Below are 57,671 nucleotides of genomic sequence, written 5' to 3'. Positions count from 1 at the left end.
AAACTTGGCATTATCAAAGCAGATATCGGTATTCGTGACGGACGTATTGTGGGGATTGGTCAGGCAGGTAACCCTGATACAATGGATGGCGTTACCCCAAATATGATTATCGGTGTCAGCACCGAAGTACATAACGGTGCTAATTTAATCGCTACCGCAGGCGGAATTGATACACATATCCATTTTATCTGCCCACAGCAAGCCCAACACGCTCTTGAAAATGGCACAACCACTCTGATTGGCGGCGGAACAGGCCCGGCAGATGGTACGCACGCTACCACCTGTACACCGGGTGCCTGGAATTTACAACGAATGTTCCAAGCCGCAGAGGCATTACCGGTCAATGTGGGCTTTTTTGGTAAAGGTAACTGTTCTACCCTTGAACCGTTAAGAGAACAAATTCGTGCCGGTGCATTAGGTTTAAAAATTCATGAAGACTGGGGAGCCACACCGGCGGTGATCGATGCGGCATTAAAAGTAGCAGACGAAATGGATGTGCAAGTAGCAATCCATACAGACACTCTCAACGAAAGTGGCTTCTTAGAAGATACCATGAACGCCATTAACGGACGTGTTATCCATACCTTCCATACAGAAGGGGCTGGCGGTGGACACGCCCCTGATATTATTAAAGCCGCCATGTATCCCAATGTTCTTCCGGCTTCGACCAATCCAACCCGTCCGTTTACCGTCAACACCATTGACGAACATTTGGATATGTTGATGGTTTGTCACCATTTAGATAAACGTGTACCGGAAGATGTTGCCTTTGCCGACAGCCGTATCCGCCCTGAAACCATTGCAGCAGAGGATATTTTGCACGATATCGGGGTGTTTTCCATTATGAGTTCCGACTCGCAAGCCATGGGGCGTATCGGTGAAGTGGTGACCCGTACTTGGCAAACGGCAGACAAAATGAAAGTACAACGTGGTGAATTAGGCAATGAGGGCAACGATAACTTCCGCATTAAACGCTATATTGCGAAATACACTATCAACCCGGCTATTGCTCATGGTATCGCAGATCATATAGGCTCATTAGAAGTGGGTAAAATTGCCGATATCGTGTTATGGAAACCTATGTTCTTCGGTGTAAAACCTGAAACCGTCATCAAAAAAGGCGTGATCAGTTATGCCAAAATGGGCGACCCAAATGCCTCGATCCCAACACCACAACCGGTATTCTATCGCCCAATGTTTGGCAACCAAGGCAAAGCCACCACTAAAACCGCTGTTGTCTTTATCTCTGAGGCTGCTAAACAAGCAGATATTCAAAGGCAATATGGCTTAGAAAAAGAGCTAATTGCGGTGAAAGGTTGCCGTCATATTGGCAAAAAAGATTTGGTTCATAATGATGCCACACCTGAAATCACCGTCGATCCCGAACGTTACGAAGTACGGGTAAATGGTGAACTTATCACCTGTGAACCGGCGGAAAAAGTGCCATTAGCACAACGGTATTTTATGTTCTAACCCCCCCAGCCTCCAAAGGAGAGAAACGGTCGGTAACCAAGGGTAACTTGTTACCCTTGGTAGAAAGTTTGTGATCTCACTCGAGAAAATAAAAGTTTTTTCTGATTTTGAATAGCACTTTTTATTACGATGTTGCATTGTTTTACATTTAAAGAGGAATAAATATGGATCCGCAATTACAGTTATTACAATCAACATTAGAAAATCTTGTACAACGGTTAGATCAACATATCGAATTTTGGTATGCCCGAGATTTACAAACCCACCTCGGATACACTCGTTGGGAAAATTTTAAAGTGGCAATTCACCGAGCTATTGATTCTTGCGAAGCCAGTGGTTATAAGGCTTCAGACCATTTTCGTGGCGTCACGAAAATGGTCCAGTTAGGTAGCAGTAGCAAACGTAAAATTGATGATTTTATGCTCACACGTTATGCCTGCTATTTAATTGCTCAGAATGGTGATCCAAGAAAACCTGAAATTGCTTTTGCACAAAGCTATTTTGCGGTGCAAACCAGAAAACAGGAATTGATTGAAGAGAGAATGCAACTGTATGCTCGTTTAGAAGCCCGTGACCGCTTAAGAGAATCCAAAAAAATCCTTTCACAAATTCTTTATGAACGAGGTGTTGATGATGCTGGATTTGGTCGTATTCGTTCAAAAGGCGATTATGCCCTTTTTGGCGGATTTTCTACTCAAGCAATGAAAGAAAAATATGAAATGCCGAAAGGCAGGGCGTTAGCCGATTTCTTACCAACACTTACCATTGCCGCCAAGCAACTTGCGACAGAGATGACAAATCACAATACGCAACAAGCTAATTTACAGGGTGAAAATGAAATTACGATTGAACATGTACAAAACAATAAAACCATTCGGGAAATGCTCGGACAACGAGGCATAAAACCTGAAACGTTACCTGCTGAGCCTGATTTACAAAAACTAGAGCGAAAAGTAAAACGAACAGAAAAACAACTAGCCGAAAAAGTTAAAACATTACCTAAAATAGAAGACAAAAATGAAAATTCTTAACCCAATCCTCCCTATTATGGAAAATATTTTGGGAAATTTAACCGCACTTCGTGAAGCGGGTAAAATAGCCCATCAAAAAATAGATTATGTTTCGCTGCAATGGTATGAAAGCGAACGCAATATTCTACGAAAAACCACCCACAGTGGGCGTGAGGTGGCATTTCGTTTGCTCAAAGAGGGGCAACGCTTGAAACATGACGATGTGGTGTTTATTAGCGATGAACTGGTGATCGCCATTGAAATTTTGCCAAGCGAAGTGATTGTGCTTTCACCGAAAACCTTACCGGAAATGGCTCGAGCCTGTTATGAAATCGGTAACAAACATTCACCGCTTTTTTTAGATGGCGATGAGGTGACATTGCCTTATGACAAACCAATGTTTGAATGGTTACAAGCCGCCGGTTTTCATCCGCAAAAAGCTGAGCGCCGTTTAAGCCAAGCGTTGCGAGCCAATTCCGCACAAGGACATTCACACAGCCATTCACATAGTCATGATCATCACGGCTATCATCACCATGGAGATGGAAATTGGCACCAACATTAAACCGCTCTTTAGCTGATTTAGGCGCGCTGCTCCACTTGGTCGATCCCACTTTGCCCATTGGCGGATTTAATCATTCCAACGGTTTGGAAACCTTCGTCCAACAAGGCATTGTAGAAAGTAAAACAACCCTTGAAGACTATGTGCAAACCCAGCTATTACAAAACTGGATCTACAATGATGGAGCCTATCTTTCCCTTGCTTTTGATGCGATGGAAAATCACGATTTTGATCGTTTATGCGAATTGGATTGGACGCTTTCCGCCACCAAAATAGCACGTGAAAGTCGTGAAGGGAGCTTTAAACTGGGCGTGCGGTTGCTGAAAATTTTCATTCGCTATGAAAATCACCCGCTGCTCACCGCTTATCAGCAAGCCATTACTGAAAAACGGGTGCAGGGCTACTTCCCCATCGTATTTGCCATGGTCGCTCAAGCTATGGGACTGACTAAAGGCGATACACTCTATGCTTTTTATTACAATGCGGCAGTGGGGGCGATCACCAATGGCGTAAAACTCATTCCATTAAGCCAAATGGATGGACAGGATATTTTATTTAGCCTACGTCAGCCATTACAAAAAGCAGTAGAATTAAGCCTATCGCCCGATCCCGATTGGCTGGGGGCAGCAACACTTGCCAATGATATTCGGGCAATGCAACACGAACAGCTTTATACAAGGCTTTATATGTCCTAAAACTATCTTCTCGGGAGGAGATAAACGCAAATTGCATTAGGCAATTTTCGCCAAAGAGAGGGAAAGTGCGGTCAGTTTTCAAAAAGATTTTGTTATCCCCTCTTCCTGTCAATGGGAGAGGGAAACGATGAGAAAAAGGAAAAAACAATGCGTAACTACATTAAAATCGGTGTGGCCGGCCCTGTGGGGGCGGGTAAAACAGCGTTAATTGAAAAACTCACTCGTGAAATCGCCAGCAAATACAGTGTGGCGGTAATCACCAATGATATCTACACGCAAGAAGATGCGGAATTTTTAACAAAAAATAGCCTGCTTCCTCCAGAGCGGATTATGGGGGTGGAAACCGGTGGTTGCCCTCATACCGCTATTCGTGAAGATGCCTCAATGAACTTGGAGGCAGTCGATGAAATGGTCGCGCGTTTTCCTGATGTAGAAATCGTCTTTATCGAATCGGGCGGGGATAATCTCTCCGCCACCTTCAGTCCGGATTTAGCAGATGTCACCATTTTCGTGATTGATGTGGCGCAAGGCGAAAAAATTCCACGCAAAGGTGGCCCGGGTATTACTCGTTCGGATTTATTGGTAATTAATAAAACCGACCTCGCCCCATTTGTGGGGGCCGATTTAAGCATTATGGAACGCGATGCCCGCCGTATGCGCAATGGGCAGCCTTTCGTTTTTACTAACCTTATGAAAAAAGAAAATTTAGAAGGCGTGATCGGTTGGATTGAAAAATATGCGCTGTTGAAAAATGTTGAAGAACCAAAAGCATTAGTGAGATAAAAACAAATCCCCTCTTTGGCAAAGAGGGGCAAGGGGAGATTTAGCAGAAGAAAATCTACCTCATAAGTGATTTAATATTGAAATTAAATTGCCGACTCTCCCTTTTGAAAAAAGATCCTAAGACCTAAACAATGAACAGTAAACTCAGACTTTCCACCAAACTTTCCCCAACAGGCAAAACCCAACTTGCCGACTATTTTGCTACCCCGCCTTTTAAAGTGATGGTGTTGCCTCATTATTTGGGTATTTGGCAGCAGGGATTGAATGCCATGCAAATGTCCTCCTCGCCCGGTGTGCTAGCCGGTGATCTGTTGGATATCCAAATTTCACTGGCAAAATCCACCGCACTTTCACTTCATACTCAGGCTTTCACCCGTGTGCAAGCCATGAATGAAAACGAAAGTGCCGAACAGATCACACAAATTCATTTGGCAGAAGGAAGCCGTTTATTCTATTTACCCCATCCCTTAGTGCTACATAAAGACGCCCTATTCAAACAGAAAACCCTCATTGAAATGCAACCGAACACTGAGCTGATTTACGGTGAGATTGTTGCCATTGGGCGAGTCTTAAACGATGAACGTTTTGCTTTCCGCCAATTTTCATCTCATTTGAATATTTATGGCTTGCAACATGACGGCAAAAAATATCCCCTTGTGTCAGATTGTATTCAATGGCACCCCACAACAATGAACCTTACCGCATTGAGCCAAATGGAAAACTATTCCCATCAGGGATCATTAATCTATCTAAATCGAGGGAAAAGTGCGGTCGAATTAAAAGGGATTTTACAACGCATTCACACCCATATTGCGGAGGAAAAAACTATGCTGGTTGGGGCTTCTCTTTTAAATGGCGATGGGATTATCGTACGGGTTTTGGGACACCGTGCTGAACCTATTCAAAATCTGTTTCATCAGCTTGCCAACTATTTCCAAGAAGAAATCAAATAAAAGGGCAGATTGCACTGCCCTACTTTTATCGCACTATATATTCTAAAACAGGTAAATTTAGCTCTCGTAACAGTTGCTCTGTCATGGATTTATGGCTTAATTTTGTCGGTTTTTCCACCATCACAATCCGCTCAATATCCGTTAATTTTTTGTTATTTAAATAGGCAAAATTTAACGCCGTTTGTAATGCCGGTAAACTAGGATTAAAGGCGGCATTTTCCGCATATCGTCCGGTAATGATTTCGCCATTTTTGAACAACATTGCGATGCCGTGTGGGCTTTCAGAATAAGGGCAATGAGATTGATTCGCCGCTAAAATCCCTTGATTAATCAATTCATCAGCATGATTGGCAATCAAATGATGATCTTCTTTTGCCAATAAATGTGCAGTAATATCAAGGTCTTTTGGTCCAAAAGAATTGGGTAAATAATGATGTAGAGATTGATTTAAAGCCTGAGGCAAATGAATTTTTAACTTATCTGCCCCTTGCAATTCATTCATAAATTGGCGGCAATGCCCACAAGGTGTGTAATTTACCACCATATGCGCAATGCAGCGTTCCCCCCGCAACCAAGCATGGCTAATCGCACTTTGTTCGGCATGAATCGTTTGCTGAATTTCGACCTTAGCAAATTCTTGATTAGCGCCGAAATAAAAATCCCCTTTTTGCCCAATGGCGATAGCGCCAACGTTAAAATGGGAAATATCCGTATGGCTATAACAGGCAGCAACAGGAAGGAGATACAAAGCCAATTGTAAGGGTTCGAATGTAAAATCTGCACAAAGCTGTTCGACTTGCTGAGCACTCAAAAAGCCAGCCCAATTCCCCGCTTCTAATGTTTTGAGAATTGCCCGGTTCAAAGGATCATTTTGTGGTAATGCCTGTTTGATTAATGCTTGCATTGCTTCTCCTTTAAAAATATTTAAAAATTTAACCGCACTTATTGTAGCTCAAAATATTTATGAAATTTGTGAAAAAGATCACGATTTAAACGATGTAGGTAGATTGTTTAATCAATCGTTAAATATTTATAAAAATAACATTTCAATACAAATAACCTATCAATTCTATCTAATAAAGTGGCTTTATTCCCTACTTTTATTATGTATAATAGCCACACTTGAAGCGAAATAGCTTCTGTATCCCAAAAAACGCATCAACAATTTAGAGGAAAAAATTATGTCAAAAACATCTATCGGTTTAGATAAAGAGCAATCTGCACAATTAGCAAACAAATTAAATGATTTACTCGCCAGTTACCAAATTTTCTATACGAATGTACGTGGTTATCACTGGAATATTAAAGGGGTAAACTTCTTTGAATTACATGCAAAATTTGAGGAAATTTACACCGATTTAATCACTAAAATCGATGAACTTGCAGAACGTATCCTCACCTTAGGTCATACGCCTAACAATGCTTACAGCCAATATTTAAAAGTTTCTCGTATTCAAGAAGATATCGCGGTAAGCGGTGCGCAAGAATGTTTATCCGGCACCTTATCCGGTTTAAAAGTGTTACTTGAACAACAACGTGAAATCCTTGCCCTTGCAGGGGATGCCGATGATGAAGGTACAGCTTCACAAATGAGCGACTACATCAAAGAGCAAGAAAAATTAGTATGGATGTTCCAAGCTGCTTGCCAAACTTGCCATGCATAATTAAAAACAATAAAAAAACAAAACCTGCCGATTGGCAGGTTTTTTGTTAATTAAATCGCCTTATCAAAATACAAATCCACACCACTTTGTTTAGACATTGTCTTTAAATAGGCCGCCACTTCCGGTGGGAATTGAATATCTCGTACACAGGTTAAATTACGCAGCATAGGGAAAACCATAATATCCTCCAAAGAAAGCTTGCCGTTTAATGCTGAGGCGGATTTTATTAATGGCACAAGGTTTTCAAGATCTTGATGTAAGCGAACAAGATAATTGGCTGTTTCATCTAAATTTTGTTGAAAATCTCCGATGGCTTCCGTTTTCTTTTTAATGAAATAATCCACCGCACTTTGGGTGTTAAATTCCGCTAGATCCATTTTTACAAAACGTGGAATGAGCAAATGATTATAGTAACGCCCCACTGTTTTTACCCATTCCTCCACTTCAGAGCGAAGTTGCTCAGAAAGGATTTTTTCACCGAAATGTTCATCCACATAGTGGACAATATCTAAACTTTCCGGCATTGCCGTGCCGTCTTCTTTGATTAAAATCGGGACGACCTTTTTCCCCACCAAACCGATTGGGGTGGCTTCATCATCATTGGCAAGCATAACGAGTTCAAAGGGCAGATTTTTTAACCCGAAGATCATTCTTGCACGCACACAAAACGGACAATGATCATAAGCATATAATTTCATATTAATCTCCTATTTGAGTGAAATTCTCTAATAATTTACCTAATCCACTTTGCCGTTTTACCGTTTGACGCACCGCCATTTTCCAGATTTTTTCATCGGCAAAAATATGAAGTGATTTTTTCGCCCGGGTCACCCCGGTAAAGACCAATTCTCGGGAAAGCACCGGGTTCGGCTCTGTGGGTAATACCATAAATGTGTGATCAAATTCCGAACCTTGCGATTTATGAATCGTCATCATAAAGGCGGGTTCGTGGGCAGGAATACGGCTACTTAGCACCTCACGATTGCCAAACCACACTTTGCCCTTTGCCAAACACAAGCCGATATCCCCATTGTATAAACGCACATTGTGATCGTTTTCAGTGATCATAATTGGCTTACCAAGATACCAATCTTGCTCATTTCTAAACCAAAGTAAATGCTCCCGCCGCAATGCTAAAGCGATTTCTTTATTCAGATTTTCCACACCCAGTGGACTGTTGCGAAGTGCGGTCAAAAATCGAATTGAATTAAAACGGGCTTGGATGACCTCCGCATAGGTTTTCCCTTCTTCATTCAATTGATGAAGCTCCACGCCCTGCTGTTGTAACGCCCGGAATTCCATTAAATAAAGGCGATAATTTTCAACCGCACTTTTCACCACTTGTTGCACCCAATCCGTTTCATTTTGTTCGCTCTCAAAGCGATTAAAATACAATTCTTGAGGAAAGGTGGAAAATAATCTAAGGCTTTCTTCCCCATGCCCACGTTGAATTTGTTCAGCCAATTTACCAATGCCCGAATCTTTATCAAACCGCCGGCTGAAAGTGAGATGACATAAACTATCACGCATTGGATTAGCAACAGCGGTACTTGGCACAAAATAACCGGTGGTTTGGCGTAAATAATCTGCTTGTTCCTCACTATAAGGGGCTTCCACCCATTGCGCCAATTCGCCTAGCACCGCCCCCGCTTCCACCGAAGCAAGCTGAGCTTGATCGCCTAATAAAATCAAACGGCTTTCCGGTTTTAGGGCATTAATCAATTTTGCCATTAAGGGAAGATCAATCATCGAGGTTTCATCCACCACGAGAACATCAAGTTGTAATGGATTTCTACTATTATAATGCGTGTGATCGTTGAAAGCATTCACCCCAAGCAAACGATGTAATGTTTCCGCTTTTTGCGGAATAGATTGCACTAATGCTTCGGATAATCCCATAGATTGTTGTAAAAAAAACAAAGCATTTTGAATGGATTCTTCCAATCGTGATGCGGCTTTACCTGTTGGAGCGACTAATTTAATGTGTAATCTATGCTGATAAAGTTCTTGTAACACGAGCAACAGCCTTGTTACCGTGGTGGTTTTTCCCGTGCCGGGGCCCCCTGTAATCACCGTGAATGGGCTTTTAATCGCGGTTGCCACCGCCACTTTTTGCCAATCAATTTCTGCCGATTTTTGAGGAAAATACAAGGCTAATTTTTCTTGAATTTCATCGGGAGAAAACGTCAAAGTGCGGTGATTTTTTAAGCTGTTTTTAATATATTGTGCAACACGGTATTCATCTTGCCAGATACGATAAAAATATAAGGCATTAAACTGGAATGCCATGGGGGCGATATGTGAAATCGGTTCTTGTGTAAAAGCAGGATGGCCTCGTAGGTGAGTTTGCCACTGTGCCACCGGTAAAAAGTCGATTTTTTGGTAAATGTCCCTCAAATAATCCACGTCTGTAGCACGATAGCCCAAACCGAATAAATTTCGCTCCAATGGGGTATCCAATGCCACACAGGTGTTTCCCTGTGCATAATGCCAACTACAAACTGCCGCCAGCAAAATGGCTAAATTTTTCGTGGCTTCAGGAAGCGTATCTGGCTGTTTATCTGCAATTAGTTTGGCAAAATAATAGTCGCCTAAACTGATGAGGTTATGCTTATTCAATGCGTGTAAAATCCCCAACATTAAAACACCTCCTCTAATTCATTGATAAGCTGCACACTTGGGCGATCAAAAAACACGCCGGATTGCCCTTCACCGTTCATCCCTCTTAAGAAAAGATAAAAGACACCGCCGAAATCACGCTCGTACTCATAATGGCTATCCACGTTTTTTAAATAGCGGTGTAACGCCAAAGTATAGAGTAAATATTGCCAATCATAGTGATGATGTAACATGGCTTTTTCTAACTGATGAGGCGCATAATCCGCCCAGCTTTCCCCCAGAAAATTCGATTTATAATCCAACAAATAATACTTACCCTGATGACGAAAAACCAAATCGATAGTGCCACGAATCATCCCTTGAATATCTTCAAATTGCAGCATTTCACTTGGCAAATGATGATGGGTGTTCAAGGCTTGATTAAAACCTGCCACATCAAAATTTTCCCGAATGGATAAATAAAAAGCCATTTCTTTTATGCAATCGGATTTTGCCAACGCAATGAGTTTGATCCCCGAAGAGGTTGACAAAGGCGTTTGCACGATTTGCTCAAACCATTGCTGTAATGGTGCGATAAACGCCACATCCATCTGTAATTCTTGACAAAGCTTTTCAAGGGCAGCCTCATTCGTCAACCCGCTAAACTCATTTTTTTCAAAATAACGATGGAGCACGGTGCCCACTTGCGTCCCCTGTGGAAGATCAGTAATAAAGGGGATGCTATCATCAGAAAGTGCGGTCAGTATTTCTGAAGTATTTTGTGATGTCGCTTGACTATCGTAATCTTTTGCCTCATCAAAAACTGCGGATTTTTTTACCGCACTTTCATTGAGGTAGTGCATCCAACGGTGTTTTTGTTCAATGCCGGTAAAACTAGTGATATGCCAATTTTGTTCAATATCCCCTTGAAATTTTGCCGCAGAAAACCCCTCTTGTGACGAAGAAAAAGCCAGCGGAGGCAATTCAATGAATGGTGTCGCCGGTTCAATGGTAACGCTGGTTATATCCGGTATGTTAGCTTTAAATTCATTAAGCAGCGAGTGGGCTGAATAGATTTGTGACAGGGTTGAATTTTTGCCAATTTCGCCACGACTAAGCACATAAAGCAACGGGTTCCATTTTTTATCAAATTGTGCCGGCAAAGCAAACGCCATTTGATATTTCGCCCTAGTTAACGCCACATAAAGCAAACGTAATTCTTCGGCAAAGGTTTCCTCTGTCAATTTATCCAAATGGCGATTTTCCATATCCCATAACACCGCCTCTTTATCCTCTGAGTAATAGAGGTTAATTTGAGCGGATTGGTTGGGATCACGGCTTGGTAGCGCTAAAAACGGTAGCCAAACTAAATCATATTCCAACCCTTTGGATTTATGAATGGTGACAATTTTGACTAACTGACGCTCGCTTTCCAAACGAATTTGTGCCTCTTGTCGTCCCTCCCCTTGAATTTGTTTTTCAAACCAACTCAGTAACGCCGTCTCACTATTATTTAATGCGGAGGCTTGCTGTAAAATTTCCGCAAGGTGTAAAAAATCCGTTAAATCACGTTCACCGGTCGATAAACTTAACAAACGCTCAGCGATACCTTGTTCAAGCAAAAGTTGATGCAACATAGGCAAGATGCCTTGTCGTTGCCAAGTTTGTTGATAGCTAGCAAAGCTATCCGCCCAGCGTTGCCAATCTTGTTCATTATGATGAATTTGGTGAATTTCAGCTGCCGTCAAACCGAAAAGTGCGGTAGCAATGGCATTTAAAATAGGGCGTTCTGCCACACTCAAACAGGCTTTTAGCACCAACACTAATTCTTTCGCAACACGACTATCAAACACGCTACTTTGATCGGAAAGAAACACTGAAGCAATGCCCCGTTGTTGTAATGCATTTTTCACTAGGGCTGCTTCATTTTTATCTCGCACCAATACGGCAATATTGGCTGCCTGTAAGGGTTGGCAGTCCTTCTCTCCCTCGCCCTGAAAAACCGCCTGATTTTCAGCCGCACTTTTTAACCAATGTTGAATGGAAAGGGCACAAGTTTGGGCAAGAGCGGTTTTATCTATTTTTCCCTCTTTTTCTTCCGTCAAATAAAAACGATAGGCAGGTTCCAATTCCCCTTTCAAATAAAACTGGCGATGATCCGCTCGGGCAGCAACCGGTGTAAATTCAATATTGTCATAAATAAAAGGCGATTGTGGAAAATGGAATAATTGGTTTACTCCCTGTACAAGCCGTTGTTCGGAACGGTAATTTTTCATTAAATTAAAACGCTCATCGGCCTGCTCTGCTGCTTTCAGATAAGTAAAAATATCTGCGCCACGGAAACGATAAATCGCCTGTTTAGGATCACCAATCATAATAAAACCGGTGTTGTTCCCTTGATTTTCTCGGTAAATTTTGGAAAAAATGCCATATTGTTGGGCATCGGTATCCTGAAATTCATCGATCATCGCAAAAGGATATTGAAAGCGGATCATTTCAGCGAGTTGCTCGCCTTGTTCGCTCTGCAAGGCTTCATAAAGTAATCGCAATAAATCATCAAAGGATTTTTCTGGGTGATTATGTTTATATTCGAGCAGTTTTTGTTGGATACCTTGGCGGTAATAATAGAGAATAAGTTTGCTAAGTAATTCGGGTTTAATTAATTCATTCACCCGTTTTTCTAATTCAACAAAAATAGGCGCATAAAAAGGTTTAGCGGCTTTTTTCTCATTTTTACTGTTTGACCTCGGTTTTTCGTATTTTTGAGCGATAGAAGATTGAAGAAAAAAATCTTTTAATATTGAATTAATTTCATAATCTTTTAGATTATTTGCCCATTGATTAACCTGTTTTATCCGAGCGGCAAGTAGTTTTTCAGTATAGCTATTACGACTTAAAGAGCGATATATATCATCCGGGTACTCTCTTGTAATTTCTTCAGTAATGATTGCCGAAATTTCATCTACATTTTGCAACCAAAATATTTTCAATTCCTGCACATTCTGAAAATATCCGTTAAGATTTTTCTCTAAAAATTTATCAATACTTGGAGGCAAAATTTGTTGATTATTGAGCTCAGGCTCCACATTTTTAGATAAACTATCCTTTAAAATTGATAAAACTTCATCCGGCGATTTCAATTCTTGAGCAATAAAATTCGCCATTTCAAAAGGTAAAGGATAAAAATTCTCCCGCCAAAATTCATTGGCAAATTGTTTGAGTAAATCCGACTGGTCTTTCATTAATTCCAAATTAAAATGAACCCCGGAATGAAAGGCATATTGCATCAACATTCGGCGGCAAAAACCATGAATGGTAAAAATTGCGGCGAGATCCATGTTCTGCTCGGCTAATTTTAACCGCTGAATAGCAAGCGGAATATCATCAATATAATGGGCAAGCTCACTGAGAAATTCATCATTTTTAAAGGCACTGTCCGATTGTGTTTCCGCATAAGCCGATAATTTTTGAATGGCATCGGTGATACGTTCACGGATTTTTTGCTTTAACTCTTCTGTCGCCATTTCTGTGAACGTCACAACTAAAACTTCTTCCACATTTAACGGGCGTGAAAAGTGCTTTTCTCCAGCTTGTAGCAAGAGGCGAAGATAAAGCGAACCAATGGTATAGGTTTTTCCTGTTCCGGCGGAGGCTTCGATCAAACTCACTTGATTTAAAGGCAATGAAACAGGATTAAGCGGTGTTGATGTTGTCATAAGTTTCGCAAATGAGGGATTCAATAGACGCTATTTTAGGGGGGAATTGTTGCTTTGGCTATGCACTAAAGTGATTTTTTAATCATGATGATTTCGGTTACAATAAGCTGTCGTAAAAACAGGATAATTGGGGAAATATGCGAAAGGGTCGCTGTTGTGCCTTGTTGGCGTTGATACTTTTAGTCGGAACAATTTCTTTACCGTGGTGGATCACACCAAAACAAATTGAACAGACAGTAAATTATTTCCTTGCGCCTGATTATTCCGTACAACTTGCCGATAATGGGAGGATCAATACCCAAGGTTTCAGCCTCTCTCGGTTACAAGTCAATTCAGAAAAATGTACGTTGGCTGATCTCCATAATATTCAGCTTGAGGGTTGGCTTTCTCCCCATTTAGTGGTGGAAAAAGCGGTGGTTGATTATGCCTGTATTCAGGCAATGCCCTCAACTTATGATAAAACACCGATAAAATTGACCGCACTTTTTGCCACAATCCCCACCTTTGAAATGCAGATTAAGCAATTTCAACTCTCAAAAGCAAGCGATCTTGTTCCGCCTCTCTTTCAAGATATTCTCAATGCCGATATTTCCGCCACGGCAAATCGCCATGGGGATCAATTTCAGCTCAATTTATCCGCCCAAAATGACAAAGGATTCACATTACAACATCAATCTACCCTTTTCCCTCAGGATAATCAGTTTATTTGGCAGGGGACACTCCATTACCAAGCAGAAGAAAACCAAGCTTATCAGTCCCATTTTACTGTTCAATTAAATGATGAAATCCAACAATTACAGCCTAAAGGCGAGATAGCCCTTAGCTGGCAAAATCCTCATTTTTCCGTCAATCACGGCGAGGCTAGCTTATCTTGGGAAGGGGAAAATGGCGTGATTAAAGCACAAGATCTCACAAGAAATTCGCCATTATTAGACGTCCCCTTTATTTTTACTCAAAACGGACTGGACATTTCATGGGGAACGTTCTATTGGATCTTTGATGGTTATCAACCCATTAAAGGCTTTTTCGGCTTGTCATTACACACGCCACAAAAAGGCTGGCTTCCCTTAGGAATTGACACCAATATCATCGTACAAACCTTTGGTGAATATGGTAAAGGTGAGATCGTCATATCCGGTGAAAATGGCGAAATTGGCGGGGGAGAAAAGCAAGATCAGATCCGTTTTAATTTAAAAACCCGTGGTGATTTACGCTATAACAATACGGTAGCACACACCAATTTAACCTATCATCTCGGTGGCACCTTCGATGCCCCTTTACTTCGCTTCAATAGCGGATCTATTTTTAAAATGGATAATCAACATCAGGGCTCAAACATTCACCTACGGCTGCCTTTAGATAATGTACAAATCACCCAATATGGGCTGGACGGTCGATTGTTGGCGACATTACAAGGCAACACCGCACAATTTTCCAATATTGATCTTACGCTTGATGGACAAGCGGATGAATTTATTGCCGGGATTAAAACCGTATTTGAATTACAAGATCCTCAACAAAAATTACAAAATAAAGAAAAAAAGGTCAATAACCGATGGGATTGGACAATTAAGGGCAAGGCTTATTGGCATACCCTAAAAACCCCAATCAACCTGCAAGGGGTGGGGTTTTGGCAAGGTCATTATATTGAACTAAATCAACTCACCGCCTCTTCAAATAAAGTGAATACCAACGGCGTGAGTATGGCGCCCCTTTCTTTGCAACTGAAAGACCGCCTACGCTGGGATTATGAAAAATCCCATATTCGTGGTTTATTACAAGCCAAAACCGATTGGATTGCCTTTGATTATGGCGGACGTTTTAACAAACCTGTTTTTGGCGTTGGTATTGATGGCGAAGGTATTGGGCGTTTTAACGTAGCAGGCGATTTAAAGGCAGGCCCCCTTGGTCCGATTGATTTACTCGCCCGCTATGAAAATCAAACCCTGACAGGAGAAATCAGCTGGAAAAAACAATCCGCTAAGGTTTTCCAATCCCTTTTTCCACAGCAATGGGGCTGGTTAATTCATAATGGGTACATTAAAGGGACAAGCAATTTTAATATTGATCATAAAGGGATTACTATGAACGGGAATGTTCAACTTTATAGTGCCGGACTTTCCTTTCCCAATGGTGAAATTGAAGATTTAGACATTCGTTTCCCAGTTAATTATCAGAATAATGTTTTACAAAATTCAGCTAAAAATCCAATTAAGGTTTCTGTTCGTAATATGCGTAAAGGCGCATTATTCCTGAATAATGCAGCCTTTAGTTTATCCGGTACTTATCCAAATTTTCAGGCAAAACCACTTACCCTGAGTAATGTGAGAATCGGTTTATTTGGTGGCGAATTAACCCTTGATAAACTCAATTTTCCACAAGATGAAATCGCCACTGTTAAATTACATCACATTGATCTAAGCCAAGTGATGGCAATGGCACAATATCAGCAAGTCCATTTAACCGGGCGAATGAATGCCACACTTCCCTTTTGGCTAAATCATCCCGCTTGCCTGATTTGCAATGGCAGGTTACAGCAAAGTGATAAAATGCGGATAAAATTGGACGATGAGGTGGTAAACGGATTAAAAAAAGGGGGTTGGACTGAAAGTGTTATGGTGGATTTATTAAAAGAAATGGAACTTGAAGAGGCTTATGCCGGTCTGAACCTCGCCGCTAACGGGCAAATGAATTTACACGCCACAATCAAAGGATTTAATGTGAATACCCCTACGCACCACCCCATCACATTAAATTATCATCACCAAGAAAATATGTTTGAACTGTGGAATATGATTGACTACGGTGCACAATTTGAACAAAATTTACAGTATCGACTTTATCAACGCTTAGAACATGAAAAAACACCTTAAAAATCGACCGCACTTCTTTACGGTTTTATTTTCCCTTAACTTATTAGTAGGCTGTACACCAACCATTCAACTGGATACCCCCAAAGAAGGGATCACCATCAATATGAATGTGGTGGTCGATCACAATATTAATGTGACAATGGACGAAAAAGCCAAAGCCACTATAGAAAGTAAAAAATAGAGAGAAAAAATAATGGCTTGATTTCACAAGCCATTAAAATCCCAAACCAGCCCAACTTAAAGTGCGGTTGGTTTTTTTCTTATTTTTCGTTTTGCACTTTCATTGGCAACGGTGCAAAATAGCCGACAGCCAACAATAGCAACCCAACTACAATAAAGGAAACGATGCGTGCAATGCCACCACTGTTACTGAGTTCTACAATAAAGAGTTTTATGACGACAAGGGAAATTACCCCGGCACCCATAAACCACAATGTACGATGCATGAGTCGATTGCCTTTGTACATAAGCGTAATCGCACATAATGTCCATAAAATAGAAAGCGAAGCCTGCAAACTAAACGAGCGCAACATCGTCTCCAAAGACCACGGAATATCCCCATAAAAATGCCATAAACGCATAAGCATCACGTTTAATGACAACCAACCGGCTACGCCGATAATAAAGAGAAATTCCAATTTTATTTTCTCCTGATTGACACATTTATACCAATGCCATAGTAGCACTAAAATCCCAATCGAACAGAACTCCAAAGGGTTGAATAAAGGAATATACCACCAAGGGGAAGGGGCGCCACTGTGAGCTAACCCCAAAATAAAGGCAACAAATAAGAAAACAATTGATGGAATAAATCCTTGGTTTAAGTAAATTGTTTCTATTCCCCATTTTTGCAGTTTTTGGCGTAATTTTAGTAAGGCAAATCCGACTATTAACGGCACTACCACTTTTGCTGATTCAAGCCAAGTTTTGGATAGCCGATAATCCATTGAATCAAGCCATTCTACAAAATAGATTGCCCACGCCAAAATGAAGAAATTTAACCCGCCAATATGCCAAATTTTCTGTAATTTTCCCTTAAATATTGTTTTCCAATTTGGCATAGTGGCAATGTGTAAGATTGTTGCGGTAAGCAATATGAAGAAATTTTCCAATAAATGCCGGTTTATTTCATCTAAAAACAACAATAATGAACAACAAACAAAAATCGGTAAAAATGCCACTTGGGTTTGCGCAAGCTGTTTCCAGCGAAGCCAAGGATTAAGCAACACCCCCGTGCCAAAAATGATGAGAATCTTCACGGCAACGCTCACTCCACCATACACGCCCAAATAATCATCGCTTAACCCATCAAGCACCAGCCATAGCATTATGCCGCTATAAATAAGATTTGCCCAACTGCCTAATTCGTGGATTCGAAGAGATGAATTTTTCGGATTTGAAACAAGCCACCCCACGATAAAGGCAGAAATTCCCAAAGCCCCATCTAACCACAGCGACATTGTGTCCAGCCATCTCACAAATTCATTGATAGAAATATTAAAAATCCAATGAATATGAAGGGCTAACAAAGCCGGTGAGTAGGAAAATTTCCTCTCTAAAAGGAGAGAGGTATTTTCAACTTGAAAAGCGATAAGATGAATAAAAAATGGGAAAAGGAAACTCATAGACACCCAAAACGTGACCAAAAGATTGGCTTTCCGCCATTGCCAAAATGCGCCGAGTAAGCTAAAAATCACGACAAAAATGACCGCACTTTGATAACTCAACGTGCCGTAAGCATAAAGTTGGGCAAAATACCAAACCACGCCATATAACAGTAACGCAGTGATACCCATCACACCACGGGTTTCCCACAATGCCGATTGAGGTTTACGATGATGAGCCCACATAATGGGGATAACAAGGCTTTGCAATAATAATGCGATACTGATCACAGGATCAAAAGGGGCGTAAATTAACTGACAAAGCAGGGCAATTAGACTCAATACCACACCGTTTAAGCGGACTAAAGGCATTTTTTGTTTCACACCAAAAACATAAAGCAAGCTCCCTTCAATACCTAATAAGAAAAATCTATTCAATGTTTCGTTGAAAATGTTGCCGATACCCAAAGTGAAAAAAACCAAGCCCAGTAGAGACATTCCCTGCGAAACCACCCCAAGTGCAGTTCGTTTTGCCACTAAAAATCCACAGAATGTGTAAAACAACGCAAAGGCAAAAGCGGAATACATTAAACCTTGGGGAAAATGTTCCACCAATGAATATTGCATACCAAAAGCCGTCAATGAACTTCCGAATAGCAAGCTGCCATCTAATGAACCTACCCGTTTTATACCGCTAAGCCAAGTTAACCAGAGTTGTTTCAATGTCGCATTATTATCCGATTGCGCTGAAAAATCCTTTTGTGATTGTGTTTGTAGTATGGCAAAACGGCATACGATAAAAGTGTAAAGTGCAATATAGTAAACAAGGAAAAGCTGGCAAATCAGGTATAATTCCGGCGTGTAAGATTTCCATCCCCAAGCTAGAATAAGAGCGGTTGAACCCACAAAACTGATTAAATTCAGTGATCGCCAAGTCTTAAACCAAGCCACAAAGGCAACGCCGGTATTCAGTAAGGCTAAATAGCTGAATAAAACCAAATAATTACCGCTGCCGTCAGAAACCAACACCGGTGAGGCTAATCCGCCCAATAATGCCACTTGCGCCAATAAACGGGAATTTTGCCGTAACGCTAAACCAACCATGGTGATGACTAATAAAACCTGAATGGAAAACACCACGGAGGCTGGCAAAAGTTGATGTAATTTGAACGCCGAAAGTGAGGTGAGGTATAAAATACCGATGCCCAATCCTTGCAATATCAAGGCGTAATCATAACGGCGATGGCGTAATCGCCAACCTAAAACGGTGGAAATGACACCGATAACTGCCACACTTGCATAGCGGGTTTCGATGGAAAATGAAATATATTCACTGGCAAGGCGGAGTAAAAAACTTAATCCTAAAAATAAAATCACCGCCCCCACTTTCACAATCGGGTTGCCTTTGAGCAACCAAGCAAAAAACCGGTTGGATGTTTCCAATTTTGGTGAAATGTCTTCCGTTTTTTCCTCGTGGATTTCTTGTCTTTCAGCGTGATTCAAAGTCGGTTTAGAAACTTCCGAAATTTTGACCGCACCTTGTGATGGCAGTGGTGTTTCATTTTGATTTTTGGTTGATAGTTTGGAATGAACAAGCGAAGAAATTTCGGATTCCATCGGTGAAGAAACCACTTCGCCATATTTCTCCCGAGCATTTTCAGCAATACTGTGAGGAGCAAAATCCGCATTCTTTACGATGTTTAATTGCGCTTCCAAATCATCGATACGCGCTTTAAGTTCATCTATCTGATCAAAGATTTTCGCATTTTTTACCATTTGACAGGGAATATACAAAAGCAAAAACACAACAATGATAACAATAAGTTCCATTTTTTATCCTTTACCACCGTGATGAGTGTCAAAAAGTCATCATTTACTAAAAATTCAGCACTTTATCCGCTTCAACTGTCCAATCGGCAAGCTCAACCAATGTGCCGATTTCCACCCCTTCCGCCAAAGGTAAATCCGTGATCCCCCGTGCGTTAGTGCAGGTTTTGCAAAGTTTTACCATTGCCCCCTGCGCCGTTAGAATTTCCAGCATTTGCTGTAAATGATAGCCTTCCGCCGGATTTTGTTTCGCTAACCCACCACTTACCGCATCAGACATTAAAAATAACTTCAAATTGACCGCACTTTTATGCTGTTCCTGCAATTGTAATGCCAAGCGTAGCGCACTGAAAAAATGCTCGTCACCATAAGGTGAGGAATGAATAATAAAAAGAATGTGTTGCATAATAACTCTCTCCGTTTTCTTTCAAATATAACAAGGGCGAACCTTCCGTTCGCCCATAAAATTATCCCACCCAAACAAATTTCGCAATAAATAAAAGGGACACCACCCAAACCGGGGCGTTGATTTCTTTAATGCGACCGGTACAGGCTTTCATAATACAATAACTAATGAAGCCAAAGGCGATGCCTTCCGTGATGGAGTAAGTGAAAGGCATCATTGCGGCGGTGATAAATGCTGGAGTGGCTTCCGTTAAATCATCCCATGACACACGAATGAGGCTGGATGCCATTAAAATCCCCACATAAACCAATGCACCGGCCGTGGCATAAGTTGGCACGACAGCGGTGAGTGGAGAGAAGAAAATCGTCAGTAAAAATAGCACCCCCACGGTCACCGCCGTTAAACCGGTGCGCCCGCCCACGGAAACGCCTGCCCCACTTTCGATATAAGTACTGATGGCTGAAGTACCGATATAGGAACCGCCCACGGCACTCATACTGTCCACCAGTAAGGCTTGTTTCATTTTTGGAAAGCGACCTTGTTCGTCACTAATGCCGGCTTTATCGGTTACGCCTAATAAAGTACCTGAAGAGTCGAATAAATTGACTAATAAAAATGAAAAAATAATGCCAAGTAATGCGGTGTCTAAGGCACCGGCAATGTCCACTTTACCCACCACCGTATCTAATGCCGGAGGCAGAGAAATAATGCCGTTGAACATCACATTATCATCTAACCAAAGGGCAAGCCCGGTGACCACTGCAATAGAGATCAATACCCCTGAAAAAATGTTGCGGGCAGCCAATACCACGATAATGAAAAAGCCCAATACACCCAGTAGTACTTTAGGATCGTGTAAATCCCCCAGCGCCACTAATGTGGCAGGATTGGCGACCACCAATCCCATATTTTTAAAACCAATTAATGCGATGAAAAATCCAATCCCCGCACCGATTCCCACACGAATACTCAAGGGGATCGACGCCATTAGCCAATAACGCACTTGCAACAGGGTAAGCACCAATAACCCGACCGATCCCCAGAAAATCGTCCCCATGCCAATTTCCCATGAGTAGCCTAATTTACCGACCACTACATAAGCAAAAAAAGCATTCAGCCCCATTGCCGGTGCAAGGGCGATAGGCAGATTACTGAATAATCCCATCGCCATTGTCCCTATACCGGCAATTAAACAGGTTGTCACAAACACCACTTGTTTGTCCATACCGGCATCGCCTAATATGGATGGGTTGACAAAGACAATATAAACCATGGTAAAAAAGGTGGTGATCCCGGCGATAATTTCGGTTTTCGGGTTCGACCCTTTTTCACGCAATTTGAAAAGTCGTTCTAACATAGTTGTTCCTTAAAAATTAATAACCTTGATGATAAATGGCTTCTAATAACTTCACTGAAAGGCAGGCGAGATGAAAACGTTGATCATCGCCTACCGTCCAAAATTCAATCCCATTTTCCACCCCATTGACTTGGCTGATATGCAGTTTCACCTGGGAAATCTCACTCTCAATTTCACCACTCATCACGGGAGTGATAAGCTTTTCATGATACTGTACGAATTCGCTTTCTTGAGGTTGGAAATCGATCTCATAATCTGAAAGTGCGGTCACTTTTTGTGCCATTCCATAAAATACCGGTACTTGAACAGAATGAAATACCACACTATCGATCTGAGGGAAAATTTTTCTAAATTGCTGTGATAATAATGAGGTATGCTGCGGATAAACATCGAATGCCAAACGGGTTTCCTCTTCATTCAACGGAATACCATTTAATAATCGTGCGGTTTGCCCGGCAAGTTTCGTGACGGTCTCCGCCTGATGATAAGAGGCGGGAAGTAAAGAGGTGGTGAAAATTTGTTTGAGGTGAGCCGTTTTCAATAAAGGATAAGCCGCTAAAGCTAGTTGGCTGACCTGAGGATCCGGCAAACTCACAATGTTACGTTGTCTTAATTCAACAAGATCGGTTTCATTAATGCTTGGTACGACCACTGGTATATCCGAAAGTGTGCTACATACACCTTTCATATCAATAACGATGCAGCCCTGCTCTGCGGCATCGGCGATATGGGCGACCTGTTCCACAGTGCCTGCGAAAAAGAGATAATCCACCTCTCGCCAATCCATTTCCGTTGGAGAACATTGTGCAACAGCTTTATTTTTAAAACGAATGCCTTGTTCTTCTTCAAAGGGATAAATTTCTACAATCAATAATTTTTCAATTGCCAGTTCGCTTTTCTCAAGGGTTTCGGCAATTTTCTCACATAATTCAAATTCTGCCGCGATGGCAATATTTAGGCTTGCATCCATTTTTTTCTCCGCTATACAATAAGCGATCCATTCTACAAAAAAAGGGCTAGAAATAAAATGACACCGGCAATTGATTTACTTAAAAAACAAAAAATTCCTTTTATTCTTCACACTTACGATCACGATCCCAACAATACTCATTTTGGTGATGAGGCGGCGGAAAAACTGGGGATTGATCCCCATCGTTCTTTCAAAACCTTACTGGTAGCGGAAAACGGCGATCAAAAGAAACTTGCCTGTTTTGTTTTACCGACTGCCAATATGCTCAACCTAAAAAAAGCCGCCAAAGCGATAGGGGCTAAAAAAGTGGAAATGGCAGATAAAGATTTTGCTCAAAAAAGCACGGGCTATTTAGTGGGAGGAATTAGCCCGCTTGGACAAAAGAAACGCTTAAAAACAGTGATAAATTCAACCGCACTTGAATTTGAAACTATCTATGTTTCAGGGGGAAAGCGAGGATTAAGTGTGGAACTCTCGGCAAAGGATTTAGCGAAACTATTAGACGCTGAATTTGTGGATATTGTGGATGAAACCTAGAAGTTCATTTTTCAATGATAAAAAAAGCTTACCCGAAGGTAAGCTTTTTTAAGGCGTTAGAGATCGTCAATGACTAAATAAATTTTAGAGACCGGCCCGTGTACTCCGACCACTTTGATTAACTCAATATCTGCGGTTGCACTCGGACCTGAAATAATATTGATACAAGAGGGCATTCTCTCCCCTTGTTTCGCTTTGTCATCCAAAATTTTGGCTAATTGCGCAACCCTTGGCAATACACGACTTTTTCGTAGGACAACAATGGATTTTTCCGGCAACAAACTCACCGAACGACCAAATTGTTTATCTGAAAATAATACGATACCACCGGATTCTGCAAGACCATATTCCGCATAAGCAATACCAATATTGGCTTTTTCGGCATATTGAATATTGCTCTCGCTCTTTGATTCATCCCAAATATAGCTATCATATTTGCCTTGAACTGCTGCCATCACACCTAAATCCGCAAGACGTGAATCATTATTCAAAATAATTTGACCACCGCCGTATTTTTCACAAATATCAATGATTGCTTGTGAAATATCGCTTTCCTGTGTTACCACCACATCCGCCATCATCACTTTCGCAAAGTTGATAAACTCATCACATAATTGCTCTTGAGTGAGATCAGTTAAACGTGTCATCGGATAATTATTTACCAACTCGGGCATAGGTTCCGGTGAAGTTTGCCAAGTTGATTTCCCCATCCGTTTCGCTAATTTTGTTAAAAATTGTTCACGATTTTGTAAATCCATCTTGCTTATCCTCTATTTTTAAACCATTCACGGAAACTTTGCCCTTCCGGTGTTGGTAAATCCCGTGCTTTTGTCCATTCACTCAATGCCCCCATTTGTATCGGTGCTTTGCCATTTTTAATGAGTTTTCCTGCGATTTTTGCCCCCATATTCACACCGACTTTCCACACTGTCGGATGGGCATTGGCAAAGGTGAAACCAAAAATAGACAAACGCTCTGTGACAGGAGTAATCCCCGTTTGTGCCATATGTTCACGATGTTTTAAAATAAGCTGTGCAAGTGGAATTTTTACTGGGCAAACTGAATTACAAGCCGTACATAAAGAGCAGGCATAAGGCAATTCTTTAAATTCTTCATATCCTCCGAGTAACGGCGAAATCACAGAACCGATAGGCCCCGGATAAATCGAACCATAACCATGGCCACCAATTTGGCGATATGCCGGGCAGGTATTTAAACAAGCACCGCAACGAATACAACGTAATACTTCTTTAAATTCACTCTCTAGGATCTCAGAACGCCCATTATCAACAATAACTAAATGGAATTCTTCCGGACCATCCGTTTCTCCCTCTAAACGAGGGCCTGTCAACCAAGTGTTATAAGCCGTCAATTTGGCACCCACAGCACTACGAGCCAACATGGTAATCAACACATCGACTTCTTTAAACGTCGGGGCTAATCGCTCCATTCCCATGACTGCAATATGGGTTTTCGGTACAGTTGTGGCTAAACGCAAATTCCCCTCGTTGGTGACCAAACAAACCGAGCCGGTTTCTGCTACGGCAAAATTACAGCCACTAATACCAATATCCGCCTCTAAGAAATCTTTACGGATCACCTGACGGATAAACGCCGTCATTTCTTCCGGTGTTTCAGAACCGTTGTAGCCTAATTGTTCATGTAACTCTTGGCGGATCTTATAGCGATCTTTATGTATTGCCGGAACAACAATATGAGAGGGTTTATCCCCCACGATTTGTAACAAATATTCGCCTAAATCCGTTTCAACGACTTTAATGCCTTCTTTCTCTAAAATCCCGTTTAAACCGATTTCTTCTGTCACCATTGATTTCGATTTAACAATTTTTTTTGCCTGTTTTTCTAATGCAATTTGACGAATATAAGTCGTGGCTTCCTCTGCGGTTTCTGCAAAATAAACTTTCCCGCCATTTTGTTGGACTTTTTCGCTTAATTGGTAAAGATAGGCATCTAAATTAGCTAAAACGTGATTACGGATTTGTTTCGATAAATCACGCCATTCTTCCCAATGCCCTAACTCATCCACCATTTTTTGACGGTTCGCACCAATCGTTTCTTGTGCTTTTACAACGGCTTTACGCATTACTTCATTGTGGATTTGATTATCCACACGTTTTTTGAACGCAAGATTACTGGTTTTTAATGACATACTACTTTCCCTCCTGCATTAACACTTCGGCAATATGCATGACTTTGATATTTTTCCCTTCTCGGCTTAAACGACCGCCAATATTCAACAAACAACTGACATCAGCACCGATAAGGTAATCCGGTTCAACTTCCGCAATATGTTCGACTTTTTCCGTTACCATTTCTCCGGAAATTTCCGCCATTTTGACGGAGAATGTTCCACCAAAACCACAGCAAGTTTGCTGATTTTTAATCGGTAAGAGTTCTAAACCTTTCACCTTTTCAAGTAAAGCTAAAGGTTCATTCACAATGCCTAATTTACGGAAAAGACTGCAAGAAGGATGATAAACCGCTCTGCCCGGTAAACTTGCACCGACATCGGTTATTCCTAAGACATTCACAATAAAATCAGTAAGATCATAAAAACGTTTGGCGATATTTTCAGCCCGTTTTGCCCATTGCGATTCACCGCATTGTTCAAAATATTCCGCATAATGTTTAATCGCCGACACGCAAGATCCTGCCGGTGCGACAATGGGATAATCATTAACCTCAAAGGTTTCCACTAAATTTTTCATCCCCGGTATGGCTTGTTTCGTATAGCCACTGTTTAATGCAGGTTGTCCGCAACAACCTTGCTTTTCAAGAAAAATAACCTGACATCCTAATTTTTCCAGTAATAACACGGTGTTTTTCGCCACACCTGCTTTTACCACATCCGCAATACAGGTTACATAAAAATTAACATTCATAATCACTCCGTATAAAAAATACAAATAAAAACAAGCGGAATGTTTTCAAATTGATTCACAAACAAAACCGCTTGTTCTTTTAATCCCTATTAACTCGGCTATACCGCATAGAATATCGGAATAATGAAAAGTGCCACTAAGGCAGCAATAATGCCATAAATGATCATTGGAACAACGGTTTTCTTAATGATCGTGCCTTCCTGTTTGTCAATATTCAATACTGAACTCACGGCAACAATATTATTAATGCACACCATATTTCCCATAGCGCCACCAACAGATTGTAATGCAAGAATTAAAGTGGCTGAAAGCCCGGTTAATTCTGCCGTAGAAAGTTGAACACTACCAAAAGTTAAGTTAGACACGGTATTGGAACCGGAGAAAAATGCCCCAACAGCACCGAGATAAGAGGCAAACAATGTCCAGTATTCCCCCGTTGCGTGAGCAAAACTTTGACCGATAATTTTAACCATTGAATTATCGCCCCCTACCAGCATTAAATTCACCATCACCAATGCACCGACTAAAGCAAAAAACGGATTCTTAGTTTGTTTAAAACTCGTCACAAAAATATCTTTTGTTTTTGACATTGATAAAGCAAACACCGGCACAGCAATTAATACGGTAACAACAAATGGAATGAACGCCGGCACATAAAGCAATTTATAACTGGCGTTAATTGATGTACCAAAAATATTTTTTAAACTAAAAATCAAGCCATAACTGACATCAAATAAACCAAGCGAACCGAGCTGCGCACTAAACCAAGAAGTCGCATCATTCATCATAGCTTTAAACGGTAATTGTTGAATTCGTGTCACAATTAAAATGGCGATAAGCATCCCGGTTGGAAATAATGCTTTGGCGACCTGAGCAAGAGAAACCGAAGAGCCTTCTAATGTATTCTCCACTTTAGCCAATCCAATTCCTTTATTTGCTACAATCACAGAGACAAATAAGCCAATTGCCCCACCAACCAAAGATGGAAATTCATAGTTCACTTGTGCTAATAACATATAGGGAATCACGCAAGCAAATACGCTGATATAAATAAAAATCAGGTTTTTACGAATTTCACTCCAGCTGACAATTAAACTTAATGCCATAAGTGGAATGACAAGTGCGGCAAAACCATGGATTAATGAGGTCATTGAACCGATTTCTAAAATTTGAGCTTCCGATAATTGCAAAGGTCCAAATCCAAACCAAGTTGGTGTGCCCACCGCACCAAATGAAACCGGCACAGAATTCATCACCAATGCCAACATTGCCACCCGTAATGGTGGAAACCCTAGACCCACTAATATAGGTGCAGCAATGGCAGCCGGCGTACCAAACCCACTTGCCCCTTCAATCATAAAGGCAAATGCCCATCCAATAATCATAATTTGTGCAACCGGGTTAGGATTAATATTGCCGAGCCACTTACGTAAAATGTCTGTTGCCCCGGACACTTCTGAGAAACGATTAAATAAAATAGCACCAAAAATAACGGTGATTGGTGTTTGAACAGCGATCAACGCAGAGGCGATATTCGCACTCACAATGCTAATATCCGTACCAAAAAAGATTAATTGAATAATTAAAACGACAACCGCAATCCAAGGTAGCGCAAGGTAAGAAGGTAAAGCATTACGCTTCACCATTAAATAAATGAGCAGAACAATTGGAAAAATACTTAAAAACAGAGCCATAAGCCCTCCTCTAAAATAACAAATAAAAATTTTGTGCAATTTTAGAGAAAAGTATTAAATAAAAAAAGATAAATGTTGAAATTTTGTGAAATTTATCACATTTTTAAATTTTATTTTTGGTGTAAAAATATACACTTAGTATCAAAACAATAAAACCTACGCATAATGAGTTATTAACACAATAAGATACAATTTGGAGTGAAATTAAAAATTCGATGTATCTTGAAACAATCCAACCTTAAGATCTGTTGCGGTATAGATCACCCGTCCATCTACTTCAACTTCGCCATCAGCCATTCCCATCACTAATTTGCGGTTAATTACGCGTTTCATATTAATACGATAAATCACCTTCTTCGCCATTGGCAAAATTTGACCGGTAAATTTCACTTCCCCGACACCTAATGCACGTCCTTTACCTTTTCCACCAATCCAACCAAGGAAAAAGCCGACCAATTGCCACATTGCATCTAAGCCTAAGCAACCCGGCATAACAGGATCACCGATAAAATGACACGTAAAAAAAGGAAGATCAGGATGAATATCTAATTCTGCTTCAATATAGCCTTTATCAAAAGCCCCGCCTTGTTCGGTCATTTTCACAATACGATCCATCATTAACATTGTTGGTGCGGGAAGTTGCGGTCCTTCTGTACCGAATAATTCACCACGACCGGAGGCGAGTAAATCTTCATAGGTGTAACTTTCTTTCTTATTTGGTGTGCAGGTGTTTTGCATTTTCATTCCTTAACATTACCTATATTTAGCAAATTTCAGACATTTCGCATTTTAGAAAGAATGGAACGAGCTGTAAATAGAAAACACCTGTTAGCTGAACTAGTCAGAGCAGTGCTAAAATGAATAAAACCTAAAAGAGGAAAAACAAGAGCGAACAAGTATTCGCTCTGTTAAGAAAATAAAAGAAATTTAAAATCGAAAGAAATTAAATAGGCTTTTCTTTGCTGGTTCTGCACGGAAATCAATGCGTTGCTGAATCAAACGGGAAATCGGGGTCTCATTCTCTTCATAAATTTTATCTTCTTCCATAACGAGATCGCGCTGAAAAATCAGTTCACACGCTTGATAAATATCTTCTACCGGAAAAATAAAAAACTCGCCATTTTTGACCGCACTTACCACCTCATCGGAAAGACTCAGTTGCTGAATGGTGGTTGCGGGAATGATCACGCCTTGTTTACCGCTTAAACCACGTCGCTTACAAATCGTGAAAAAACCTTCAATTTTATCATTCACCCCGCCCACTGCGTGAATCAGCCCGAATTGGTCAATTGAGCCCGTTATAGCAATATGCTGCGGTAAAGGTAAATCCGACAAGGCACTCACAAGCACACAGAAAATAGCAAGGGAGGCACTATCACCGTCAATTTCACCATAAGATTGTTCAAAAACTAAAGAAGCCGAAAAGGGCAGCTGTGAAGGTAATTCTAAAATATTCGATAAACAAGCCTGTGCAATCATCATTCCTTTGCTGTGTAAATTACCGGCAAGCTCATTTTTACGTTCTACATCCACGACTTCACCTTCACCAAATTGCACAATACAACTAATGCGTGAAGGCTCGCCAAATTTCACCGGTGTACCGGGATACTCAATGACGGACAACCCATTAACCTGCCCGACAATTTCCCCATCTGTTTCTACATAAACCTGCTCATTGAGAATATCGGCATAAGTTTGTTCTCTTAAGAACCCATGCTGCCTTGCTTGTTGCTGAAAAACAGCTTCAAAATCAACCGCACTTAAAAATGTTTTTTGCGAAAATGTCGCTGCATTTAACAGCATATTTTTCAATACCGTAGGCGAAGAATTAATTAAAAAACGGTTTTCACTTTCTCTTACTAAAAGTTGATACAACTTGTGAAATGAAGAAAAATCCAATGTTACCCCGCTTTCTTTTGCCAGATTCTGAACATAACCAATCCAATTTTTCTGCTCTTTCATATCAGCCATGGAAAGGTAACTTTCAATTTCGGCATAATCAGCAAAACGATACAAATCCTCGTCCAATTCACCAAGGGTGGCAAGTTCCGTGCGATTACCAAGTACAATCACTTTCGTATTGAGGGAATAACTAGGAATTTCACAAGGGAGAGCTTTGAAAGGATGGGCGGAATACCAATCAAATCGCTGAGTTTGTAAAATATGTTTTAAACGTTGCCATAAATCAAACTGAGCCAATAAAGTTGCGGAATCTATAATCAATACACCGCCGTTTGCCTGATGAATTAGCCCCGGTGTAAGTAGAATATCTTGCGAACTAGGGTGCACTTTTACATTGCCAAAAAGTTGAAATTGATCACAATATAATGCAGTTAATACCTCTCCTCTGCCGGCGAAATTGTCTTCTGGAGATTTTGCCGGCTCAACGCTAATCTGGGGAAATGAAAAAGAATCTCCCTGTGCCACACTATAATTTACCCCTAAAATTGACCGCTCTTCGGGCAACATTTGGCGAACAAGCGGTATTAATAATTCAGCATAATCAGCTTTATCATCTGCTTTTAACATCATTACGGAACGAGCTGAATGCTGTAAAAATAAAGAAAGGGCTTTTTGTGCTGTCGGCTGCAATGTCCAAAAATCAAGAGGTAGTATTGGGGCTTCTGTGATCGTTAATTGGGGTTGTAAGGTATCCCAAGTAAGGGACTGTTCTTGGAAAAAAGATGAACTCACGGTTGGATTCTCATTAGTAAAACTGGTGGCATTATCGCATATTTAGATTCATTGTAAAATTAGCTGGAAAATTTGTGATAAAACACGTATATTACCCGAGTTACCACGTCACTAAGCAACCATAGCTATGAAATATCAAAAACTAGAAAATCAAGAAGCCAACTGGAAATGGCTCTATTTGATCCGTAAATATCGAGAAGGTGAAAATATCACTCGTTATGAAGAAAAAAGCTTGCAAGAATCTGTTGTCACAATATTACTTGAAAGCCAAAATTATCCGGAAAAGATTGAAAATTGGATCGGACAACACCTCTCACCCGCATTGCCAATTAAACTGGATCAAGCGATTCGTGCAAGACGAAAACGTTTTTTCAATGCAGAAAAACAATCCACAAAAAAGAAATCCATTGATTTGGAATATGCAGTTTGGCTACGCTTGTCAAAATATTCACGGAAAATGCATATGACACTTTCAGAAACCATTAGCTATATGATTGATGAACGAGAAAGCAAAGCGCTATATGAAAGTCAAATGTCGGCAATGAAAAACAGCCTTAAAAACTTATTAAAATAATAAAAGACAAGGTGGTAAGGCTTGTCTTTTAAATTAAACTAAATAGAGAAAATTTAAGAACGCTGCTTTATTCGCACTCTTCTTTATTCCACGACAGGAATAATCTTTGTGGCGTGAGATCCTTTATCACCGTGGATAACTTCAAATTGCACCTTTTGCCCCGCTTTTAGCGAACGATAACCGTCCATTTCAATCACAGAGTAATGGGCAAAGATATCAGCTTCCACGCCTTCTGCGGAAATAAAACCAAATCCCTTTGCATTATTGAACCATTTAACAACACCAATTTCCATAATAGACCTCTTTAGGCTTCGCCTATATAATCATAAATCAAATAAGACTAATGCCTTATCACCTCAATTGGCGTTATGTTTAAATATTTTGATTTTTTATGCAACAAGTAATATTAAAAAATGCTATATAGATCACAAAATATTTTTATTTTCTGCTAATTTTTCATGTAATTCACGTAATTCTCTTACCACAATTTGAATTGCTTCACCGCTATTCACCCCTTGTGCCATTAATTCTTGAATCTTTTCAACCGCTCTTTGCTGCTCTTCGTGTGTTAATTGAATATCAAACATCACCTTTCCATCCTAATATGTTCATTAAATTTTGCCATTGTTCATCTAATGGTGCATAAACCGTGATCTTTTGCTGCGAAATAGGATGTATAAAACTTAACCGTTCCGCATGCAGTAATAAACGCTTACAGCCGGTATTTTCTGTCAATGCCCGATTTTGGTGTAAATCGCCATATTGGGTATCCCCCAAAATGGGATGAAAAATATGTTTACAATGTCGGCGCAATTGATGTTTCCTTCCGGTATGAGGAATTAAACGCACCAAAGAATAGCGCGAAGTTGAATAACGCCCTGCCGAATAAGGCATTTCCACGGTTTTCAAACCAATATAATCCGTGACTGCATCTTGTGGCACTTTCTCTTCCTGAACAAATTTATCCGCAATTTTGTCATATTGAACTTTCAAGGGATAATCAATCCTCGCCGCCCCCTCTACATAGCCCCTGACAACGGCCAAATAGGATTTCTGCACCTCTTTTTGTTCAAATTGCCGGCACATTAAATTGGCTATTTCACTATTTAACGCAAACAATAACACACCGGATGTTGGACGATCCAAACGATGAATAGGAAAAACACGCAGCCCTATTTGATCTCGTAATGTTTGCATCACAAATTGCGTTTCGTGCGTATCCAGCCAGCTACGATGCACCAACATCCCGGCCGGTTTATTCACGGCAACCAACCATTCATCTTGATATAAAATATTGAGTATCATTGATTCTGTAATAATTCTTCTAGCGCCACTAAGGGTTTAAGCAAGAGATCAAGATCATCAAATTCTTTCAAGGCCTCTTCAATATAGGGAGAAATCGCAATCTGATTTGGTAAGGGGGAATGACTGTCTAGTAATGCATGCATACGCGGAATAAACACCCACTGCAACCATTCTTGCGGTTCCATAGTATCTAAATAAAAAGGCGATTGACTCAGAAATGCCTCCGGTGCCGGGGGGATAGCCTGCCATAAATTTAAGCGTTGTAGGGTTTCTTGAAGCTGTTCAAGATGAAGTTTAGTTTGATTACGCATAGTCGTCCTTACAAAAATTCAGATGTCGTAAGTGAGGGCATTTTACAAAAAATCAACCTTCCTTTCTAAAAGTGCGGTTAATTTTAACGATGGATTATCGAAAAGTTTTCAGCTGTAATTTGCCTATGATCATTAACTACCACACGTATAACGTTGGCCGTTTTCGGTCCTTGCCTTAACCATTGGTCAAATGCCCGTAGTTGGGTGTCATCCCCATGAGCAATAACTTCCACCGAGCCATCATCACGATTTCTCACCGTCCCTTTTATCCCTAATTTTCCCGCTTCTTTCCAAGTGAAATAGCGAAACCCCACGCCTTGTACACGTCCATAAATAAAAAATTGTTTTGTCATTTTTCCCTTCCTTAAAATCTAAAATAAACTGCTTTATCCCAAGCAAAGTTCAATTAACCCCAAGCTAATTTAGCTTATCGTCACGCCTCGTTTTTTATAAACTCAACCTCACCAACTTAAAATAAAACCTTATCGCCTATAGGTTGAAATAATATAAAATTTTTTCATTTTTAACCGCACTTTGCTATTTTCATTTTGCGCAAATTAGCATAGCATAAGCAATGTTCTTATTTCATCTACAAGTGAAGGAGTAATTATGAAATCATGTGCGGTTACATTAGGTATTATCACATTATTCGCAAGTACAGTAAGTTTTGCTGGGACGGTTTCCAGCTCATCAAATATAGATGTCTTAGCCATTGATGGGCAAAAAGCAAGCAAATCACTCTTAAAAGCAACTCGTTCTTTCAATATAAATGATACCAATACCCACCAAGTGGTTGTTCGCGTTGGTGAAATTATCGGTGGTGGTTCCAACCAATCGCTATTTGAATCCAGCCCTATTATTGTTACCTTCCAAGGCTCTCAGGAAGATATTATCATTTCAAGCCCGACCCTGCGCACTAAAGCGGATGCAGAAAAATTCAAAGCTGCACCGATTATTAGCGTGAAAACAACAAGCGGCAAAGAAATTCCTGCAAAAATAGATGTTTTAAAACAGGAAGGATTATTCCCTTCTGCCAATGTTGTCAATGATCTCGCAGATTATAATGTTTCCGGTGCGGCAGCCGCTGTTCCTGCATTTGCCTCTTCAACAATGCCGGCTACCCCGATGGTGGCTGTTGCGCCAGCAACAAACAGCAAAGCAAACAAAGGGCAAATTGTCGTTCAAGGCAAAAATGTAGCTGAACAGCAATTGCAATATTGGTTCCAACAAGCAGATAAAGAAACTCAGACCCGTTTCTTAAACTGGGCAAAATCCTACAAATAATGGCCGCTCTTTATATGAAAAGTGAGCAATAAGCTCACTTTTCTCTTTTTAGCAAGAGATAAAAATGAATAACTGGTTAAATGCAAAAGTAATTGCTGCGATTCCAATATTTATCGCAGTCAACCTCGCTGCCTTGAGTATTTGGTTCTTTAATATTTCCAGCCAATCTATGCCGTTAATTTTAGGGATTATTGCGGGTGGATTAGTGGATCTCGACAATCGTTTAACCGGTCGTTTAAAAAATATTTTTTATACCTTAATCGCCTTTGCAGTTTCCACTTTTATTGTTCAGATCAATATCGGCAAGCCCATTCAATATATCGCATTAATGACCGTGCTGACTTTCATTTTCACGATGATAGGCGCAGTAGGACAACGCTACAGCACCATTGCCTTTGGCTCCCTTGTCGTTGCCCTTTACACAACCCTGACTTATAACCCAAATACCGAGGGCGCTTGGTTTATTAATCCAACGATGATTTTACTTGGTACGTTACTTTATAGTTCTATCACCCTCATCGTCCATCTCTTTTTCCCCAATCGTCCCGTCCAAGAAAATGTCGCCAAAGCCTTTTGCGCTTTAGGTGAGTATCTTGATGCAAAATCTATGTTCTTCGATCCGGATGAACTGGAAGAAATTGAGAAAAAACACCTCAATTTTGCATTGAAAAATGCCAATGTTGTTAATGCTTTTAATCTTGCCCGCACCGCACTTTTTTATCGAATTCGGGGACAACACCGCCACCCCCGAACACAAAAAATGGTGCGTTATTACTTCTCGGCTCAAGAAATTCACGAACGCGCAAACTCTACCCATTTTGACTATCACCAAATCGCAGAAAAATTAAAAAATACCGATTTGATTTTCCGCATTCAACGACTTATTGAGTTACAAGCCCAAGCCTGCCAAGAGGTGGCACAAAGTTTACGCCACAATAAACCCTATCATTATAATCAACGCATAGAAAAAGCCCTCTCCGGCACGCTACAATCTTTTGAACTTTATCGTCACGAACATCTTGATAATGAAAATGTCATTGTTGATATTCAAGGTTTGCTTGATAATTTACAGAATATCAACCTACAATTGAACCAGTTAGAACAAGAATCAAATACGGGCGAAGCACTCGCACAAATTCATACGACCCAGGTAACCGGGTTGAAAAATATGTTTTCAACCATTGTCGGACACTTCACCTTTGAATCGCAATTATTCCGCCACGCTGTGCGCCTATCAATTGTCGTTTTCCTCTGCTGTACCATCGTAGATTTTTTCCAATTTAATCTCGGCTATTGGATTCTTCTTACCGCCATTTTTGTTTGCCAACCCAATTATTCTGCGACCAAAGCACGCTTACGCCAGCGTATTATTGGGACAATTTTAGGCGTGCTCGTTGGTTCTCTACTCCCTTATTTAAACCCGACTCTCGAATTAAAACTGGGCTTAATTGTACTAACCTGCACACTTTTTTTCTTCTTCCGGAGTAATAATTACAGTTTTTCAACCTTCTTCATTACCCTTCAAGTCTTATTAAGTTTTGATGTGATGGGATTCAGCACGGAGGCGGCTCTTCTTCCCCGATTACTTGATACCCTACTGGGTGCCGCCATTGCTTGGTTTGCCGTTTCCTATTTATGGCCGGATTGGAAGTATTTACAATTGGATAAAGTCAGCCGTCTTGCTATTCAAAGTGATGCACAATATTTGCTACATATCATCGGACAACTCCAATTTGGCAAAACCGATGACTTAAAATATCGCATTGCCCGCCGCAATGCCCATGAATATAATGCGTCACTCAGCACGATTATTTCAAATATGAACAGCGAACCGATGAAATATCAGGCTCATTTGCAGGAAGGGTTTGATCTACTAAAAATTAACTATTCCCTACTGAGTTATATTTCTGCGCTTGGATCATACCGATACAAAATGCGCCACCTGCAACAAACAAAAAGTTTTTTATCGGGTTTCTATCCGACTGCAAAAAAGATTATTTATACCCTTGAAAATATAGAAAGACTTTCACCCGAGATCTTTGCAAAATTGTATGAAAACATTGAATTAAGTCTAAAAGACATTTTCCAAACAGAGATCCAGATTTCTGAGAGCAAAGCATTTATTCTGCCGTTTCAACAATTAAATTTAATTATGCAACTTTTGCCACAAATTTATGATCTATTCCAAAAATACAGAAAAAATTAACCGCACTTTGAGCCTCTCCCCCAAAGGAGGACAAAATCCTCTAAACGGTCAATAGGGATTAAATTTCACACATTATCAACATTGACAAAACTACCCCGGCTTATTTCTTCACTCATTTTCGGTATTATGCAGCAGTTGCACAACATTACTTTTTTGTTATCTTGTAGGGACACACTGCGTGTGTCCGAATCTTAACCTATTGAAATAATTTAATTTTTATAATGGACACACGCAGTGTGTCCCTACGTTCTGTTAAAATTTCTGTTTTTGTGCATTTGCTACATAATACCGTTCATTTTTCAGTGAAAATTCCCCCAACGGAGAGCGAATAACCACTTGATTACTTTGACATTGTATTTGAAATTGTGTGCCATTTTGTTTCACTTGTTGTTCACAAGGTAAACCTAAAAACTGCCGCTGAACTTGATTTTCCGCAATCTGTAAGGCTTGAAAATCATAATAAACTTTCACCGCACTTTGGCGTTGATTTGCTGTCCAGCGATTAAACACAAGAAACAATATGCTAAACACCATTAGCGTAAACATCACTGAAGTCAGCGACATTCCCCTATTCACTTGAGGCTTTAAAATCACTCCAACTTTTCTCCGCTAATTGCCATTTACTGTATTGCTGCACTAAGGACTCAATGATCTTTTTGCTATAGGTAACGGTCACGCCTTCTAATACGAGCTTTCCACCTGTCATCACCGCACCACTCACCCGACCTTTACCACGCAAGGTTAAATCCCCTTCTGCGACCAAAATGCCTTGTACAGTGCCGTTCACTTCCCATTCGGTTTGCCTCCCTTGAAACCAATATAGCTGTGGCGTTTTATTCGTGATTAAAGGATAAGGTGGCATTGAAAAGTGCGGTCGAAATTCATCAAGATTTTCTAAGTGAATAAAATTTACCAACAAGCCTTGATTATCACCTTTCGTTGGTGATTTTTTAAATATCGTAGTACGCTGACACCAGATTGAATACTGAATGGCATCTTCTGCGTCTTCCATATTTATAGAAACCTGCCGAACATGATCCGAATTATCCAAAGGCAATGATAAACAAGCGTTTTGTTGCTCTTGCGACATTATTTTTTGTAAAGCTAATGTTCGTTCCACATAATTTTTACGCTGCATTTGCTGTGCACGAAAAAAACTCAGGGTACTATCATCAAAAAGCAACATCACTGTGAGCAAACCTGAAAGAAAGATCAAAATAGTCAGTGTTACTGCGCCCTTTCTTCCCTCGTGCAACATCATTGATTCCACAATGCCACCACCATAGCGGTTTCATATTGAATAGCCGGATGGCTTTTTAAACTGCCGGCAAGCTGAATTTCAACCCCCTTCCCTTCTGCGACCAAATGAAATTGCAAATGGGTAATTTCATATTCATTTTCATCCAGTAAATCCGTCCAACCGCCCCCGGCATTACAAGCAGTTTGTTGAAGTGCTTTTTGACATTCAGTTGATTGACACTTAGCATTAATTGCACTTTTATAAGTTTGTTTCGTTTCAATCATTTTGTTATTCAATTTATAGCCGAAAAACTCTTTTTCTATGCCTTTTGCCACATTTTGCCCTCCATTTAAACAAGTATTTTTCGTGAATTTTTCACCGATACATCCGTTTGCATTGAGATCGTAAAAAAATAAAGCACAACTATTTTTCGGTGCATTATTTGCTTGAGAAATAAACAGCGCCAAACCTTTTTCGTCTAACTCAAACAAACTGACATTGCTTTCAATCAACTTATTATTTAATGCCCGAAACCCTGCACGGCGAAGATCTTTACCGATAAGCTGAATCGTTCGTTGCAACTCAGCCTGAAGTTTCAATCTCAACAACATCTGTCGATTCTGAACCTGTATATTGGTGTAAAACCGTGACACCACCAACAAAAGTGCGGACGAAATGGCTAATGAAATCATTAACGCCAATAGTGTTTGCCCTTTTTTCATCCTATTATCTCGTACAAGCACTGGGGGATTGATTCGGTTTCAATTTCAAACTGCCCACATTAAAAAAGGAAAATAGGGTACGTTCATCTCCCGATTGTAATAAAAAACAGTTGGAATCAACGGTATTGCGTATGCCATTAAAACGTGCCACTTCCACGGGATAAATTTTTGGACTGATGAGCGTGGTTTTCTCCGCAAAATAGGGGTAATAAAAGTGGGCATAAACTTCTTTGGGACAAGCTGTCGGATTCAAACAATCACAAAGTTTATTATTTTTCACTTGAGCCGTCATACACCAACGTTTCGTGGTGGGATGACGGTTTGCCAAAATAAACCAAATCTCGGAAGAATTTTCCGCCCGCCCCTGAATTTGTCGCAAAAATAAGTAAAGACGATGCTGCTCTTTCGCTAAAATTTTCTTGGGATTATCCGTTTTCCAGAGGGGAACAGTAAAACTCAATGCAATACTGATAATCGCCAAACCAATTAATAATTCCACCAATGTCGCACCTTTTCGCATAAAATTTTCCTCAATTCCGACCGCACTTTAATGGCTTTTCTCACAAATACAACAGTAATGAATCATTTTTTCGATTCTGATCGCAAAAGCCACAAAAAGATAAGGAAAAAATATTGTTTTATGATTTTCAGCTGGTTATTTTTACAAATGCCGTTATAATGACGCGGAAATTTTTTTTGGTTCTTTAAAATCTGGTGGAATTATGAATCCAATGTTAAATATCGCCATTCGTGCGGCACGAAGAGCGGGCAATGTCATTGCTAAAAATTACGAACGCCGTGATACTATCGAAACAACGCAAAAAGGCATTAACGATTATGTGACCAGCGTAGACAAACTCGCTGAAACAGAAATTATTGAAATTATTCGGAAATCTTACCCTGAACACACAATTATCACGGAAGAAACCGGCGCCATTGAAGGGAAAGAAAGCGATATACAATGGATTATCGATCCGCTCGATGGAACCCGCAATTTTATGAACGGTCTGCCACACTTTTCTGTCTCCATCGCCATTCGTGTGAAAAACCGCACCGAAGTGGGCGTCGTTTATGATCCTATCCGTAATGAATTATTCACTGCCGTGCGTGGTGAAGGCGCAAAATTAAATGAAGTGCGCTTACGGGTCGAGGCAAAACGTGAACTTCAAGGCACCATTCTTGCCACCGGTTTCCCATTCAAACAACCCAAACTTATGCCAACCCAATTTGCCATAATGAATGCATTAATTGAAAATGTTGCAGATTTCCGCCGCACAGGGTCTGCCGCATTAGATTTATGTTATGTGGCAGCAAGCCGTGTGGACGGTTATTTTGAAATGGGCACAAAAGCGTGGGATTGTGCAGCAGGTGACTTAATCGTACGTGAAGCCGGCGGTCTCGTTTGTGATTTTGAAGGAAACAACGGCTATTTACGTAGTGGAAATATCATTGCTGCCCCAAGTCGGGTATTAAAAGAAATACTAAACAAAATTCGCCCTTGCTTAGGCGTTGATTTCAAAAACTAAAAACATTGAAAAAATAACCGCACTTTTTATGGAAGTGCGGTCAAAAAATAAAAAATTTCACATAGAATCAAGCTACACGCAATACTCAATTTACCCTTGCCACCCATAAAAAATTTACATAGAATGGCGCTGTTTAGTTTCATACTGGGTACAAGCCAATTATGTTATCAATCAATCAATCAATCAATCAATCAATCAATCAATCAATCAATCAATCAATCAATCAAATTATCGTCTTTCTTTTCTAAAAAATCTATTATCTCACAACTACTTTCTTTCAGATCCAATCTTCTCTCTAAGAAAAATCATATTGACAAATTTGATAGTTAAGCCAATTTATCACCGACTAGATTTTAAAACCTCAACGAACTAAAAGTAAAAAAAAATTTACTTGCGACACAACCTGACGCTTGGTGTAAGCAAATTTTTGATAAATTATATGCACCAATTCGCAATGATTTAAGAAAATGAAAAAGAATCATCAACTTGCACAACGTTTAGCACAACTATTAGGTAAACTTAATCAAGGGACTCGGCTTGATGTTCACCAATTATCTGAAGAATTTGGTGTTTCATTACGCACCATTCAGCGTGATATAAACCGCTTTGATTTTTTAGAGTGGGAAGAAAAAGGTGCGAGATATTACAAAATTAACCGTCAAAGACTGAGGTTTCTCACGGAAGAAGATATTCAACGCTTCGCCCTTTTTGTGAGCGTGGCAGATTTATTCCCTAAAATCGACCAACAGTTTTATCAAGAAAAACTGACCCAAAGCGTGCAAGTTAAAGGTTTTCAATATGAAAGCATTCATCATCTTGAAAAAGAATTTAACCAACTGCAACAAGCCATTCAACAACGCAATTTCGTTAGTTTTAAATATAAGAAATTGAATACCGAAGAAGGCAAATATTACAAAATCGCCCCTTACAGCCTGATTAACAAAAATGGTATCTGGTATCTCATCGGGACAGATCAAGACAAACAAAAAACCTTTTGTTTTACCCAATTAAGTGCGGTCGAAATGTTGAATGAATCTTTCACACCTAACCCGCAACTGCTGGAAGAAATCACAAAAAATGACAGCATTTCCCACGGCAACCAATTAAGTGAAGTACTTATTAAAGTCTCCGCCTTCGCCGCCCCCTATTTCTTACGCCGTAATTTACTGCCGAATCAAAAACTCGTTCACAAAGCAGAAAACGGCGAACTGATATTATCCAGCGAAAATGTCCACGAACTGGATATTGTGCCACTGGTGCAATATTGGATACCGCATTTGACGATTATTAATCCGAGTGAATTACAGGGAAAAATGATCGAAAAGTTACAAAATTATTTATCAAATCAAAATTAAGGAAAAATTATGTCTAATGAATTATTAAATGAAAGTTTTAACAGCTCTACTTCTATAGAAAAGCAACAACAATTCTTAAATTATATTTCTCAAATTAATGAGGTAATTAAGACAATTTTTAATGAAGAAAAAGAAATTTTAAATAGTATAACTAAATTATATAAGGATATAAAAACAACACAACTTGTCATTCCTGTTATTGGAGGTTTTAGTGCAGGAAAAAGTACACTCATTAACTCTTTTTTAGGTAAAGAATACTTATCTACAGACGTAAGACCGGAAACTGCACTTGCAGCCGAATTACATTATAGTGAAGATGAGAAAATTGTTGCTATAACAACTAATGATATGAAAGAAGAGTATCCTATTGAGCAAGGAAATTTACTAAAAGAAAAAGCCGGTAATTATAAATACCTTCAGTATTATATTAATTCAGAAAAACTAAAAAATATCTCTCCATTAATTTTAGTCGATATGCCTGGATTTGACTCTCCATTACAAGGGCATAATAAAGCAATCCACACTTATTTAAATAGGCAAGCTCATTTTATTATTTTAATTAATATCGAAGATGGAACGGTTGTATCTTCTTTATCTAAAGAAATAGGTGCCTTACAAGAATTTGGTAAAGGTTTTACATTTTGTCTAAGTAAAACAAATTTAAGACCAACATCACAAGTAAAAGAAATTCAAGAAGATATTGCAGAATATTTACTTGATGAATTCGACTATGACAGAGAAATTATCTTATTGGATAACAATGGTGGTGAAAATCTTAATAAGATTTTAACTGGTATTGATCCTAATCAGTTCTTTAATTCAATTTTCATTGAAAGACTAAAAGAAAATAATCAAGAAATAATCAATAATATTCAATCTAAACTAACAACTCTGGATACGGATAAAGAATCAGTCAAAAATGCAATACGGGATCTAAACAATGGAATAAAGAATTTAGAACTAGAAAAGGATAAAATTCTAAAATCTCTGGAAAGAGATAATGAACAAGATATTAGATATATTATTAGTCGTGTTTGTGAAGAAATTTATAATAAAGCGAGTTACTTAGCTTCAATTGGTATAAATAACCCTGAAGCATTAAAAAGAGAATTAGAATACAGCGTACAAACCACATTAACTGCTGAATTAAAAGAAAAGGTTAAAAAAAGAGCTATTCAAGAAATGACTAAATTTAGCCATGTCGCTGAATTAGGACTTTCTAGTGCATTATCTTCTTTAAATATGGATAGTAAATTTATTCAGGATATTGTGGATAGTTGTAAAAAATCTGTTGAAGATACAAGTATTGATATGAGCGATATTGTTAAAAGTGTATCTGCCTTAGCAAGTGTATTTTCAGGCGGCATATTAGCTACAATAGCGAGAATATTAACAGCAGCACTGCCATTTCTTGAAGGTATTTTTAAGTTGTTTAGTAGTAACTCCTCTGGTGAGGAAGAGGATCCCGTAGCCAAATTAGAAGAAAAAATCAAACGTGATGTCGTAAACGAATTAAGACGAAAACTAGAAGAAATTTTCCCAAATATTTTTAATGAGGCGATTAACCGAATGATTGTAGGCATTGCAGATGAATTTAGTAAATCAATAAAAAATCAAAAAGAATCTATTGAAGGTGAATTACAAATGAAAGAAAAAGAATCATTCAATATTGAAAGACGTATTGCTGAATTAAAAACAGCACAAAATACTGTATCAAGATTATCTCAAAAATTTTTAAATAGTGAGGTGTAAATTATGAATATTGTTGAACGTATCTCTAAAATTGAATCCTTTTTAAATAACCCAATAATTCAAAATAGTGATGAATTTTTAGCGTATGCATTGGCGAATAAAAAAGGAATTAAAGAAAAAATCGAGCTAGAAAACGATCTTAAAGATATGGAGGATCAATCACGCTTATTAAGAGTGGGAATTATAGGTCGAGTAAAAGCTGGAAAATCTTCATTGTTAAATGCTTTACTTTTTGATGGAGAAAATATTCTTCCAAAAGCCGCAACACCAATGACAGCGGCTTTAACAATAATAGAATATGGAGAAAAAATTCAAGCAGAAGTTGATTTTTTTACTCAAAAAGACATTGATAATATTGAGTCTGAAGCTAAAAAATATCTAAAAGCTTTCGATCAGTTAAAAGAGAGCAAACGGGATGAATTACGAAAACAAGGTAAACTGGCAACTATTCAGCTAGAAGAAAGAGCAGAAAAAGCAGCCAAAAGAGAGATGAAGGATCATCCTTATAGTGCATCTTATGATCAATATCAAAGGATTAAAGAAAGCCAAGTCAGTCTATCTGAATTAAAAAAATTTAATAATTTGGAGGCGGAAACAATAGAAGATCTTTTTAATTCAAAATTAGCTGAATTTGTGGGTTCAAATGGGCGTTATATGCCATTTACCAAGTCCGTTAAAATTTATATCCCTAATGAGAAAATAAAAGATCTGGAAATCATTGACACGCCGGGACTTAATGACCCTGTAAAATCTCGTGAAGAACGTACAGAACAATTATTAAGCAAATGTGATGTGGTATTTATTGTCTCTCCTGCCGGGCAATTCTTAAGCCGAGAAGATTTTCAATTAATCTCTCGTGTTACCGGTCAAGCAGGTATACGAGAAATTCATCTTATTGCAAGCCAATCGGATATGCAGTTTTACGGTAGTGAAAAGAGAGAGAGTATTTCTCTTACCATAGATAATTTATCAAAAAAATTAACAGGTACATTAAAAAATTTAAATAAAGATCAGAATGGTAAAGAGGAAAGTATAGGGATTAATGAAACAATACTTAATGATTTAAAAAAGAATAATGTAATTTGTAGCTCTAGCATTGCATTTAACCTAGCTAAACATTTAGAAAATCCTAAAAAATATGATGAAAATGAAAAATTTGTTTGGGATAACTTAAAATCACATTACTCAGAATTGGATAAAAATACAGATGTTGTTAAAGAAACGCTGTTAGAATTATCTGCTATACCTAAAATAGAAAAAATCATTAAAGATGTCACAGTAAAAAAAGAAGATATATTATGTCAAAGAATTAATGATTTAATCTCAGCGCAGAATAATACTATTGAAGAGTATATCCAAAAACTCTCTGATTACACACAAAATAAAATTAATGAAATTAACAATTCAAATATTAATGAATTAAATAACCAGGTAGAAAGGTTGATAGATGCCTCAGAAAATCTTTCTATTGAGATGAACGAAAAATACAATGATGTAATTTGGAATTATAAAAGGGAGCTGGATAAAGACTTAAATAAGTATTTAGATTATCATTTAAGTGAGTTTTCACCGGATGATGCAAGAGATACAAAAAGCGAAACTAAAACCGAATATTATGATGTTAAAGTAAAAACTTTTGCTCGTAAAGTTTGGAGTGTTGTTACTTTCGGTTGGGGAGATGATTATACTTATGAAACCCGTAGCCGTGATGTTACAACTCAATATCGTGTTGTTTACGCAAACCAAATTCGAGATTCTATTCAGCGAATATTGAATGATTTAGGAGAAAGCCTCAATAAGGTCATAAACAATAAACGAAATGCCTTAGAAAAAGAGCTACGGAAAGAAATGGAAGTTGCATTTAATGAATTTTGTCAGAAATATCAGTTAAAATTACCTAAGAAAAGTCTGTTAAATGCGATTGATGTTGTCATTAAAAATCTTCCGGATGAAAAAATTAAGTTAGATAAAAACTTGCCTTCCGAAATTGATAAAGGCGGTGTTTTAAGAGAATCTGAAGGGGATCGTTTCATTACAGAAAGTAGAAATTATTTAATGAATCTAAAACGCAATAAAGAAAAAGAGATTGATTCTAAAATAGAAAACACGATTTCTGTCTTAAAAAATGTGGAACTCTCCAAAGATTTAGTCTCTCATTTAAATAAAGACATTACGAATCTAGTGAGAGATATAGAAAACAAAGAAGAAAGTTTAAGAAAATGGTCTAATTTAAACCAAGAAATTAAAGGACTATAAGGGGCATTCTATGCGTAAAGAGTTACAATCAATTTTAACAGAGGTGGATAACACCTCTAAATTTAAGTTTTTATTTAAAAAGTCTAAAATAGTTGCAGCAATTGAAAATGAACTTGAAATTGTTGATAAACAACTTGATGATATAGATCAACGGTTGTATTTTTTAGATCAACATCTAGAAAATACAGCGAATGAGCTATCAAATACTAAAGAAAAGCTATCTCAAACTGAGAATAATTTAGCAAATACAGATAATGAACTATCAAACACTAAAAATAAGTTATCTCAAACCGAGAACGAGTTATCCAATACAGCCGGTAAATTAGAAAAATCCCAAGAAGAGCTATCATTAAAAAACAATCTACTTCTTGATACTGAAAAGAAATTAGAAAACACGTCTAATAAATTAAAGGACTCAACGCTAAGAGAAAAATTAGTTGCCTCATTAATTGATCCTAATGTGGGGCTAGATCAAGCAGGCAATTTTTACTTTAAAAACAAAACTAAAGTTGCTGTTGCAGGTGGATTTAGTGCGGGAAAATCTGAATTTATTAGTAGTTTATTTAAAGATAAAGAGCTAAAACTTGCTTCCAGTGTAGAGCCTACAACTGCTATTCCAACTTATATTATAAATAGTGATAAAACTCAACTTTGGGCAAAAAATAAATTTGATAAATTAATTGATTTATTTGAGATTGATGAGGAAATACACCATAAACTTACACATAAATTTTTTACAGAATTTAAAATCAATTTAAAATCTCTTGTATCCGGTTTATGTTTAAAAACGCTAATACCTTTTGAGTATTTATGTTTTATTGATACGCCGGGATATAATCCGGCAAATTTACAAGGAAGCTCAACAAATGAAGATATGCAAACCGCATTTGATTTTATTAAAGAATCGGACGCACTGATTTGGGTAATCGGATTAGATTCCAACGGTACAATGCCGAAAAGTGATTTAGATTTTTTGAGAAAAGTGCTTGATGATTCTCCTAAAATGCCAATTTATATCGTATTAAATAAGGCAGATTTAAAACCATTAAATATAGTTAAAGAAATAATGGATGAAATCCAAGAAATCTTAAAAGACGATGAGCTCCCTATTGCCGGGATTTCAGCCTATAGTTCTTTATCTCGAAAAGAACTAGCCTTCTATAAACAATCAAAATTTGATTTTATCTCTAGCTTAAATATTCGTCCATCTCAAAGACTATTAAGTGAAATCTGGGGGGGGGAGGGGAGAATTTAACTCCTACTTCTTTCCCAATAGAAAATGATGAGACTAAAGTTCATTCAAAAGACGATCCTAAAACAATGTTTGAGAAATTAAAAAAAACAAAATATAGTGCTAAAGGTAAAGCTGGTTTTATTACGTTTTCAAGGCGATTGGATTTACCTAAAGAGATTCAAAAATCTTTAGCTAAAATGATTATAAAACAAGAGATTCCTCATTATATTGGTAATAGTCTTGCTCGTAACCCTACTTTACATAAAGAAGCTCAGTTAATATTGGCTGAAAATAAATTTTATAAAAATGATTTAGCCGAAAATAAAAACTTATGTGATTTATTAAAAACAAAATATCGTTCAGAAGATATTGTGCAAAAAATGTTGAACTGGTAAATATATAAAAGGATAAAAAACAATGCCTATCGCCCAAACCCTTAAAACCTATTTCCGTGAACATCGGGATATTGATAACTACGCAGAAGATTTTCGCTTGCGAATTCACCGTGCGATTAGTTGGTTAGAAAAATCTGAAAATGCGAAAGAATTGGATGATTTAGATACACAATTTATTGCATTATGGATTTCATTTAATTCGGCGTATGCAAGGGAACTTGATGTCAATACCGGTGATCGTAATACCTTTAATCTATTTCTACACTTAATTTGTCGCTGTGATAAAGAGCAACGGCTCTACAATTTAGTGTGGCATAAATTTTCTCAGTCAATCCGCTTATTAATAAAAAATCAATTTGTTTACCAGCCGTTTTGGGATTATCACAATGGTAAAATTTCAGAGAGGGAATTTCTGCTTGCTTTTGAGAGAAGTAAAGATAAAGCCTATTCCGCTTTAGAAAGAGGTGAAACGCAATATATTTTAGAGGTAATTTTTTCCTGTTTATATACTTTACGCAATCAAATTCTACATGGTGGTGCAACTTATAATAGCCGTGCTAACCGAGAACAATTAAAAGACGGTTGTCGAGTGTTGTCGTTGCTAATTCCTGAAATGTTGCAAATTATGATGGAAAACCATCAAGAAATAAATTGGGGTAAACCCTACTATCCTGTTATCCGTGATTAAAATAAGGAGATAAAAATGCCGATACCATTTCCAAAACCGATGCAATGGCATTGCAAAAAATGTGAATGGAAAGATTCAGTGTTAAACACTGGTGATGTGCTTATCTCGCACTTTGAATGTTGTCCTCAATGTGGAGAGGAAGTTGAATTAAAAGCGTGCCAAGCAAATTCTTTTTGGGATAAGGTCAAATCCCTCTTTTAGTTTAGGCAATCTCTCTATTTTATAGACTTCCCTACTGCGTTCAGTTTCCCTCATAAAGAAACCGCACTTAGCCTTGAAATAAGCAATACTCAGGTAAAGTGCGGTTATTTTTTATCGTTTTTTATTCCGGAAAAATCTCTTCCAAAATCAAGGCTAATCCATCCTCATTATTTGTTGCGGTAACACGATTGGCGGCTTGTTTTATCTCTTCGGGGGCATTACCCATTGCCACACCAAGCCCGACATTTTTCAGCATATCCAAGTCGTTAAAATTATCGCCAAAGGCAACCGTTTCCTCAATTTTGACATGGAAATAATCTTCTAAAAAACGCACTGCATTGCCTTTTGTAGCAGATTGATGCATCACTTCTAAGAAATTTTGGTGAGAACGGAAAATACTTAAATGAGGAAAAGCCGCTTTCAAGCGTTTTTCAACCTCAATAATTTCATCAGCTTCACCAATAATTTGAATTTTGTGTGGTGAATAAATCGCTTTTTCATCATAAGGATCGATTTGGATTTTCGTGACACTCTTTTCAAAAATAACCCATTTATTATTCACATCACGCGCCACACAGTCGTCATTGGTGTAATAGTTCACCCCCAGTTCCGGGTGTTGTGCCAAAACCTGATTAATTTTTTGAATATCCTCTGAGGAAATGTTCACCGAATAAAGTGCGGTCAAATTTCGATCTAAAATCAATGCGCCGCTAAATGCCACAATGACATTGTAATCTTCTATTTGCTTGGCATAAGGCAAAATACCAAGGGGGGAACGGGCTGAAATCGGTACGAAAGGGATCCCTTTACGGGTGATACGTTGAATAGCAGCTAAAGTTCTTGGGGAAATTCGATGATCTGAGGTGAGTAAGGTTCCGTCAAAATCACTAAATACGGCTTTATACATAGTTACTCCAAATGTTGCTCTTTTTCCAATAAATAAGGGTCGGTAAACCCTAACTGTTGCATAATCTGTGTTTCGAGGCTTTCCATTTCTTCGGCTTCATCATCTTCAATATGATCATAGCCTAATAAATGTAAACTGCCGTGCACCACCATATGCGCCCAATGCGCCATGAGTGGTTTTTCTTGCTCGATGGCTTCACGCTCTACCACTTGGCGACAAATCACTAAATCGCCCAATAAAGGTAATTCGACTTCATCAGGACATTCAAAGGGAAAAGAAAGCACATTTGTCGGGCGATCTTTTCCACGATAAGTGAGATTGAGTTCGTGGCTTTCCGCTTCATCTACAATACGCACCGTCATTTCCACGTTATCGCTTTCCGGCTGTACGGCGGCGCTTGCCCATTGAGTAATTTGTTGTTCCGTTGGCAAACCTTGCGTATTTTCAGTGGCGATCTGTAAATCAATGATGATATTGCCCACATTATTCTCCTAAATTCTCGATTAAAATTGACCGCTCTTTTTCCCGTTCGGCTTTGCGTTCTTCCGCTAACGCCTTGCGGCGGATTTCGTCTTGGATTTCCCAAGCTTCATAGGCTTGAACCACTTTTGCCACCACAGGATGTCGCACAATATCTTGGCTATCAAAATAATTGAAACTGAGCTCAGGGACGCTTTCTAACACTTCAATGGCATGGCGTAAACCCGATTTGGTGCTACGAGGCAAATCAATTTGTGTCACATCACCGGTGATCACCGCTTTGGAATTAAAACCGATACGGGTGAGAAACATTTTCATCTGTTCAACTGTGGTGTTTTGGCTTTCATCTAAAATGATAAAGCTATCGTTTAATGTGCGCCCCCGCATATAGGCTAACGGCGCAATTTCAATCACATTACGCTCCATCAATTTTTGCACCCGTTCAAAGCCGAGCATTTCAAATAAAGCATCATACAGTGGGCGTAAATAAGGCTCGATTTTTTGCCCTAAATCCCCGGGTAAGAAACCGAGTTTTTCTCCCGCCTCAACCGCAGGACGGGTTAATAAGATACGGCGGATTTCTTGCCGCTCTAGGGCTTCCACCGCTGCAGCTACGGCTAAAAAGGTTTTTCCCGTCCCCGCAGGACCGATACCAAAACTGATATCGTGGGTTAAAATATTATGCAAATATCGAATTTGATTTTCACCACGCGGCTTAATTACCCCCCGTTTTGTTTTAATTGTTGTGCTATAAACTTGATTTTCAGCGCCACTTTCCGATTGAGAAAGCATTCGACTTTCTTGTAAAGCAATATGCACTTCTTCCAAATCCAACTCTTTCACTTTTCCCTTAATCGGAGCGGTTTCCACATATAAATCTTGGATTAATTTAACCGCACGTTGAAGGCGTTTTTCGTGGTGAGGTTTGGGATTCTCTTCAGAGGATTTGAGGGTAAAGGTGAAATTATTGCGGGCGATATTCAGGTTAAACTCTTTTTCGATCAGTTTAAGATGCTCATCAAATGCACCGCAAAGGGATTGAAGGCGTGTATTATCTTGAGGTTCCAGGGTAAATGTTGTCATTAATTTTGATATTGAGTGATTTAAATTTAGGGGCTATTTTAGCTTAATCCGATTTTATTTACATCGGGTTTCACCAATGGCGAAACCCTATATCTTATAAAAAACCAACGTTTCCGATTGGCAATACTATTTCATTTCAGGAAATAACATATTGAGCACGTCTAAGGTTACCCGGCGGGATTTTCCAATATATGGAAAAATATGCATCATCATCATTGGATTAAAATTAGCTTCAATCACCCCCCATGATTTTAGATGAGGCTCAGCCGGTTTTGCCAAATCCGGGATGATTAAATCCAGGCCGCATATTGCCGCCCCCATAGCCTTGGAAATGCCCACTGCAATTTTTTTATAACTCTCGTGCATTTGATCTGTCATATCAATGGAATCCCCACCGGTACTAATATTTGAATTAGCCCGTAATTGTACGATCTGATCTCTTGGCGGGATGGAATCAATTGTCCATCCTTGTTCTTTTAATTGAAGTTTTTCAATATCGCCTAGCGCAATTTTTTTCAATGGAGTACGGCTACCATCGCCACGTAATGGGTGCTCATTTTTCATTGCAACCAATTCTTTGATGGAATGCACACCATCTCCCATCACATTTGCCGGTACACGAAGCAATACGGCAAGGGTTTCCCCCCCTAATACGAAGAAACGATATTCCGTGCCCGCCAAATAATCTTCTACCATGATCTCTTTATCTTCACGGAAGGCAATTTCCACGGCTTTAGCAAAATCATCACGGTTTTGTAAGCCTTGTTGGAAAATCGTAATACCAAGCCCAAAATTGGTGGATTTCGGCTTAATCACCACAGCACGGTTTTCAAAAAGTGGGAAATTTTTGACCGCACTTTCTATATCGGTAAATTCCACACTTCTCGGCACATTAAAACCGGCTTTTGCCAACACTTTTTTCGTCACCACTTTATTTTCCATAATTAAAGGTGAAATATAACGATCATATGAGGTCATATTGCCGTTTTTTACATATTCAATATGATCGCCATATTGCAGGCTCAAGAACTGATCACGCTCATCCAAAATTTCAATCTTCAACCCCTTCCGGATCGCATCAAACATTAATGCTTGCGTTGAAAGCTCCATTTTGTCAAAGGCGGATAGGGCATAAAAACGTTCTAAAGCATTTTTCTTATTACCTTTCGCAATATCTGCCCCCAGTTTTTGATCACCGCCAAATTTCTCCATGGCAATAACCACATTTGCGCAGAGCGTGTCACCCGGGTTCTCAAATTGTGCAAATTTTTCTTTTACAATGCTTTTAATTTCATCACTTGCTTGAATAGCATTAAGCATATTCTGCATTTCTAGTAAGAGTAGCTCCCCTTCTACAGAATACGCTGTTGGTGATAAAGGATCTTCCCAAGACACTTCTGCAAGACGGGTTTTGCCTAATTCTATATCTTCTTGAGAGGCGGTATGATCCAACCATGCCATCAGTAAAATGAAATAATGGATAAATTTCGCATCTTCCAGTGTCATACCGTAAGGCGCAAAAGGATTGAGATCAAAAAGGCGAAATTCAAGATATTGAATACCGGTTTTGACTAAATCACGGGCTTTTTTAGCACCACGTAAACGAACATTAGAATAAAATTCTTTCTCCGCAATCAACTTTCCACTATTCACCCAATATTCAAGACTATCGGCATAGGCCTGTAAATTTTCAAAAGAAACCTTGATTTCAGGATCATTCACATAACCGAAAGGACCTGATCGCAGGCTGCGCACATATTGATTTGGTTTGAGTGGAGAGCTCCCTCGGAAATATTTTTTATCTACTGTTGGCGTAGCAGAAAAGAAATAAAGCAGAACCCATTGGTAACGTAGGAAGTTTTTCGCAATTTTGAGGTATAAATCATTTTGAAAATCAACCGCACTTTTTTGTTCATTTTGTGAATTGAACAAGGCATCGACAAATTCAGTATCTAATTGGAAATTATAGTGAATGCCACTCACCATCTGTTTGTACTTGCCGTAGCTTTTCACTAAATATTCACGATATGCGACATCCTCCTCATCCTCTAATTGTGCGACTTTAATTTTCGCTTCCGGCGGCAACCCTGCCGGCATACTCAATGGAAAAAGATATTCATCTTCTGGCAATGTACGCAATACGACTTCATGGATAGCCGAAAGCCAGCGTAATGCCTCCTCCAATGTTTTAGACGGTGGCGTGATCAATTCAAGCTGGCTTTCTGCAAAATCAGTTTGAATATAAGGATGAAAACGCCGACTACCAAAAGCCTTAGGATGTTCAGTTGTCACAATCGATCCATCCGCTAACACACGTTGGCTTTCTTTTTCAATACCAAATAATCCCTGTTGAAAAAGTAATTCAAGATGGTTCTGTTTAATAAGGTTTTGGATATTCATAAAGTCTCCTTTCTATTAAGAATAATTTCCCTAATATTATGGTCAGGTTTTTAAGAAAAATAAATAGGAAATATAGCAAGTATATTTTGTTATGCTTCATTTTTTTTGTGTACTGTAAGCCGAAATTGCTGAGTATTGGGTTTAAAATTTAATTGAAAATGACGAATCCACCTGCAATTCAATGCTCGTATCTTGATTTGCCGGGATGATATGGTGTAGCGGTATCACATAGGTTGAGCTTAAATCCTTCCTCGTTATCTCGTGTCTTATTTTTTCTTGTCCATTCACTAATATTCTAAGTGCGGTATATCGAGGTTGAACTCCATCCCATTATTCGTGCACAACCATAAGGGGAAGCAAATAACAAATTCGATTCTTTTTCGCTCGAGGAACAAAAACCGATTTCGTAAATTTTGGTTCACAGATGTCAGCAAGTTTAAATGTGATGAAGGCAAACTTTATTTATCGCCAATTAAAGATCTGTTTAACGGTGAGATTATCGCTTAGCACTAAGCCCGAATTTTGAGCAGATTAGCGGAATGATAGAACAGGCGATTTTAAAGTCCCATTCTTTATTCAAACCAAGGGAGAGCAGTATCAAATGCATGGTTATCAATGTTTGTTGAAGGAAAATGAGATTAGCCAAAGGATGTCAAGAAAAGGAAATTGTCCGGATACATAGTGCGATGGCGCACTTTTTTGTCCGATTAAAAAATATTATTACGGCAAGCGGTTTGAAACCTTTGAGCAGTTTGAAAAGCTATCAATGAATATATTCATTGCTATAATTATGAACAGATTCAAATTAAACTAAAAGGACTAAGCCCTGTGGAGTACAGAACTTAGTCCTTGAATTAAAAGAATCTCACTTTTTGAGATCACACCAAATTGTTATGCTATTTTTTATTCAATCAAAAACTACTTTTGGTAAAGTGGGGTAGGTCCTTGTGTCCCTCCATTCTCTTGCCCCGCTTCTTGATGCAATTTCAACACGGAGCCGGCTGCGGTGATCTCTACACGACGGTTAGGACGTAAGCAGTCCTTTTCTTCTTGGCTTGCGTGACGGAAACCTTCACAAGCTTTAATTTGTGGATTCTTACCATAACCAATCGCAGTAATTTGTGCAACGACACTCTCTTCAATTAAACGTGCTTTCACACGATTTGCACGACGTTGAGAAAGATTCATATTATATGCATCTGAACCTAAACGGTCAGTGTAACCGGCAACTTTAACTTCTTTTGCACCAGAGGATTTTAACTGAGCAGCCACATTATCAACCACTTCTTTACCACGTGGCGTCAATACGTCTTTATCAAAATCAAATAGGAAATCACCACTTAACGTATAAGCAAAGTTACCGTTACATCCGTTTGGATACCAAAAGAAACTTTGCGCATTATGGTTTTTATCAAACAAAACTTTATATTGGCAAATTTTATGCACACCATTTTCACGATAGTTAAATGCATAATCCCATTCTTCTACGCCATATAAGCCCTCTGAAAAATGCGGACGACCAATCAAATTGTATAGCTGATCTTTATTCATACCACGTTCAATCATTCGTACATTATCCCAATTTGGCCATGAACCGAATTGGCTACCATCGTGATTAAAACCGGACTTATCAATTTTTGGCCATACAAGTTGTGGCACTTGAACACCATCAACATCTTTATATTCAGGCATACCTTCTGGCGTAACTTTACTTAAGTTACCACAGGCAGCCACAGTTGCAATAGCAACGGTTGAGAATAAAATACGGGATAATTTCATACCTTTTACCTTTTAACGGTTAAAGTGCCCCCTTAATTATCAAGAAGACACACAACTAAACGCAACAAATCTTACACGAGAAAACTATTAAAGTTTCGGGCGCTTATACTAATCTCAAAAGGCAATTTTGTAAACATCCAACAATATCTAACTCCCTCAATTTTCAATGGTTTTTTGTAAAGAAATGTAAATAAAAAATTAATGAATAAAATCTTGGGCATTTTTATGCATATAACGCTGAATCAGACTATCCATCCGTTCTTCCGCCTGCTGCCCTAACTTCTGTAGTAATGTTTTTTTCACTTTGTATGTAATACCAACCACCGATTTTTCTTTCATTGCTTCAAGTAACAAATCATCGCTGGTAGACACGCCATCAATTAGTGCCAATTCTAAGGCTTGAGTTCCGAACCAATGTTCCCCCGTTGCAACCTTATCTATATCCAAGTGCGGTCGATTTTGTTGAACAAATTGTTTAAATAATTGATGGGTTTCTTCTAATTCTTGCTGGAATTTTTGTTTTCCTTTCTCCGTATTTTCACCTAATACGGTCATCGTTCGCTTAAATTCTCCAGCCGTCATTACATCCACATCAACATCGTGTTTTTTCAATAAACGATGAATATTTGGCATTTGCGCAACCACCCCAATAGACCCCAAAATGGCAAAAGGTGCGGCAATAATGTTATCTGCCACACAAGCCATCATATAACCGCCACTGGCTGCGACTTTATCGACCGCCACCGTTAATTTAATGCCCTTTTGCTTTAAACGTATCAATTGAGAAGCGGCTAAACCGTATCCATGAACAACCCCGCCAGGACTTTCTAAACGCAGTAATACCTCATCTTCCGGTTTTGCAACATGAAGAATCGCTGAGATTTCTTCACGAAGTGCGGTTGTTTGCGAAGCCAAAATATCGCCTTTAAAATCTAAAACATAAACACAAGGCTTTAACGTTTCAATCGGCTCCCCTTTTTTCAGTTTGGCTTTCAACGCCTTCGCTTTTTGTTTTTCTTCTTTCTTTTCCGCTTTTTCTTGCTGCTTCAACTCATCTTCCGACAAATGAAAATGACGCAACTGTTTTACGGTATTCTCAAAATGTTCCGATAGATCCGTAATAACCAACTCCCCTTGCAACCCCGCCTTATGCTGACGTGCAGAAATAATAAAAGCGATAATTGCTGTAATAACCAATAAAATTGTCAAAATTTCCAAAATAAAAATACCGTAACCGGTTAAAATATCTGACCACATAAATAGCCTCCTCTCATTAACAAGCCGAGTATTGTACTTTACTCTCCCCCTAAGCCCTAACTTTTTATGGAAAATTTCGTGATTTAAGGTAAACTAGCCACATTTTTTTATCCCCTAATTTTATAGCGAGAGGTTTATATGTCTAAAATTGCATCAATTGTTGATGTATTACAAGGAAAAGTCTCGATTGGTGAAACTGTTACAGTACGAGGTTGGGTTCGTACCCGTCGTGATTCCAAGGCTGGATTGTCTTTCTTAGCAGTATATGACGGTTCTTGTTTTGATCCGATTCAAGCCATCATTAACAACGATATTGAAAACTATGAAGCCGAGATTTTACGCCTGACTACCGGGTGTTCTGTGATCGTAACAGGTAAAATCGTTGAGTCACCTGCTGAAGGTCAAGCCGTTGAGTTACAAGCAGAAAAAGTTGAAGTGACCGGGTTTGTCGAAGATCCGGATACCTATCCAATGGCGGCAAAACGCCATTCTATTGAATACTTGCGGGAGGTGGCTCATTTACGTCCGCGTACCAATATTATTGGTGCCGTTGCCCGAGTGCGTCATTGTTTGGCGCAAGCTATTCACCGTTTCTTCCACGAACAAGGTTTCTATTGGGTCGCAACACCACTGATTACAGCTTCCGATACCGAAGGGGCGGGTGAAATGTTCCGAGTTTCCACATTGGATCTCGAAAATCTTCCACGTGATGAAAAAGGTGCGGTCGATTTTAGCCAAGATTTCTTTGGCAAGGAATCGTTTTTAACGGTTTCCGGTCAATTAAATGGTGAAACCTATGCTTGTGCATTAAGTAAAATTTATACGTTTGGTCCGACTTTCCGTGCTGAAAATTCCAATACCACCCGTCATTTAGCTGAATTTTGGATGGTCGAACCCGAAATGGCCTTTGCCACCTTGGCAGACAATGCCAAACTTGCCGAAGATATGTTGAAATATGTCTTCCGAGCTGTGTTATCCGAACGCAAAGATGATCTCGCCTTCTTTGAAAAACACGTGGATAAAGAGGTGATTACCCGTTTAGAAAACTTCATCAATTCCGATTTTGCTCAAATTGATTATACCGATGCCATTGAGGTGTTATTAAAATCTGGTAAGAAATTTGAATTCCCGGTATCTTGGGGAATTGATCTCTCCTCCGAACATGAGCGCTATTTAGCGGAAGAATATTTCAAATCACCGGTTGTGGTAAAAAACTATCCAAAAGACATTAAAGCCTTTTATATGCGTTTAAATGATGATGGCAAAACCGTTGCGGCAATGGATGTTCTTGCACCGGGAATTGGTGAAATTATTGGCGGTTCACAACGTGAAGAACGGTTGGAAGTGCTAGATAAACGTATGGAAGAAATGGGATTAAACCCTGAAGATTATTGGTGGTATCGTGATCTTCGTAAATACGGTACGGTGCCTCACTCAGGCTTCGGTCTTGGTTTTGAACGCTTAATCGTTTATGTGACAGGCGTACAAAATATCCGTGATGTGATTCCATTCCCACGTGCACCAAGAAATGCGAACTTCTAATTAAAAGCATTTAAAAATTGACCGCACTTTTATGTGCGGTCAAATTTTTTATTTTTAAGGAAAGTGATATGAACAAAATTGAACAACTTTTTGCTAATAATTCAAGCTGGGCACAGCGAATGAAAGAGGAAAATTCCACCTATTTCAAAGAACTTGCCGATCACCAAACCCCTCATTACCTTTGGATTGGTTGCTCCGATAGTCGTGTTCCCGCTGAAAAACTCACGAATTTAGAACCCGGTGAATTATTTGTTCACCGAAATGTGGCAAATCAAGTCATTCACACGGATCTGAATTGCCTTTCTGTTGTGCAATATGCCGTGGATGTACTTAATATTGAGCATATTATCATTTGTGGTCATACCAATTGTGGGGGCATAAAAGCGGCGATGGCCGATCATGATCTTGGATTAATCAATAATTGGCTACTCCATATTCGTGATATTTGGTTTAAACACGGTCATATGCTCGGTAAACTTTCCCCGGAAAAACGCGCGGATATGCTCACTAAAATTAATGTTGCCGAACAAGTCTATAACCTTGGTCGTTCCTCTATTGTGAAAAGTGCTTGGGAACGAGGACAAAAGCTCTCTCTACACGGTTGGGTTTATGACGTTAACGATGGTTTTTTAGTGGATCAAGGGGTAATGGCAACTAGCCGTGAAACCCTTGAAATATCCTATCGTAATGCCATTGCCCGTTTGCTAACCTTGGAAGAAGAGGATATTCTCAAAAAAGAGCTGGATAAATAAGCAAAAAAGTGAGGTATTATGTAGCAAATGCACAAGAATAGAAATTTTAACAGAATGTAGGGACACACTGCGTGTGTCCGTTATAAAAATCAATTATTTCAAT

At 39.1% G+C, this 57,671-nt stretch carries 52 protein-coding genes and 1 pseudogene (1 of these 53 running past the window's edge); 24 read left to right on the top strand and 29 right to left on the bottom strand.

The features are described from left to right. The 6 genes from ureC to BKK50_RS04935 form a co-directional block, all read left to right on the top strand. A protein-coding gene (gene ureC, locus BKK50_RS04960) for an urease subunit alpha (protein WP_077415907.1) crosses the window boundary here: on the top strand, nucleotides 1-1,473 show its 3' portion. It extends 246 nt beyond the left edge of the window; the window shows 1,473 of its 1,719 coding nt (coding positions 247-1,719); the start codon falls outside the window, past its left edge; its stop codon occupies nucleotides 1,471-1,473. A 164-nt stretch (nucleotides 1,474-1,637) separates the two neighbouring features. Further along, nucleotides 1,638-2,504: a DNA damage-inducible protein D gene (dinD, locus tag BKK50_RS04955; protein WP_077415905.1), complete on the top strand. Its 867-nt coding sequence runs from the start codon at nucleotides 1,638-1,640 to the stop codon at nucleotides 2,502-2,504. Next, nucleotides 2,491-3,048: an urease accessory protein UreE gene (ureE, locus tag BKK50_RS04950; protein WP_077415903.1), complete on the top strand. Its 558-nt coding sequence runs from the start codon at nucleotides 2,491-2,493 to the stop codon at nucleotides 3,046-3,048. Before dinD ends, ureE begins: the two co-directional genes overlap by 14 nt. After that, on the top strand, nucleotides 3,033-3,740 hold the full coding sequence (locus BKK50_RS04945) for an urease accessory protein UreF (RefSeq protein WP_077415901.1): 708 nt from the start codon (nucleotides 3,033-3,035) through the stop codon (nucleotides 3,738-3,740). Before ureE ends, BKK50_RS04945 begins: the two co-directional genes overlap by 16 nt. A 147-nt stretch (nucleotides 3,741-3,887) precedes the next feature. Further along, nucleotides 3,888-4,523 (top strand): urease accessory protein UreG, encoded by a 636-nt coding sequence (ureG, locus tag BKK50_RS04940; RefSeq protein WP_077415899.1) that lies wholly within the window; start codon nucleotides 3,888-3,890, stop codon nucleotides 4,521-4,523. 131 nt (nucleotides 4,524-4,654) lie between these two features. Continuing rightward, nucleotides 4,655-5,476, top strand: a complete 822-nt coding sequence (locus BKK50_RS04935; RefSeq protein ID WP_077415897.1) for an urease accessory protein UreD — start codon at nucleotides 4,655-4,657, stop codon at nucleotides 5,474-5,476. Nucleotides 5,477-5,501: 25 nt separating this feature from the next. Here the strand turns inward: BKK50_RS04935 and cdd are convergent, their stop codons facing one another. Beyond that, complete coding sequence (gene cdd / locus BKK50_RS04930; RefSeq protein ID WP_077415895.1) at nucleotides 5,502-6,380, bottom strand: cytidine deaminase; 879 nt, start codon at nucleotides 6,378-6,380, stop codon at nucleotides 5,502-5,504. 277 nt (nucleotides 6,381-6,657) lie between these two features. On the opposite strand from cdd, the gene BKK50_RS04920 reads away from it, so the two are divergent. Continuing rightward, nucleotides 6,658-7,140 (top strand): Dps family protein, encoded by a 483-nt coding sequence (locus tag BKK50_RS04920; RefSeq protein ID WP_077415891.1) that lies wholly within the window; start codon nucleotides 6,658-6,660, stop codon nucleotides 7,138-7,140. A gap of 50 nt (nucleotides 7,141-7,190) precedes the next feature. Here the strand turns inward: BKK50_RS04920 and grxB are convergent, their stop codons facing one another. Genes grxB through recB form a run of 3 tightly spaced genes read right to left on the bottom strand, consistent with a single transcriptional unit; the run spans nucleotide 7,191 to nucleotide 13,454 of the window. Next, complete coding sequence (gene grxB / locus BKK50_RS04915; protein WP_077415889.1) at nucleotides 7,191-7,838, bottom strand: glutaredoxin 2; 648 nt, start codon at nucleotides 7,836-7,838, stop codon at nucleotides 7,191-7,193. Nucleotide 7,839: 1 nt separating this feature from the next. Next, complete coding sequence (gene recD / locus BKK50_RS04910; RefSeq protein WP_077415887.1) at nucleotides 7,840-9,780, bottom strand: exodeoxyribonuclease V subunit alpha; 1,941 nt, start codon at nucleotides 9,778-9,780, stop codon at nucleotides 7,840-7,842. Then, a complete protein-coding gene (gene recB / locus BKK50_RS04905) occupies nucleotides 9,780-13,454 on the bottom strand; it encodes an exodeoxyribonuclease V subunit beta (protein WP_077415885.1) in 3,675 nt (1,224 codons plus the stop codon). The genes recD and recB overlap by 1 nt, the downstream gene beginning before the upstream one ends. Before the next feature lie 137 nt (nucleotides 13,455-13,591). On the opposite strand from recB, the gene BKK50_RS04900 reads away from it, so the two are divergent. Further along, nucleotides 13,592-16,327, top strand: a complete 2,736-nt coding sequence (locus BKK50_RS04900) for a YdbH family protein (RefSeq protein ID WP_077415883.1) — start codon at nucleotides 13,592-13,594, stop codon at nucleotides 16,325-16,327. Then, nucleotides 16,311-16,508 carry a YnbE family lipoprotein gene (locus tag BKK50_RS04895; protein WP_077415881.1) on the top strand — a complete coding sequence of 66 codons (198 nt, stop codon included), beginning with the start codon at nucleotides 16,311-16,313 and terminating at the stop codon, nucleotides 16,506-16,508. The genes BKK50_RS04900 and BKK50_RS04895 overlap by 17 nt, the downstream gene beginning before the upstream one ends. A gap of 79 nt (nucleotides 16,509-16,587) precedes the next feature. On the opposite strand, the gene BKK50_RS04890 is transcribed toward BKK50_RS04895, so the two are convergent. From BKK50_RS04890 to BKK50_RS04875, 4 genes are all read right to left on the bottom strand, one after another. Further along, nucleotides 16,588-19,761, bottom strand: coding sequence for a DUF2339 domain-containing protein (locus BKK50_RS04890; protein WP_077415879.1), 3,174 nt, complete (start codon nucleotides 19,759-19,761; stop codon nucleotides 16,588-16,590). Between the two features lie 46 nt (nucleotides 19,762-19,807). Beyond that, nucleotides 19,808-20,164, bottom strand: coding sequence for a DsrE/DsrF/TusD sulfur relay family protein (locus BKK50_RS04885; RefSeq protein ID WP_077415877.1), 357 nt, complete (start codon nucleotides 20,162-20,164; stop codon nucleotides 19,808-19,810). A 61-nt stretch (nucleotides 20,165-20,225) separates the two neighbouring features. Further along, complete coding sequence (locus BKK50_RS04880) at nucleotides 20,226-21,521, bottom strand: NCS2 family permease (RefSeq protein WP_077415875.1); 1,296 nt, start codon at nucleotides 21,519-21,521, stop codon at nucleotides 20,226-20,228. A gap of 16 nt (nucleotides 21,522-21,537) precedes the next feature. Next, entirely contained in the window at nucleotides 21,538-22,491 is a 954-nt protein-coding gene (locus BKK50_RS04875) for an oxidoreductase (protein WP_077415873.1), read from the bottom strand. Nucleotides 22,492-22,548: 57 nt separating this feature from the next. Between BKK50_RS04875 and ybaK the strand changes: the two genes are divergently transcribed. After that, nucleotides 22,549-23,028 (top strand): Cys-tRNA(Pro) deacylase, encoded by a 480-nt coding sequence (ybaK, locus tag BKK50_RS04870; protein ID WP_077415871.1) that lies wholly within the window; start codon nucleotides 22,549-22,551, stop codon nucleotides 23,026-23,028. Between the two features lie 56 nt (nucleotides 23,029-23,084). Here the strand turns inward: ybaK and BKK50_RS04865 are convergent, their stop codons facing one another. The 6 genes from BKK50_RS04865 to BKK50_RS04840 all read right to left on the bottom strand — a co-directional run bounded on the left by BKK50_RS04865 (nucleotide 23,085) and on the right by BKK50_RS04840 (nucleotide 30,319). Then, nucleotides 23,085-23,786: a LutC/YkgG family protein gene (locus BKK50_RS04865; RefSeq protein ID WP_077415869.1), complete on the bottom strand. Its 702-nt coding sequence runs from the start codon at nucleotides 23,784-23,786 to the stop codon at nucleotides 23,085-23,087. A 5-nt stretch (nucleotides 23,787-23,791) separates the two neighbouring features. Continuing rightward, nucleotides 23,792-25,198 carry a LutB/LldF family L-lactate oxidation iron-sulfur protein gene (locus BKK50_RS04860; RefSeq protein WP_077415867.1) on the bottom strand — a complete coding sequence of 469 codons (1,407 nt, stop codon included), beginning with the start codon at nucleotides 25,196-25,198 and terminating at the stop codon, nucleotides 23,792-23,794. Between the two features lies 1 nt (nucleotide 25,199). Next, nucleotides 25,200-25,931, bottom strand: coding sequence for a (Fe-S)-binding protein (locus BKK50_RS04855; RefSeq protein WP_077415865.1), 732 nt, complete (start codon nucleotides 25,929-25,931; stop codon nucleotides 25,200-25,202). A 98-nt stretch (nucleotides 25,932-26,029) separates the two neighbouring features. Continuing rightward, nucleotides 26,030-27,625 carry a lactate permease LctP family transporter gene (locus tag BKK50_RS04850; RefSeq protein WP_077415863.1) on the bottom strand — a complete coding sequence of 532 codons (1,596 nt, stop codon included), beginning with the start codon at nucleotides 27,623-27,625 and terminating at the stop codon, nucleotides 26,030-26,032. Between the two features lie 204 nt (nucleotides 27,626-27,829). Beyond that, the gene (gene fabA / locus BKK50_RS04845) at nucleotides 27,830-28,363 is read right to left on the bottom strand and encodes a bifunctional 3-hydroxydecanoyl-ACP dehydratase/trans-2-decenoyl-ACP isomerase (RefSeq protein ID WP_077415861.1); all 534 of its coding nucleotides are present in this window, start codon (nucleotides 28,361-28,363) and stop codon (nucleotides 27,830-27,832) included. Between the two features lie 189 nt (nucleotides 28,364-28,552). Next, nucleotides 28,553-30,319 carry an AAA family ATPase gene (locus tag BKK50_RS04840; protein WP_077415859.1) on the bottom strand — a complete coding sequence of 589 codons (1,767 nt, stop codon included), beginning with the start codon at nucleotides 30,317-30,319 and terminating at the stop codon, nucleotides 28,553-28,555. A gap of 127 nt (nucleotides 30,320-30,446) precedes the next feature. On the opposite strand from BKK50_RS04840, the gene matP reads away from it, so the two are divergent. After that, nucleotides 30,447-30,893, top strand: coding sequence for a macrodomain Ter protein MatP (matP, locus tag BKK50_RS04835; protein ID WP_077415857.1), 447 nt, complete (start codon nucleotides 30,447-30,449; stop codon nucleotides 30,891-30,893). Between the two features lie 83 nt (nucleotides 30,894-30,976). Here the strand turns inward: matP and cspD are convergent, their stop codons facing one another. The 5 genes from cspD to BKK50_RS04810 all read right to left on the bottom strand — a co-directional run bounded on the left by cspD (nucleotide 30,977) and on the right by BKK50_RS04810 (nucleotide 32,862). Further along, the gene (gene cspD, locus BKK50_RS04830) at nucleotides 30,977-31,186 is read right to left on the bottom strand and encodes a cold shock domain-containing protein CspD (RefSeq protein ID WP_077415855.1); all 210 of its coding nucleotides are present in this window, start codon (nucleotides 31,184-31,186) and stop codon (nucleotides 30,977-30,979) included. A 132-nt stretch (nucleotides 31,187-31,318) separates the two neighbouring features. Continuing rightward, complete coding sequence (locus tag BKK50_RS04825) at nucleotides 31,319-31,480, bottom strand: YoaH family protein (RefSeq protein WP_077415853.1); 162 nt, start codon at nucleotides 31,478-31,480, stop codon at nucleotides 31,319-31,321. After that, on the bottom strand, nucleotides 31,473-32,195 hold the full coding sequence (gene truC, locus BKK50_RS04820) for a tRNA pseudouridine(65) synthase TruC (RefSeq protein WP_077415923.1): 723 nt from the start codon (nucleotides 32,193-32,195) through the stop codon (nucleotides 31,473-31,475). Before truC ends, BKK50_RS04825 begins: the two co-directional genes overlap by 8 nt. Then, nucleotides 32,195-32,509, bottom strand: coding sequence for a YqcC family protein (locus BKK50_RS04815; protein WP_077415851.1), 315 nt, complete (start codon nucleotides 32,507-32,509; stop codon nucleotides 32,195-32,197). Before BKK50_RS04815 ends, truC begins: the two co-directional genes overlap by 1 nt. Before the next feature lie 83 nt (nucleotides 32,510-32,592). Further along, a complete protein-coding gene (locus tag BKK50_RS04810; RefSeq protein WP_077415849.1) occupies nucleotides 32,593-32,862 on the bottom strand; it encodes an acylphosphatase in 270 nt (89 codons plus the stop codon). A gap of 256 nt (nucleotides 32,863-33,118) precedes the next feature. Here BKK50_RS04810 and BKK50_RS04805 point away from each other — a divergent pair, with 256 nt between their 5' ends. Then, nucleotides 33,119-33,793 carry a curli polymerization inhibitor CsgI-related protein gene (locus BKK50_RS04805; protein ID WP_077415847.1) on the top strand — a complete coding sequence of 225 codons (675 nt, stop codon included), beginning with the start codon at nucleotides 33,119-33,121 and terminating at the stop codon, nucleotides 33,791-33,793. Nucleotides 33,794-33,857: 64 nt separating this feature from the next. Continuing rightward, entirely contained in the window at nucleotides 33,858-35,999 is a 2,142-nt protein-coding gene (gene yccS, locus BKK50_RS04800) for a YccS family putative transporter (RefSeq protein WP_077415845.1), read from the top strand. Between the two features lie 252 nt (nucleotides 36,000-36,251). Here yccS and BKK50_RS04795 read toward each other — a convergent pair whose 3' ends face one another. From BKK50_RS04795 to BKK50_RS04780, 4 genes are read right to left on the bottom strand one after another with little or no spacing between them, the layout of a single operon-like run. Next, on the bottom strand, nucleotides 36,252-36,563 hold the full coding sequence (locus BKK50_RS04795) for a DUF5374 domain-containing protein (protein ID WP_244149416.1): 312 nt from the start codon (nucleotides 36,561-36,563) through the stop codon (nucleotides 36,252-36,254). Nucleotides 36,564-36,567: 4 nt separating this feature from the next. Continuing rightward, on the bottom strand, nucleotides 36,568-37,260 hold the full coding sequence (locus tag BKK50_RS04790) for a DUF2572 family protein (protein ID WP_244149417.1): 693 nt from the start codon (nucleotides 37,258-37,260) through the stop codon (nucleotides 36,568-36,570). After that, a complete protein-coding gene (locus BKK50_RS04785) occupies nucleotides 37,257-37,961 on the bottom strand; it encodes a PulJ/GspJ family protein (RefSeq protein ID WP_077415839.1) in 705 nt (234 codons plus the stop codon). The genes BKK50_RS04790 and BKK50_RS04785 overlap by 4 nt, the downstream gene beginning before the upstream one ends. Before the next feature lie 4 nt (nucleotides 37,962-37,965). Further along, nucleotides 37,966-38,481: a pilus assembly FimT family protein gene (locus BKK50_RS04780; RefSeq protein ID WP_077415837.1), complete on the bottom strand. Its 516-nt coding sequence runs from the start codon at nucleotides 38,479-38,481 to the stop codon at nucleotides 37,966-37,968. A 202-nt stretch (nucleotides 38,482-38,683) separates the two neighbouring features. On the opposite strand from BKK50_RS04780, the gene suhB reads away from it, so the two are divergent. The 8 genes from suhB to BKK50_RS04740 all read left to right on the top strand — a co-directional run bounded on the left by suhB (nucleotide 38,684) and on the right by BKK50_RS04740 (nucleotide 47,368). Beyond that, complete coding sequence (gene suhB / locus BKK50_RS04775; RefSeq protein ID WP_077415835.1) at nucleotides 38,684-39,487, top strand: inositol-1-monophosphatase; 804 nt, start codon at nucleotides 38,684-38,686, stop codon at nucleotides 39,485-39,487. A gap of 467 nt (nucleotides 39,488-39,954) precedes the next feature. Then, entirely contained in the window at nucleotides 39,955-40,842 is an 888-nt protein-coding gene (locus BKK50_RS04770) for a helix-turn-helix transcriptional regulator (protein ID WP_077415833.1), read from the top strand. Nucleotides 40,843-40,851: 9 nt separating this feature from the next. Next, nucleotides 40,852-42,594, top strand: coding sequence for a dynamin family protein (locus BKK50_RS04765; RefSeq protein ID WP_077415831.1), 1,743 nt, complete (start codon nucleotides 40,852-40,854; stop codon nucleotides 42,592-42,594). Nucleotides 42,595-42,597: 3 nt separating this feature from the next. Further along, complete coding sequence (locus BKK50_RS04760; RefSeq protein WP_077415829.1) at nucleotides 42,598-44,850, top strand: dynamin family protein; 2,253 nt, start codon at nucleotides 42,598-42,600, stop codon at nucleotides 44,848-44,850. A gap of 10 nt (nucleotides 44,851-44,860) precedes the next feature. Next, nucleotides 44,861-46,105, top strand: a complete 1,245-nt coding sequence (locus BKK50_RS04755) for a dynamin family protein (RefSeq protein WP_077415827.1) — start codon at nucleotides 44,861-44,863, stop codon at nucleotides 46,103-46,105. A gap of 65 nt (nucleotides 46,106-46,170) precedes the next feature. Then, nucleotides 46,171-46,479, top strand: a complete 309-nt coding sequence (locus tag BKK50_RS04750) for a hypothetical protein (protein ID WP_077415825.1) — start codon at nucleotides 46,171-46,173, stop codon at nucleotides 46,477-46,479. A 22-nt stretch (nucleotides 46,480-46,501) separates the two neighbouring features. After that, nucleotides 46,502-47,167, top strand: coding sequence for a HEPN domain-containing protein (locus BKK50_RS04745; protein WP_077415823.1), 666 nt, complete (start codon nucleotides 46,502-46,504; stop codon nucleotides 47,165-47,167). Nucleotides 47,168-47,182: 15 nt separating this feature from the next. After that, on the top strand, nucleotides 47,183-47,368 hold the full coding sequence (locus tag BKK50_RS04740) for a hypothetical protein (protein WP_077415821.1): 186 nt from the start codon (nucleotides 47,183-47,185) through the stop codon (nucleotides 47,366-47,368). Nucleotides 47,369-47,489: 121 nt separating this feature from the next. Here the strand turns inward: BKK50_RS04740 and BKK50_RS04735 are convergent, their stop codons facing one another. The 4 genes from BKK50_RS04735 to gshAB all read right to left on the bottom strand — a co-directional run bounded on the left by BKK50_RS04735 (nucleotide 47,490) and on the right by gshAB (nucleotide 52,238). Further along, a complete protein-coding gene (locus tag BKK50_RS04735) occupies nucleotides 47,490-48,275 on the bottom strand; it encodes a Cof-type HAD-IIB family hydrolase (RefSeq protein WP_077415819.1) in 786 nt (261 codons plus the stop codon). A gap of 2 nt (nucleotides 48,276-48,277) precedes the next feature. Further along, on the bottom strand, nucleotides 48,278-48,757 hold the full coding sequence (gene ybeY / locus BKK50_RS04730) for an rRNA maturation RNase YbeY (protein ID WP_077415817.1): 480 nt from the start codon (nucleotides 48,755-48,757) through the stop codon (nucleotides 48,278-48,280). Nucleotide 48,758: 1 nt separating this feature from the next. Beyond that, a complete protein-coding gene (locus BKK50_RS04725; RefSeq protein ID WP_077415815.1) occupies nucleotides 48,759-49,838 on the bottom strand; it encodes a PhoH family protein in 1,080 nt (359 codons plus the stop codon). Between the two features lie 126 nt (nucleotides 49,839-49,964). Further along, nucleotides 49,965-52,238 carry a bifunctional glutamate--cysteine ligase GshA/glutathione synthetase GshB gene (gene gshAB / locus BKK50_RS04720; RefSeq protein WP_077415813.1) on the bottom strand — a complete coding sequence of 758 codons (2,274 nt, stop codon included), beginning with the start codon at nucleotides 52,236-52,238 and terminating at the stop codon, nucleotides 49,965-49,967. 360 nt (nucleotides 52,239-52,598) lie between these two features. On the opposite strand from gshAB, the pseudogene BKK50_RS12810 reads away from it, so the two are divergent. Beyond that, a pseudogene (locus BKK50_RS12810) lies at nucleotides 52,599-53,084 on the top strand (transposase); the annotation flags it as partial. Nucleotides 53,085-53,156: 72 nt separating this feature from the next. Here BKK50_RS12810 and BKK50_RS04710 read toward each other — a convergent pair. Beyond that, nucleotides 53,157-54,017 (bottom strand): OmpA family protein, encoded by an 861-nt coding sequence (locus BKK50_RS04710; RefSeq protein WP_077415811.1) that lies wholly within the window; start codon nucleotides 54,015-54,017, stop codon nucleotides 53,157-53,159. Between the two features lie 198 nt (nucleotides 54,018-54,215). Continuing rightward, nucleotides 54,216-55,274, bottom strand: coding sequence for a protease SohB (sohB, locus tag BKK50_RS04705; protein ID WP_077415809.1), 1,059 nt, complete (start codon nucleotides 55,272-55,274; stop codon nucleotides 54,216-54,218). Nucleotides 55,275-55,412: 138 nt separating this feature from the next. Between sohB and asnS the strand changes: the two genes are divergently transcribed. Both asnS and can read left to right on the top strand, forming a co-directional pair. Beyond that, nucleotides 55,413-56,816 (top strand): asparagine--tRNA ligase, encoded by a 1,404-nt coding sequence (gene asnS / locus BKK50_RS04700; protein ID WP_077415807.1) that lies wholly within the window; start codon nucleotides 55,413-55,415, stop codon nucleotides 56,814-56,816. Between the two features lie 68 nt (nucleotides 56,817-56,884). Next, nucleotides 56,885-57,568 (top strand): carbonate dehydratase, encoded by a 684-nt coding sequence (can, locus tag BKK50_RS04695; RefSeq protein WP_077415805.1) that lies wholly within the window; start codon nucleotides 56,885-56,887, stop codon nucleotides 57,566-57,568. Nucleotides 57,569-57,671 lie beyond the last annotated feature (103 nt).

The sequence above is a fragment of the Rodentibacter rarus genome (assembly GCF_001998965.1).
Lineage (GTDB): Bacteria > Pseudomonadota > Gammaproteobacteria > Enterobacterales > Pasteurellaceae > Rodentibacter > Rodentibacter rarus.
This window is presented reverse-complemented; position numbering and strand designations above follow the sequence as displayed.

What these genes read in the sequence shown, in the direction of transcription:
- BKK50_RS04760 (WP_077415829.1), top strand. Translation starts at nt 42,598, where the DNA reads ATGAATATTGTTGAACGTATCTCTAAAATTGAATCCTTTTTAAATAAC.
- BKK50_RS04765 (WP_077415831.1), top strand. Translation starts at nt 40,852, where the DNA reads ATGTCTAATGAATTATTAAATGAAAGTTTTAACAGCTCTACTTCTATA.
- asnS (WP_077415807.1), top strand. Translation starts at nt 55,413, where the DNA reads ATGTCTAAAATTGCATCAATTGTTGATGTATTACAAGGAAAAGTCTCG.
- BKK50_RS04735 (WP_077415819.1), bottom strand. Translation starts at nt 48,275, where the DNA reads ATGTATAAAGCCGTATTTAGTGATTTTGACGGAACCTTACTCACCTCA.
- BKK50_RS04785 (WP_077415839.1), bottom strand. Translation starts at nt 37,961, where the DNA reads ATGAAAAAAGGGCAAACACTATTGGCGTTAATGATTTCATTAGCCATT.
- BKK50_RS04795 (WP_244149416.1), bottom strand. Translation starts at nt 36,563, where the DNA reads ATGTCGCTGACTTCAGTGATGTTTACGCTAATGGTGTTTAGCATATTG.
- cdd (WP_077415895.1), bottom strand. Translation starts at nt 6,380, where the DNA reads ATGCAAGCATTAATCAAACAGGCATTACCACAAAATGATCCTTTGAAC.
- ureE (WP_077415903.1), top strand. Translation starts at nt 2,491, where the DNA reads ATGAAAATTCTTAACCCAATCCTCCCTATTATGGAAAATATTTTGGGA.
- recD (WP_077415887.1), bottom strand. Translation starts at nt 9,780, where the DNA reads ATGTTGGGGATTTTACACGCATTGAATAAGCATAACCTCATCAGTTTA.
- BKK50_RS04875 (WP_077415873.1), bottom strand. Translation starts at nt 22,491, where the DNA reads ATGGATGCAAGCCTAAATATTGCCATCGCGGCAGAATTTGAATTATGT.
- BKK50_RS04885 (WP_077415877.1), bottom strand. Translation starts at nt 20,164, where the DNA reads ATGCAACACATTCTTTTTATTATTCATTCCTCACCTTATGGTGACGAG.
- BKK50_RS04900 (WP_077415883.1), top strand. Translation starts at nt 13,592, where the DNA reads ATGCGAAAGGGTCGCTGTTGTGCCTTGTTGGCGTTGATACTTTTAGTC.
- BKK50_RS04890 (WP_077415879.1), bottom strand. Translation starts at nt 19,761, where the DNA reads ATGGAACTTATTGTTATCATTGTTGTGTTTTTGCTTTTGTATATTCCC.
- BKK50_RS04745 (WP_077415823.1), top strand. Translation starts at nt 46,502, where the DNA reads ATGCCTATCGCCCAAACCCTTAAAACCTATTTCCGTGAACATCGGGAT.
- BKK50_RS04815 (WP_077415851.1), bottom strand. Translation starts at nt 32,509, where the DNA reads ATGCGTAATCAAACTAAACTTCATCTTGAACAGCTTCAAGAAACCCTA.
- can (WP_077415805.1), top strand. Translation starts at nt 56,885, where the DNA reads ATGAACAAAATTGAACAACTTTTTGCTAATAATTCAAGCTGGGCACAG.
- BKK50_RS04750 (WP_077415825.1), top strand. Translation starts at nt 46,171, where the DNA reads ATGTTTGAGAAATTAAAAAAAACAAAATATAGTGCTAAAGGTAAAGCT.
- BKK50_RS04790 (WP_244149417.1), bottom strand. Translation starts at nt 37,260, where the DNA reads ATGATGTTGCACGAGGGAAGAAAGGGCGCAGTAACACTGACTATTTTG.
- fabA (WP_077415861.1), bottom strand. Translation starts at nt 28,363, where the DNA reads ATGCAAAACACCTGCACACCAAATAAGAAAGAAAGTTACACCTATGAA.
- BKK50_RS04865 (WP_077415869.1), bottom strand. Translation starts at nt 23,786, where the DNA reads ATGGATTTACAAAATCGTGAACAATTTTTAACAAAATTAGCGAAACGG.
- BKK50_RS04860 (WP_077415867.1), bottom strand. Translation starts at nt 25,198, where the DNA reads ATGTCATTAAAAACCAGTAATCTTGCGTTCAAAAAACGTGTGGATAAT.
- BKK50_RS04710 (WP_077415811.1), bottom strand. Translation starts at nt 54,017, where the DNA reads ATGAAATTATCCCGTATTTTATTCTCAACCGTTGCTATTGCAACTGTG.
- BKK50_RS04780 (WP_077415837.1), bottom strand. Translation starts at nt 38,481, where the DNA reads ATGCGAAAAGGTGCGACATTGGTGGAATTATTAATTGGTTTGGCGATT.
- BKK50_RS04825 (WP_077415853.1), bottom strand. Translation starts at nt 31,480, where the DNA reads ATGTTTGATATTCAATTAACACACGAAGAGCAGCAAAGAGCGGTTGAA.
- dinD (WP_077415905.1), top strand. Translation starts at nt 1,638, where the DNA reads ATGGATCCGCAATTACAGTTATTACAATCAACATTAGAAAATCTTGTA.
- recB (WP_077415885.1), bottom strand. Translation starts at nt 13,454, where the DNA reads ATGACAACATCAACACCGCTTAATCCTGTTTCATTGCCTTTAAATCAA.
- BKK50_RS04895 (WP_077415881.1), top strand. Translation starts at nt 16,311, where the DNA reads ATGAAAAAACACCTTAAAAATCGACCGCACTTCTTTACGGTTTTATTT.
- cspD (WP_077415855.1), bottom strand. Translation starts at nt 31,186, where the DNA reads ATGGAAATTGGTGTTGTTAAATGGTTCAATAATGCAAAGGGATTTGGT.
- BKK50_RS04920 (WP_077415891.1), top strand. Translation starts at nt 6,658, where the DNA reads ATGTCAAAAACATCTATCGGTTTAGATAAAGAGCAATCTGCACAATTA.
- BKK50_RS04855 (WP_077415865.1), bottom strand. Translation starts at nt 25,931, where the DNA reads ATGAATGTTAATTTTTATGTAACCTGTATTGCGGATGTGGTAAAAGCA.
- BKK50_RS04880 (WP_077415875.1), bottom strand. Translation starts at nt 21,521, where the DNA reads ATGTTAGAACGACTTTTCAAATTGCGTGAAAAAGGGTCGAACCCGAAA.
- BKK50_RS04740 (WP_077415821.1), top strand. Translation starts at nt 47,183, where the DNA reads ATGCCGATACCATTTCCAAAACCGATGCAATGGCATTGCAAAAAATGT.
- BKK50_RS04850 (WP_077415863.1), bottom strand. Translation starts at nt 27,625, where the DNA reads ATGGCTCTGTTTTTAAGTATTTTTCCAATTGTTCTGCTCATTTATTTA.
- ybaK (WP_077415871.1), top strand. Translation starts at nt 22,549, where the DNA reads ATGACACCGGCAATTGATTTACTTAAAAAACAAAAAATTCCTTTTATT.
- BKK50_RS04770 (WP_077415833.1), top strand. Translation starts at nt 39,955, where the DNA reads ATGAAAAAGAATCATCAACTTGCACAACGTTTAGCACAACTATTAGGT.
- grxB (WP_077415889.1), bottom strand. Translation starts at nt 7,838, where the DNA reads ATGAAATTATATGCTTATGATCATTGTCCGTTTTGTGTGCGTGCAAGA.
- BKK50_RS04935 (WP_077415897.1), top strand. Translation starts at nt 4,655, where the DNA reads ATGAACAGTAAACTCAGACTTTCCACCAAACTTTCCCCAACAGGCAAA.
- BKK50_RS04805 (WP_077415847.1), top strand. Translation starts at nt 33,119, where the DNA reads ATGAAATCATGTGCGGTTACATTAGGTATTATCACATTATTCGCAAGT.
- BKK50_RS04725 (WP_077415815.1), bottom strand. Translation starts at nt 49,838, where the DNA reads ATGACAACATTTACCCTGGAACCTCAAGATAATACACGCCTTCAATCC.
- ureG (WP_077415899.1), top strand. Translation starts at nt 3,888, where the DNA reads ATGCGTAACTACATTAAAATCGGTGTGGCCGGCCCTGTGGGGGCGGGT.
- yccS (WP_077415845.1), top strand. Translation starts at nt 33,858, where the DNA reads ATGAATAACTGGTTAAATGCAAAAGTAATTGCTGCGATTCCAATATTT.
- sohB (WP_077415809.1), bottom strand. Translation starts at nt 55,274, where the DNA reads ATGTGGTCAGATATTTTAACCGGTTACGGTATTTTTATTTTGGAAATT.
- suhB (WP_077415835.1), top strand. Translation starts at nt 38,684, where the DNA reads ATGAATCCAATGTTAAATATCGCCATTCGTGCGGCACGAAGAGCGGGC.
- gshAB (WP_077415813.1), bottom strand. Translation starts at nt 52,238, where the DNA reads ATGAATATCCAAAACCTTATTAAACAGAACCATCTTGAATTACTTTTT.
- BKK50_RS04755 (WP_077415827.1), top strand. Translation starts at nt 44,861, where the DNA reads ATGCGTAAAGAGTTACAATCAATTTTAACAGAGGTGGATAACACCTCT.
- BKK50_RS04810 (WP_077415849.1), bottom strand. Translation starts at nt 32,862, where the DNA reads ATGACAAAACAATTTTTTATTTATGGACGTGTACAAGGCGTGGGGTTT.
- matP (WP_077415857.1), top strand. Translation starts at nt 30,447, where the DNA reads ATGAAATATCAAAAACTAGAAAATCAAGAAGCCAACTGGAAATGGCTC.